General features: G+C 53.4%; 59 protein-coding genes and 1 pseudogene (1 of these 60 only partly in view). 50 read left to right on the top strand and 10 right to left on the bottom strand.

What is annotated here, in order from left to right; all coding sequences use genetic code 11:
* The 19 genes from pilL2 to AC0T7J_RS18990 all read left to right on the top strand — a co-directional run.
* Positions 1-1,023, top strand: partial view of a PFGI-1 class ICE element type IV pilus protein PilL2 gene (gene pilL2, locus AC0T7J_RS19080; protein ID WP_473795884.1) — the 3' portion only. 303 nt of this gene lie to the left of the window's left edge; only the last 1,023 of its 1,326 coding nucleotides appear in the window; its start codon lies off the left edge, out of view; its stop codon occupies positions 1,021-1,023.
* Between the two features lies 1 nt (position 1,024).
* Positions 1,025-1,468, top strand: a complete 444-nt coding sequence (gene pilM, locus AC0T7J_RS19075; RefSeq protein WP_473795881.1) for a type IV pilus biogenesis protein PilM — start codon at positions 1,025-1,027, stop codon at positions 1,466-1,468.
* A 10-nt stretch (positions 1,469-1,478) separates the two neighbouring features.
* Positions 1,479-3,152 carry a PilN family type IVB pilus formation outer membrane protein gene (gene pilN, locus AC0T7J_RS19070; RefSeq protein WP_473795878.1) on the top strand — a complete coding sequence of 558 codons (1,674 nt, stop codon included), beginning with the start codon at positions 1,479-1,481 and terminating at the stop codon, positions 3,150-3,152.
* Positions 3,153-3,154: 2 nt separating this feature from the next.
* A complete protein-coding gene (pilO2, locus tag AC0T7J_RS19065) occupies positions 3,155-4,444 on the top strand; it encodes a type 4b pilus protein PilO2 (RefSeq protein ID WP_473795874.1) in 1,290 nt (429 codons plus the stop codon).
* Complete coding sequence (gene pilP / locus AC0T7J_RS19060; protein ID WP_031592657.1) at positions 4,431-4,940, top strand: type IV pilus biogenesis protein PilP; 510 nt, start codon at positions 4,431-4,433, stop codon at positions 4,938-4,940. The genes pilO2 and pilP overlap by 14 nt, the downstream gene beginning before the upstream one ends.
* Before the next feature lie 7 nt (positions 4,941-4,947).
* Positions 4,948-6,510 (top strand): GspE/PulE family protein, encoded by a 1,563-nt coding sequence (locus AC0T7J_RS19055; RefSeq protein WP_473795870.1) that lies wholly within the window; start codon positions 4,948-4,950, stop codon positions 6,508-6,510.
* A complete protein-coding gene (locus AC0T7J_RS19050) occupies positions 6,500-7,615 on the top strand; it encodes a type II secretion system F family protein (protein WP_473795867.1) in 1,116 nt (371 codons plus the stop codon). The genes AC0T7J_RS19055 and AC0T7J_RS19050 overlap by 11 nt, the downstream gene beginning before the upstream one ends.
* A gap of 9 nt (positions 7,616-7,624) precedes the next feature.
* Positions 7,625-8,212 (top strand): type 4 pilus major pilin, encoded by a 588-nt coding sequence (locus AC0T7J_RS19045; protein ID WP_069025686.1) that lies wholly within the window; start codon positions 7,625-7,627, stop codon positions 8,210-8,212.
* A gap of 4 nt (positions 8,213-8,216) precedes the next feature.
* Positions 8,217-8,702 carry a lytic transglycosylase domain-containing protein gene (locus AC0T7J_RS19040; protein ID WP_031592661.1) on the top strand — a complete coding sequence of 162 codons (486 nt, stop codon included), beginning with the start codon at positions 8,217-8,219 and terminating at the stop codon, positions 8,700-8,702.
* The gene (locus AC0T7J_RS19035) at positions 8,699-9,382 is read left to right on the top strand and encodes an A24 family peptidase (protein ID WP_069025687.1); all 684 of its coding nucleotides are present in this window, start codon (positions 8,699-8,701) and stop codon (positions 9,380-9,382) included. The genes AC0T7J_RS19040 and AC0T7J_RS19035 overlap by 4 nt, the downstream gene beginning before the upstream one ends.
* 5 nt (positions 9,383-9,387) lie before the next feature.
* Positions 9,388-10,794, top strand: a complete 1,407-nt coding sequence (gene pilV, locus AC0T7J_RS19030) for a shufflon system plasmid conjugative transfer pilus tip adhesin PilV (RefSeq protein ID WP_473795862.1) — start codon at positions 9,388-9,390, stop codon at positions 10,792-10,794.
* A gap of 214 nt (positions 10,795-11,008) precedes the next feature.
* Positions 11,009-11,854: a plasmid transfer protein gene (locus AC0T7J_RS19025; protein WP_473795859.1), complete on the top strand. Its 846-nt coding sequence runs from the start codon at positions 11,009-11,011 to the stop codon at positions 11,852-11,854.
* 11 nt (positions 11,855-11,865) lie between these two features.
* The gene (locus AC0T7J_RS19020; protein ID WP_473795856.1) at positions 11,866-12,579 is read left to right on the top strand and encodes a TIGR03759 family integrating conjugative element protein; all 714 of its coding nucleotides are present in this window, start codon (positions 11,866-11,868) and stop codon (positions 12,577-12,579) included.
* Positions 12,558-13,175, top strand: a complete 618-nt coding sequence (locus tag AC0T7J_RS19015; RefSeq protein ID WP_069025690.1) for a lysozyme family protein — start codon at positions 12,558-12,560, stop codon at positions 13,173-13,175. The genes AC0T7J_RS19020 and AC0T7J_RS19015 overlap by 22 nt, the downstream gene beginning before the upstream one ends.
* Positions 13,172-13,702, top strand: coding sequence for an integrating conjugative element protein (locus AC0T7J_RS19010; RefSeq protein ID WP_473795852.1), 531 nt, complete (start codon positions 13,172-13,174; stop codon positions 13,700-13,702). The genes AC0T7J_RS19015 and AC0T7J_RS19010 overlap by 4 nt, the downstream gene beginning before the upstream one ends.
* Positions 13,702-14,352 (top strand): restriction endonuclease, encoded by a 651-nt coding sequence (locus tag AC0T7J_RS19005; RefSeq protein ID WP_473796186.1) that lies wholly within the window; start codon positions 13,702-13,704, stop codon positions 14,350-14,352. Before AC0T7J_RS19010 ends, AC0T7J_RS19005 begins: the two co-directional genes overlap by 1 nt.
* A gap of 11 nt (positions 14,353-14,363) precedes the next feature.
* Entirely contained in the window at positions 14,364-14,828 is a 465-nt protein-coding gene (locus AC0T7J_RS19000) for a hypothetical protein (RefSeq protein WP_031592670.1), read from the top strand.
* A 7-nt stretch (positions 14,829-14,835) separates the two neighbouring features.
* A complete protein-coding gene (gene traD, locus AC0T7J_RS18995; RefSeq protein WP_473795849.1) occupies positions 14,836-16,950 on the top strand; it encodes a type IV conjugative transfer system coupling protein TraD in 2,115 nt (704 codons plus the stop codon).
* Positions 16,937-17,698 carry a TIGR03747 family integrating conjugative element membrane protein gene (locus AC0T7J_RS18990; RefSeq protein WP_031592673.1) on the top strand — a complete coding sequence of 254 codons (762 nt, stop codon included), beginning with the start codon at positions 16,937-16,939 and terminating at the stop codon, positions 17,696-17,698. Before traD ends, AC0T7J_RS18990 begins: the two co-directional genes overlap by 14 nt.
* A gap of 83 nt (positions 17,699-17,781) precedes the next feature.
* Here AC0T7J_RS18990 and AC0T7J_RS18985 read toward each other — a convergent pair whose 3' ends face one another.
* Genes AC0T7J_RS18985 through AC0T7J_RS18975 form a run of 3 tightly spaced genes read right to left on the bottom strand, consistent with a single transcriptional unit; the run spans position 17,782 to position 19,110 of the window.
* Positions 17,782-18,294 (bottom strand): GNAT family N-acetyltransferase, encoded by a 513-nt coding sequence (locus AC0T7J_RS18985; protein WP_473795846.1) that lies wholly within the window; start codon positions 18,292-18,294, stop codon positions 17,782-17,784.
* A gap of 37 nt (positions 18,295-18,331) precedes the next feature.
* Positions 18,332-18,649: a DUF1493 family protein gene (locus AC0T7J_RS18980; RefSeq protein ID WP_031593968.1), complete on the bottom strand. Its 318-nt coding sequence runs from the start codon at positions 18,647-18,649 to the stop codon at positions 18,332-18,334.
* Positions 18,649-19,110 (bottom strand): STM2901 family protein, encoded by a 462-nt coding sequence (locus tag AC0T7J_RS18975; protein ID WP_031593967.1) that lies wholly within the window; start codon positions 19,108-19,110, stop codon positions 18,649-18,651. The genes AC0T7J_RS18980 and AC0T7J_RS18975 overlap by 1 nt, the downstream gene beginning before the upstream one ends.
* 173 nt (positions 19,111-19,283) lie before the next feature.
* Between AC0T7J_RS18975 and AC0T7J_RS18970 the strand changes: the two genes are divergently transcribed.
* The 10 genes from AC0T7J_RS18970 (at position 19,284) to AC0T7J_RS18925 (ending at position 27,453) form a co-directional block, all read left to right on the top strand.
* Positions 19,284-19,601, top strand: coding sequence for an integrative conjugative element protein, RAQPRD family (locus AC0T7J_RS18970; RefSeq protein WP_031593966.1), 318 nt, complete (start codon positions 19,284-19,286; stop codon positions 19,599-19,601).
* Positions 19,592-19,837, top strand: a complete 246-nt coding sequence (locus AC0T7J_RS18965) for a TIGR03758 family integrating conjugative element protein (protein ID WP_031593965.1) — start codon at positions 19,592-19,594, stop codon at positions 19,835-19,837. Before AC0T7J_RS18970 ends, AC0T7J_RS18965 begins: the two co-directional genes overlap by 10 nt.
* A 12-nt stretch (positions 19,838-19,849) precedes the next feature.
* The gene (locus AC0T7J_RS18960) at positions 19,850-20,218 is read left to right on the top strand and encodes a TIGR03745 family integrating conjugative element membrane protein (protein WP_031593964.1); all 369 of its coding nucleotides are present in this window, start codon (positions 19,850-19,852) and stop codon (positions 20,216-20,218) included.
* A gap of 9 nt (positions 20,219-20,227) precedes the next feature.
* Entirely contained in the window at positions 20,228-20,602 is a 375-nt protein-coding gene (locus AC0T7J_RS18955; protein WP_031593963.1) for a TIGR03750 family conjugal transfer protein, read from the top strand.
* Positions 20,599-21,258, top strand: a complete 660-nt coding sequence (locus AC0T7J_RS18950; protein WP_031593962.1) for a PFL_4703 family integrating conjugative element protein — start codon at positions 20,599-20,601, stop codon at positions 21,256-21,258. The genes AC0T7J_RS18955 and AC0T7J_RS18950 overlap by 4 nt, the downstream gene beginning before the upstream one ends.
* Complete coding sequence (locus AC0T7J_RS18945; protein ID WP_473795839.1) at positions 21,258-22,136, top strand: TIGR03749 family integrating conjugative element protein; 879 nt, start codon at positions 21,258-21,260, stop codon at positions 22,134-22,136. The genes AC0T7J_RS18950 and AC0T7J_RS18945 overlap by 1 nt, the downstream gene beginning before the upstream one ends.
* Positions 22,133-23,656, top strand: a complete 1,524-nt coding sequence (locus tag AC0T7J_RS18940; protein WP_473795835.1) for a TIGR03752 family integrating conjugative element protein — start codon at positions 22,133-22,135, stop codon at positions 23,654-23,656. Before AC0T7J_RS18945 ends, AC0T7J_RS18940 begins: the two co-directional genes overlap by 4 nt.
* 165 nt (positions 23,657-23,821) lie before the next feature.
* Complete coding sequence (locus tag AC0T7J_RS18935) at positions 23,822-24,238, top strand: TIGR03751 family conjugal transfer lipoprotein (RefSeq protein ID WP_031593959.1); 417 nt, start codon at positions 23,822-23,824, stop codon at positions 24,236-24,238.
* Entirely contained in the window at positions 24,239-27,037 is a 2,799-nt protein-coding gene (locus tag AC0T7J_RS18930; protein ID WP_473795832.1) for a conjugative transfer ATPase, read from the top strand. It abuts the gene before it with no gap.
* 11 nt (positions 27,038-27,048) lie between these two features.
* Positions 27,049-27,453: a hypothetical protein gene (locus AC0T7J_RS18925; protein WP_473795829.1), complete on the top strand. Its 405-nt coding sequence runs from the start codon at positions 27,049-27,051 to the stop codon at positions 27,451-27,453.
* A gap of 306 nt (positions 27,454-27,759) precedes the next feature.
* On the opposite strand, the gene AC0T7J_RS18920 is transcribed toward AC0T7J_RS18925, so the two are convergent.
* The gene (locus AC0T7J_RS18920) at positions 27,760-28,056 is read right to left on the bottom strand and encodes a DUF3892 domain-containing protein (RefSeq protein ID WP_473795826.1); all 297 of its coding nucleotides are present in this window, start codon (positions 28,054-28,056) and stop codon (positions 27,760-27,762) included.
* 659 nt (positions 28,057-28,715) lie between these two features.
* On the opposite strand from AC0T7J_RS18920, the gene AC0T7J_RS18915 reads away from it, so the two are divergent.
* The 6 genes and pseudogenes from AC0T7J_RS18915 to AC0T7J_RS18890 all read left to right on the top strand — a co-directional run bounded on the left by AC0T7J_RS18915 (position 28,716) and on the right by AC0T7J_RS18890 (position 36,080).
* Positions 28,716-31,136 carry an ATP-binding protein gene (locus AC0T7J_RS18915; RefSeq protein ID WP_473795823.1) on the top strand — a complete coding sequence of 807 codons (2,421 nt, stop codon included), beginning with the start codon at positions 28,716-28,718 and terminating at the stop codon, positions 31,134-31,136.
* A 264-nt stretch (positions 31,137-31,400) separates the two neighbouring features.
* Entirely contained in the window at positions 31,401-31,808 is a 408-nt protein-coding gene (locus tag AC0T7J_RS18910) for a TIGR03757 family integrating conjugative element protein (RefSeq protein ID WP_473795820.1), read from the top strand.
* A 2-nt stretch (positions 31,809-31,810) separates the two neighbouring features.
* Positions 31,811-32,776 (top strand): annotated as a pseudogene (locus AC0T7J_RS18905) (TIGR03756 family integrating conjugative element protein).
* Positions 32,777-32,850: 74 nt separating this feature from the next.
* Positions 32,851-34,203, top strand: coding sequence for an integrating conjugative element protein (locus AC0T7J_RS18900; RefSeq protein ID WP_473796183.1), 1,353 nt, complete (start codon positions 32,851-32,853; stop codon positions 34,201-34,203).
* 1 nt (position 34,204) lies between these two features.
* Positions 34,205-34,552 (top strand): hypothetical protein, encoded by a 348-nt coding sequence (locus AC0T7J_RS18895; protein WP_473795817.1) that lies wholly within the window; start codon positions 34,205-34,207, stop codon positions 34,550-34,552.
* Position 34,553: 1 nt separating this feature from the next.
* Positions 34,554-36,080 carry a conjugal transfer protein TraG N-terminal domain-containing protein gene (locus AC0T7J_RS18890; RefSeq protein WP_473795814.1) on the top strand — a complete coding sequence of 509 codons (1,527 nt, stop codon included), beginning with the start codon at positions 34,554-34,556 and terminating at the stop codon, positions 36,078-36,080.
* A gap of 46 nt (positions 36,081-36,126) precedes the next feature.
* Here AC0T7J_RS18890 and AC0T7J_RS18885 read toward each other — a convergent pair whose 3' ends face one another.
* Positions 36,127-36,360 (bottom strand): hypothetical protein, encoded by a 234-nt coding sequence (locus tag AC0T7J_RS18885; RefSeq protein WP_473795811.1) that lies wholly within the window; start codon positions 36,358-36,360, stop codon positions 36,127-36,129.
* A 238-nt stretch (positions 36,361-36,598) separates the two neighbouring features.
* Here AC0T7J_RS18885 and AC0T7J_RS18880 point away from each other — a divergent pair, with 238 nt between their 5' ends.
* Together AC0T7J_RS18880 and AC0T7J_RS18875 are read left to right on the top strand one after the other, a co-directional pair.
* On the top strand, positions 36,599-37,465 hold the full coding sequence (locus tag AC0T7J_RS18880; protein WP_473795808.1) for a hypothetical protein: 867 nt from the start codon (positions 36,599-36,601) through the stop codon (positions 37,463-37,465).
* A 982-nt stretch (positions 37,466-38,447) separates the two neighbouring features.
* Positions 38,448-39,329 (top strand): integrase domain-containing protein, encoded by an 882-nt coding sequence (locus AC0T7J_RS18875; protein ID WP_473796180.1) that lies wholly within the window; start codon positions 38,448-38,450, stop codon positions 39,327-39,329.
* A 17-nt stretch (positions 39,330-39,346) separates the two neighbouring features.
* Here the strand turns inward: AC0T7J_RS18875 and AC0T7J_RS18870 are convergent, their stop codons facing one another.
* Positions 39,347-39,901: a hypothetical protein gene (locus AC0T7J_RS18870; RefSeq protein ID WP_473795806.1), complete on the bottom strand. Its 555-nt coding sequence runs from the start codon at positions 39,899-39,901 to the stop codon at positions 39,347-39,349.
* Between the two features lie 432 nt (positions 39,902-40,333).
* Between AC0T7J_RS18870 and AC0T7J_RS18865 the strand changes: the two genes are divergently transcribed.
* The 8 genes from AC0T7J_RS18865 to AC0T7J_RS18830 all read left to right on the top strand — a co-directional run bounded on the left by AC0T7J_RS18865 (position 40,334) and on the right by AC0T7J_RS18830 (position 45,644).
* The gene (locus AC0T7J_RS18865; RefSeq protein WP_031591960.1) at positions 40,334-40,750 is read left to right on the top strand and encodes a hypothetical protein; all 417 of its coding nucleotides are present in this window, start codon (positions 40,334-40,336) and stop codon (positions 40,748-40,750) included.
* Positions 40,751-40,837: 87 nt separating this feature from the next.
* Positions 40,838-41,212, top strand: a complete 375-nt coding sequence (locus AC0T7J_RS18860) for a hypothetical protein (RefSeq protein ID WP_031591961.1) — start codon at positions 40,838-40,840, stop codon at positions 41,210-41,212.
* 93 nt (positions 41,213-41,305) lie between these two features.
* On the top strand, positions 41,306-41,623 hold the full coding sequence (locus AC0T7J_RS18855; RefSeq protein ID WP_473795803.1) for a hypothetical protein: 318 nt from the start codon (positions 41,306-41,308) through the stop codon (positions 41,621-41,623).
* A gap of 109 nt (positions 41,624-41,732) precedes the next feature.
* On the top strand, positions 41,733-42,041 hold the full coding sequence (locus AC0T7J_RS18850) for a hypothetical protein (protein ID WP_473795800.1): 309 nt from the start codon (positions 41,733-41,735) through the stop codon (positions 42,039-42,041).
* A gap of 72 nt (positions 42,042-42,113) precedes the next feature.
* Positions 42,114-42,725: a hypothetical protein gene (locus AC0T7J_RS18845; protein ID WP_473795798.1), complete on the top strand. Its 612-nt coding sequence runs from the start codon at positions 42,114-42,116 to the stop codon at positions 42,723-42,725.
* 71 nt (positions 42,726-42,796) lie between these two features.
* Positions 42,797-43,777 (top strand): ArdC family protein, encoded by a 981-nt coding sequence (locus tag AC0T7J_RS18840; protein WP_473795795.1) that lies wholly within the window; start codon positions 42,797-42,799, stop codon positions 43,775-43,777.
* A 93-nt stretch (positions 43,778-43,870) separates the two neighbouring features.
* Entirely contained in the window at positions 43,871-44,818 is a 948-nt protein-coding gene (locus AC0T7J_RS18835) for a DUF1281 domain-containing protein (RefSeq protein ID WP_473795792.1), read from the top strand.
* 130 nt (positions 44,819-44,948) lie between these two features.
* On the top strand, positions 44,949-45,644 hold the full coding sequence (locus AC0T7J_RS18830) for a DNA methyltransferase family protein (RefSeq protein WP_473795788.1): 696 nt from the start codon (positions 44,949-44,951) through the stop codon (positions 45,642-45,644).
* A gap of 313 nt (positions 45,645-45,957) precedes the next feature.
* Here AC0T7J_RS18830 and AC0T7J_RS18825 read toward each other — a convergent pair whose 3' ends face one another.
* The gene (locus AC0T7J_RS18825; RefSeq protein WP_473795785.1) at positions 45,958-46,656 is read right to left on the bottom strand and encodes an HAD family hydrolase; all 699 of its coding nucleotides are present in this window, start codon (positions 46,654-46,656) and stop codon (positions 45,958-45,960) included.
* Positions 46,657-46,697: 41 nt separating this feature from the next.
* Complete coding sequence (locus AC0T7J_RS18820) at positions 46,698-47,309, bottom strand: DUF6886 family protein (RefSeq protein WP_424996900.1); 612 nt, start codon at positions 47,307-47,309, stop codon at positions 46,698-46,700.
* Positions 47,310-48,513: 1,204 nt separating this feature from the next.
* Here AC0T7J_RS18820 and AC0T7J_RS18815 point away from each other — a divergent pair.
* From AC0T7J_RS18815 to AC0T7J_RS18795, 5 genes are read left to right on the top strand one after another with little or no spacing between them, the layout of a single operon-like run.
* Positions 48,514-50,019, top strand: a complete 1,506-nt coding sequence (locus AC0T7J_RS18815) for an SAVED domain-containing protein (RefSeq protein ID WP_473795782.1) — start codon at positions 48,514-48,516, stop codon at positions 50,017-50,019.
* Between the two features lie 5 nt (positions 50,020-50,024).
* Positions 50,025-51,170 (top strand): SMODS domain-containing nucleotidyltransferase, encoded by a 1,146-nt coding sequence (locus AC0T7J_RS18810; RefSeq protein WP_473795779.1) that lies wholly within the window; start codon positions 50,025-50,027, stop codon positions 51,168-51,170.
* Entirely contained in the window at positions 51,167-52,969 is a 1,803-nt protein-coding gene (locus AC0T7J_RS18805; protein ID WP_473795776.1) for a HesA/MoeB/ThiF family protein, read from the top strand. Before AC0T7J_RS18810 ends, AC0T7J_RS18805 begins: the two co-directional genes overlap by 4 nt.
* Complete coding sequence (locus tag AC0T7J_RS18800; protein WP_473795773.1) at positions 52,959-53,453, top strand: Mov34/MPN/PAD-1 family protein; 495 nt, start codon at positions 52,959-52,961, stop codon at positions 53,451-53,453. Before AC0T7J_RS18805 ends, AC0T7J_RS18800 begins: the two co-directional genes overlap by 11 nt.
* Before the next feature lie 34 nt (positions 53,454-53,487).
* Positions 53,488-54,174, top strand: coding sequence for a pPIWI-associating nuclease domain-containing protein (locus tag AC0T7J_RS18795; RefSeq protein WP_473795771.1), 687 nt, complete (start codon positions 53,488-53,490; stop codon positions 54,172-54,174).
* 88 nt (positions 54,175-54,262) lie between these two features.
* Here the strand turns inward: AC0T7J_RS18795 and AC0T7J_RS18790 are convergent, their stop codons facing one another.
* Positions 54,263-55,495, bottom strand: a complete 1,233-nt coding sequence (locus AC0T7J_RS18790) for an ATP-grasp domain-containing protein (RefSeq protein ID WP_109652730.1) — start codon at positions 55,493-55,495, stop codon at positions 54,263-54,265.
* 22 nt (positions 55,496-55,517) lie between these two features.
* The coding region (locus AC0T7J_RS18785; protein WP_473795769.1) for an MATE family efflux transporter at positions 55,518-56,655 on the bottom strand (1,138 nt) is incomplete at its 5' end.

Below are 56,655 nucleotides of genomic sequence, written 5' to 3'. Positions count from 1 at the left end.
CTGGAGTCAGGCTATTCACTGTGCTCAGCAACCACCGCTGCGTTTTCCGAACTGCTGAGTCGTCCGCTGCCCGCCGTTCAGCGCACCATAGGCCCGCTGAAGCTCAGCGAGGCACTTCAGGTTGTCGCCGGTCCCGCCTGGCGACTGGAGGTGGATGAGGTAAACCGTGACGTCTGCTTTGAGCTGCGCGATCAGTACCGGAGCTTTTCAGCGCCGGTTGCCAGCCTGACGGCGACGCGCCCTGCTGTCAGCACACCGGTAACTAAGCCATATACAGCTCCGGTTGTGCAGAATAAAGCCGCATCTGTTCAGGCTCCTGCATCCGGGCTTGCCAGAAACCCCTTCACCGGCGACGTGGTCACGCCGCCAGAACTCAAACCTCAGAGTCTCATCGTACCCTCGCCGGTACTGCAGCAGGGTCAGGTGCCAGTGACTTCCTTAAGGATAACTTCCGCACCTGTGAAGCCAGCCCCTCAGTTGATCTCAGGCTTTACATCATCCCTGCCTGTATCAGCTTCATCTGGCTCCTCATCTGCTTCGCACCCGGTATCAGGCTCATCGCACACCGGCAGCAGGTCTGCAGCTTCCGGAGCAGCGTCGCTGACTACAGTGAACACCGCCCCTAAAGCCACTGCAGCAGTCCATCAGCAACCCTCCACGGCAGTCACACCGGCGCCCGCTGCGGACAGCCGTATCGTGCCGGCTTACTCAACGGGTACGCCAGTGACGCCACCCGCAACGGGCCAGACCTGGCGGGCAGAGCCGGGCACCACGCTTAAAGAGGCGCTCACCGCCTGGACGGCGAAAGCGCCCTGCGCCAGTGGCGGTAACTGGGTTCTGATATGGCCCGTTGCGCTGAATTACCGCATTGATGCCCCCCTGGTGTTCCACGGCAATTTTGAGTCGGTTCTGGTGCAGGTTTTCGATTTATATCACCACGCTGAAAAACCGCTGTATGCCGAAGCAAACCGTATTCAGTGCCTGGTCTCGGTCAGCGATACGCCTGCACGGGGAGAACGCTGAAATGGGGTTCGCCTTGCCCATCATAGCGCTGGCGCTGTTTTTTCTGTTCAGGGCTGACGATGCGCAGCGCCGCTCAGTTGACGTTGTCCCTCAGTCAGCCACGTTTGCCGCGTCGAACCGTCTGGCCACCGATATGCTGAGAACGGCTGATGCGGTTAACGACTGGCGTCATGGCCGTTCTGTGGGTGACGGACCGGTGCCTCCATTACAGACCGGGATGATGCCGCCGCCCGACAGGCGAATTAACAGTGTGATACAGAGCGGCAGGCTGTGGGTGTGGGTCGCGGATACGCCTGGCGTGTATGCCGCGCTGCGCAGTCAGTCTGCCACGTCCGCTCTTGCCCTGACCGTATCGGGTGGCCGTCTGCGTATGTATGACGGCACAGACATGAATCTTTCCCTTCCGTCCGGCGTGACGGAAGGGAGCATTGTTTACCTTAACTGAGGAGCAGCGGATGTCGCGCACCCCATTAAAACTGACGCTGCTTGCCGCTGCGGTACTGCTGTCTTCGTGTTCAGTTAAAGACGTCTCGACTATCGAAAAAGAGAATAACGCGCAGGCTGATACAGCACAGCGCGTGCTGAAGAGCCGCCAGGATATGTCTCAGCCTGCTGTCGTGTGGTCGGATAAGCCCTGGGTCAACCTCAGGCCGATACAGCCTGTGATATCGGCACCGGACGGCGTAAAACTGCCACCCTGTCAGGTAGTTCTGAATACCCCCGAAGGGCTGACGCTCGCGCAGATAGCGAGCCGCATCAACACCATATGTGATTTTCGTGTTTACATTTCACCGGAGGTCGCTGCCACACTCATGCGATCGGCTGGCGGTGGCGTGGTGACTTCACAGATGAGTGGCCGCCTTCCGGCTCCGGACGATAACGGTCGCGTGCCGCTGTCACAGATGGACATGCAACAGGCGCAGTCCGCCGCCGTCTCCGCTGAACCCCTCCTTTTTCAGGGAACGCGCTTTCTGGGCGACGCGCAGGAAGCCCTGAATATCGCGGCGAGCACGCTGGGCCTGTCCGTACGGCGCTCAGCGGGCCGCGTGGATTTTTATATTCAGGACACGCGCACCTTCCAGCTCGCCATCCTCAACACCAAAGTCAACAGTTCTGCGTCGATAACGTCCGGGGCCGGTGCGCAGCTGGGTTCAGAAGGCGGCACCGGCGGCACAAAAGGCGACGTCAGCTCGAATCAGAAAACGGATTACGGGATGAACAGCGACCTGTACAACGATATCCGCAAAACCGTTGAGCAGATCCTGACGCCGAAAAGCGGCCGCTACTGGCTGTCCGATGCCACCGGCACGCTCAGCGTAACGGACACCCCGGAGGTGCTGGACCGGGTCGGACGCTACATCGATTACCAGAATAAAGTCCTGAGCCGGCAGGTTCAGCTTAACGTACAGATCGTTCGTGTGACCCAGACCAGTAATGTCGACAGGGGCCTGGACTGGGGGCTCATCGTTAAAAGCGTCACCGGCTTTGGTGCGACACTCGGCAGCACATTTGCCGGTGCGCCGAACAATGCCGGCAGCGCAGGTATTTCCATCCTGGATACGGCAGGCGGCGGTGCAGCGAAGTTTTCCGGCTCACAGCTGATGCTGAAGGCCCTGGCTCAGCAGGGCAGCGTCACCATGGCGCTGAATCAGACCGATCCGACCGCCAACCTGACGCCTGTTGCCTACCAGCTGTCAAAAAGTACCGGACTGCTGAGCAGTTCTAACTCGACGGCCGTTGCCAACGTGGGCGTCACGTCGAGCCAGACGGTCACCAGTATCACGACCGGCCTGTTTATGACCATGCTCCCGTTCGTGCAGGAAAACGGGGATATACAGCTGCAGTTTGCCTTTAGCTACACCACCCCGCCGGACGTGAAGAGCTTCATCAGTAAGGACGGCAACACCCGCAACGACGTCGCCGACACCGCAACCGAAGGGCTGGCGCGTAAGGTCAACCTGCGCGCCGGTCAGACGCTGGTGCTCACCGGCTCTGAACAGCAGAACGCCTCCTCAGACAGGCAGGGAACATTCACGCCCGACAATTTTCTCCTGGGTGGCGGCCAGAGCGGAGCGAAAAGCCGCTCCACGCTCGTCATCATGGTCACGCCGATTTTACTGGGGCAATAACGATGAAAATCACAAAAAAAGTGTCATCTCCGCTTAACCCCGGCGTAACGGTCAGCGACAGAAAAAGCCGGCGCGACTGGGTGGCCGGTATGCAGTGGGAGAAGCCGCATGCACGGTTTCAGTGGCTTCGTCATGGTGCCAGAGCCGCAGATACGCATTACCTCATTCACGGACACCGCCCGCAAGCACTGGCGGGCAATGTCTCTCCCGCTCGCGCCAGAAGCCGCTTCTATTCGCTGGCCGTGGCGTTCCGGCTCTGTGAAGGCGGTAACGCCTGGGGCATATACCGGCTGAGCCGCGAGCAGGACCGCTGGGTGTTTTTTGCCGTCAGTAACGGCCACCTGTCCGTCATGGGCGATGTTACCGGCACGCGGGCTGAGGTGCTGGCCGCCGCCGAAACCTTTCTGCTTTTCAATGATTCAGATGCGGCCAGACTTCGCTGTGCCGCAGCGGCTGATGACAGTGTCGATGCGCTTTCCTTTACCTCGCGGCTGACCAGGCCACAGCTCAGACGCTGCCGTCTCAGCCGTCGTGTGAGCCCGGCCGCGCTCGCGCTTCCTTCTTTACTGCTCATTTCACTGCTGGGCGCCGGCTGGTATGCCAGAGACACCCTCAGTGAGCGGGCGAAACAGGCAGCAGACGAAGCCGCGTTTCGTGCAAGGCTAGCCATGACGCCGGCAAAACCTGTCGCGCCAGCGTCAGCGCCGCATCCCTGGGCACATCAGTTGCCGGTGCCGGACATGCTCAGTTTCTGCTGGCTGACTCGTGAGCCGCTCTACGCATCGGTTGCCGGCTGGCGCGTGACCGATGCGGAATGTGTGCAGCAGGGTATTCGCCTGCGCTATACGGCTATGCCGGGTGCCACGGTCAGTGACTTTGCGAAACGCGCCCGGGAACTGCTTGGCCACAGTGCCGTATTCAACCTGGAGGAAGGAGGGAAAAACGGTGACGTGTTTATTCCCCTTCACGTTACGCCTGCTCAGTTTCAGGACGAAAAGCTTCCCGGCGCTGATGAGCTGCTCATGCGCTTCATCTCTCACCTGCAGCGCCGGAATATCGGGGTGAAATTTACCGAAGTGAAATCGCCTGTTCTGGCGCCCGGAGAGGAAATGAAAACCGCGCCGCAGGATTGGCGGGAGTTCACCTTTACCGTCAGCTCACGCCTGCAGCCGGAGCGCCTTCTGCAGGGCCTGGACCCCACCGGCATTCGCCTGTCAGGCGTGTCCTTCACCATGAACGCTCAGGCGCAGTTCAGTTACACCATCAAGGGGAGCGTTTATGCGCAGAAATAACCCGGCGGGTCTCTGCCTGCTGTCATGGCTGCTGGTTAACGCTGCCTCATCGACAGCGGCCGGCAGCGATCCGCTGCCGCCCAACGTCACCCTGGGCGAGCTCGAATCCGCGCAGGCGCAGAACCTGCTGCTGGAGCAGAAGGTGCAGACGGCGCGGCTGCAGCAGCAGCTGCGCGAGAGCCAGACAACGGTGCCGTCTGCGCTGGCCCAGTCAGCGGTTGTGCCACCGCTCACATCGTACCCGTCTGCCGGTCAGATGCCTGCTTCACAGGCACAGGCTAAAGACAGCGGCAGCGCGGCTGCGACTCAGCCAGCCAGCATCAGGCTGGTCGAAATCTACGGAAGCCCCGGAAAGCTCCGCGCCCGCCTGCAGTTGCCCAGTGGCGGCATCGCAGAGGTGGTGAAAGGCGACCCGATCCCCGGCACGTCAACGCGCGTGACGGCCGTAACCGAAACCGTGGTGCGTCTCAGTGACGACACGGAACTTTCATTCTGAGGTGAAGATGATCCCGACTAAGGAAATCGCGGACTTTGTGTTTGCTGAGCACCACCCTGTGCAGGGTGTCACGTTGCTTATAGATAAAAACCGCCGTCAGGACCCGGCCATTCAGCGCTGGGCGATGGACTCGGCAAAACAGTATCACGGTGCTAAAACCGAATTTGTTTCGCTCAGTGAGCTCAGCCAGCGCCGTGAAAACGCGACCTCTCAGGGGCCGGGCGTCACGGAAGATGACATGAATACAAAAGACGTCAGCCGTTCACAGGATAAAGTGCTGAGCTATTTCCGTCTGGCAAAGGAACTGAATGCATCTGATATTCACATGGAAATCAGTGCCGATCGCAAAATCACCGTCATCCAGCTGCGCATCCATGGCGAACTGGAGGTGATTGACGAGCTCACCGATGAGGAAGGCACGACGCTGGCCTCCACCGTTTATATCTCCATGTGCGACGTGCGCGAACAGTCTTTTGTCGCGGGTCGCGAGCAGTCAGGGCGCGTCAATGCGAAATTTGCGCGTCAGGCCGGCCTGTTCGGGGCCCGGTATGAGCACCGTCCTACACCGGACGGCCTTATCCTGGTTATGCGCATGATCCCCGATGACAGTAAAAACATCCCCACACTGCCGCAGCTGGGTTTTCTGGCCGGGCAGATCAAAGTTATCATGCAGATACTCCGCCTGCCGTCCGGCATGGTGCTGGTGACCGGCCCGACCGGCTCAGGCAAAAGTGCCACCCTTCGCGTATTCAGCGATATCTGGCTGACGCTCACCGGCGGTAAAAAGCGTCTGCTGACGCTGGAAAACCCGCCAGAGGGACTCATCCCGGGCGCGATACAGACGCCGGTCATGCCTGATGACAACACGCCGGAGGCCATCAGCCGGGCCTGGAACAACGCCAATGCCTCCGCGCTGCGACTCGATCCCGATGCCATCCTTAACGGGGAGATGCGCGACCTCTATTCCATTATGGCCGGCATTTACGGTACCGAAACGGGACACATCTTCATGTCGACCCAGCATACGCTGAGTGCGATTGGTGCCCTGCGGCGCATGGAGCATTTTGGGGTTGAAAGACAGCTGCTGGCCGATGCGTCCCTTATCACCGGGCTGATTGGCCAGCGCCTGGTGCCATTGCTCTGTGAGAGCTGCAAAATCCCCTGGTCCGTGAAAGCGCCAGAACTGGACAGTGATACCCGTAAGCGCCTGGAAAAATACTGCTCTGTAGAGGGCGTGTGCTTGCCCGGGAAACTTTTCTTCAGGAATCCCGAAGGGTGTGAATGCTGTCGCAAAGTTATCCCGCTCACAAAACGGACGGTCAGCAAAGGCATTACCGGGCGAATTGCCGTGGTGGAAGCCGTCCGCACTGACGCGATGATGATGCAGTTATGGCTCACACAGGGGCCGGCCGTGGCCCGCCAGTACTGGGTCAGTAAAGGGGGGATCACCCGCGTGATGCACCTGCTGCATTACCTCGCTGACGGCCGCGTTGACCCGCTGGAAGGTGACCTGATTTGTCCGCTGGATGAAGACGAACTGATGCGCTGCGAGGTTTTACATGTCGCGTAATCTGCGTTTTCACCCTGAGCGTCACATGTCTTTCTTTGAAAAATGCCGCTATCACGCCGTCAGGCTGACCTTCACCGGCGCACACCGGCAGGTTTTTTACGAAAACATGCGTTTTCTGCTGCAAAACCGCAGGCCGCTGGACAGGTCGCTGATGATGATCGGCGATGTACACACCAGTTTCGGCGATAAGTGGCATCCCTTCCGTGAACTCACCGAAGACTGTCTTGAGGGGCTCAGGGATAACTCTCCCGGCCGCACTCTCGGCGATGTGCTGGCGGTGTGGGTGCCCTATGAAGAGGCAGCTCTCATCAGTGCGGGCATACAGACGGGCAATATTCCCGTCGCCCTGACTCAGGCTGACAAGCTGATCGACGCCCGTCAGCAGATCCTCGGCCAGGTCCTGTTTGCCTCGGTTTACCCGCTGGTTCTGGTCGTCCTTGGCGGAGGCTTACTCGGCGTCAATAACCTCTCACTTATCCCGATGCTGAGCAGAATGTCTGACCCGGCAGGCTGGACCGGTGCGCTTGGGTTCATGAAGGGGATTGCTGACTGGACGGAACACTGGGGTGTGGTGTCAGCGGCCGCTGGCGCAGGACTGATTGCGCTCAGCCTGTGGTCGCTCCCCCGCTGGCGCGGGAGGCTGCGGCGTTTCGCCGATAATTTTCTGCCCTGGTCTTTATATAAAGACCTGCAGGGTTCGGTGTTCCTCATGAACACCGGTGCTCTTCTGGGGGCGGGCGTCCCTGACCTTGACGCCATGCAGCTGCTGCACAGCTTTGCGCCGCCCTGGCTGCAGGAGCGACTTGAGGCGGCGATGGACGAGATGAGTGAGGGTAACTCTCCCGGCATGGCACTGCGCAAAAGCGGCTACGACTTCCCCAGCCGCGAAGCCGTTAACTACCTGTCACTGCTTGATGACGGTAAGGGATCAGCTGAGCTTATCAGCAATTATGCCGATCGCTGGCTGAAGCAGACGCTTAAGCGCGTTGCCCGCAGGGCCAGTGTGACCCGGCTTTTATCAATGCTTCTGATTCTGGGTTTCTTCGCACTCATCATCCTGATGGTCATGCAGATCCAGGACTCCAGTTCAATTAACCTTCACTGAGGACACACCATGTCTGTATCAGACAATAACGTAAAAAAACATCCGGACCGGGGCTGGGGATTTATGGAACAGGGCGCAATCGGTCTCGCTTATGTCATTGTCGCTGCACTTGTCGTGGCGGGGATCTGGAAACTGTTCAGTGCTAAAGACTCCGCGCTGGAGGTGACCAGCCTGCAGACAATGATGAGTAACGGCACAGCGCTTAAAACCGGGAATGGTTATGACTTCAGCAGCGGCGCCTCCATGACCGGGTTTCTGATTCAGAAAGGCGGCGCACCGGCCGGCTTTACCGTTCACGGTACGCCGTCATCCGGTACAGCGACCCTGACCAACAGCTATGGCGGCTCGGTGGTTATGGCTCCCGTTGCGACCAACGGTTATAACAACGGATTTACCGTGACTTCCCAGAGCGTACCGCAGGCGGGCTGCATTGATATCGCTACCCGCATGATGTCAGCCGGCTCCGCGAGCTCGATGATCATCAACAGTACTGATTTCAGCAGCGGGCAGGTGAGCTCAGAGGCCATCGGCCAGGCCTGTACGGCAGACAGTGGCCGGACCGGCAATAACACGCTGGTCTTTACCCACAACGGATGATGCGATGTCCCGTCCGGTGCTGAATGTATTGGTGTTACTGGTGCTGTTCTGCGCCCGTGCGCACGCGTTCTGCTTTGACGCGGCGGGCGCAAAATACCACATCGATCCGCTTCTGATTCAGGCTATCGCTACGGGTGAAAGCAGCCTGCGCCCGGGCGTGACGAACATTAACCGCGATCCCGGAACCGGGCGGGCAGTCAGCACCGACTACGGCCTGATGCAGGTGAACTCTTCCCATATCCCGGCGCTCATCGGGAAGGGTTTCATCAGAAGCCCGCAGGATTTACTGACGAAGCCCTGCCTCAATGTGCAGATAGGCACCTGGATTCTGGCCTCGCACTTTCAGGTGTGTGGCATCAGCTGGAACTGCCTGGGCTCTTACAACGCCGGGTTCCGTAAAGACCGGCACGAAACCCGCGAATCCTATGCCAATCGTATCTATGCCATTTACCGTAAACTGCTGCTAAAAGAGCGTGGAATAACACTGTGACACTGCTGACCCTGAGTATGCCCTGGCAGTTTGCTGCGGGCCTTTTTCCATTGTTTCTTCTGTTGCTTTGCCTGATGGCCGCCCGCATACGCACCGGTCTGGGGCTGTCTTTGTCTCCTTCCGTCACCGTTAATCAGGAAGCCACCGAAGCGGCCGTGTGCTGGCTATTTGCCACGGCCGCGACACTGGCCATGCTGTCCCCCCTTTCAACGCGGCTGCCGGCTTTCTTTTTTATCCTGTTCCTTTTCAGGCTGACCCTGACGGATGCGCTCACCGGACTGCTGCCGCGTTCCGTGACAGTCAGCTGCCTGATGGCCGGCCTGATGGCTTCACTCTGGCGGCCGCTTTCACAAGCCCCGGAATCAGCCCTGTCAGCGCTGCTGTCTCATCTGGCGGCGGCGATCACCATGCTGGCCATCACCGGCTGTCTGCGCCATCTCAGCCTGCTGAAAGGCGGCAGAGAGAATCCGGCTATGGGTGATGTGTGGATGAGCGGCGCCGTCTGCGCCTGGCTTGGGTTCAGCGGCTATCATGCCGTCGGTATCGGCGTCCTGCTTTTTACGCTGTGGCAGTTACAGTCACGCCGTGCTCCGGAGGGCGGGCCTTTCGGTCCCTGGCTGGCAGCCGGGGCCGTGATAGTGACGCTTTTTGAGCTTTATCAGCCCCTTATTACCTGGTGAATATCATGCCAACATGCAAATATCCCGATCGTGGCTGGGCGCTGTTCAGCACCGGCGCTGCACTCATCGTTCTGGTTTTTATCACCGCCTGGGGCAGTTCACTGATTCAGGACTGGCAGGCCAGGCAAAACTGGCTCAGGAGCGCCACGCAGGCCTCGCACTTTACCCAGGCCGTGAAAAGTTATGCAGGCCGCTATTACGATACGCTGCAGTCGACCGCGCCGGTCACGATCACGCCGGTCATGCTTAAAAACACGGGTTTTCTGGAGCCGGGATTCACAGAAACCAACGATTACGGCCAGCAGTATCTGGCCACCGTGGTGCGCAATGTGTCGCAGAATAACCAGTTGCAGGCGCTGGTTTACACGCAGAACGGCAGTCCTCTGCCCTTTATGGCCATGGATCAGATTGCCGTCAGCATTAACTCAGGGATGGGGGGCTACATCAGTACAGCAGGCACCGTCACCGGCGCCCGGGGCGGCTGGTCGGCACCCCTTCAAACCTTTAACGCGAATACCACGCCCGGCCATATTGCGGTGCTTCTGACCACGGATGAGCTGGGTGCATCCCGGGCTGAAAGCGATCGGCTTTACCGGTTTGCGGTAAACGGCAAACCCGACCTCAACACCATGCATACCAGCATTGATATGGGCGGTAACAATCTGAACAACACCGGTAATGTAAACGCGGCAAACGGTCATTTCAGCAGTACCGTCACGGCTAACGGCACCGTAACCGGTCAGGATGTGAACGCAAGAGGTAGCATGAATGCGGGCAATGCAGTTTCGGCAAATGGCACCGTGACCGGGCAGGACGTCAACGCGCGGGGCAATATGTTTGCGGGCAACAGCATTACCGCCAACAGCGACATTCGCAGTAACGGTGGCTGGCTCATCACCCGTGATGGTAAAGGCTGGCTGGATGAATCTCACGGTGGTGGCTTTTACATGTCCGACAATGACTGGGTACGGGTGGTTAATAACAAAAACATTTATACCGGTGGTCAGATACGGGGGGGGAGTATCAGGGCCGAGGGTGACATGTCTGCCGGGGGGATTCTTTATCAGGACAGTGTTAATACGGAATACACACCCTGCAATCCTGAAGGTGCGATTAGCCATCAGGCAGGCGGAGCCATACTTTCATGCCAGTCCGGAGTCTGGCGACGGACGTCTGCCACCAAAACTATTGTTTCAGCATCTGCAGATGTGATGCGTTTTTCCGCAGCAACGGCAACCTGTCCGGCTCCAAAAAAAATCGTGGGAGGTGGTGGGAACTGTGAAAGTCTGAGCCATGAGGGAACTGTATGGCTGGTCACATCAATTCCGTCAGGTGATGCGTCATGGTTCGCATACTGTGACTCAACCAAAAATCAGATTATCCGATCAACAAGTTATGCAATTTGTGAATAAGACATCAGCTTTACTGAAGGCGTTTATTGATCAGCACGAGCAACAGTCTGAAAGGAGCAATTGATACAGCTAACTTTTACTTACCGCTGGCTTTACACAAAACATGCAAAGTCAATTAAATCTTCAGAACCGGCTGATGAGTTAATCATCGCCATTGCATCGTGAATTTTGCACCTTATGGCCGTTCTGCTGAGCAGCCATAAGGAATTCACCGATGTCTCTTACCCACGCCTCACCCGATGAACTGGTGCCGGAAGTCACCGGCACCGGTCATGCTCCGGATGAGCCAGCCCATGATGCTGTTCCCTCATTACCCCGAAAACCGCCGATTGATCTGCGAAGAGTAGCCCGTCACGTCAGTCTCGGCGTGCTGGTTGCCGCACTGCTTGGCATCCTGACGGCCTCAGCGGTGCTTCTGGTAAAGGTTTCGAACCTGACCATCCGGGTCAATACCCTCGATGCAGCCTTCCGCAGCGGCCAGATAGGCCAGCTTTCCGCTAACGTCACCGTCATGCAGGAAAAGCTGAAAATGCTGGAAAAACAGATTTCTGCACTGGAACCAGTGCAGGAAAAAATCAGCACGCTCGCTTCCGAACAGCTGAAACTCAGCACCCGCATGAATCAGCTCAGCGATGCCGGTCTCAGCGATCAGCAGTCTGTGCAGCAGCTTCAGCTGCAGGTCGGACAGCTCAGCCAGACGGTTCAGGCGTCGGCCTCGGCACTTGAATCGCTGAAACAGCAGACCATGTCGACACCAAAAGTCCCTGAGCCTGAAAAGGCTACCCCTCAGCCGTCTCAGAAGGCGGCCGCCTCCCCAAAAAAGGCTAAACGGTCAGTCAGGCACGCGGCGATGCCGGCTGCACCGTTCGTGCTGACCGGCATCGAGCGCCGGGGCGGCCAGACCTTCGCCGTCGTCATTCCCCGTGGCGTTGACCTGATTTCGTCGATGCGTCTGCTCTCGCCCGGTGACGGCTTTATGGGCTGGACCCTGCGTGCGCTTGAGGTCAATGCCGCAGTGTTCAGCGTCAGCGGCAGCGCCGTTCGTCTTCAGGTTCAGTGAAAGGAAAACGCATGAAAAAAACACTCACCGCAGGTCTCATACTCCTGCCGCTTTGGGCCCTGGCATCCGCTGCGCAGACGCCAGCAGTTAACAGTCGCTTGGCGCCACTTCAGGAAAACACTTCATCCGAGTTGAGCACACAGCAACAGGCTCAGCAGTGGGGCCTGTCTGACAGCGACTGGAGTCGTTATCAGATGCTGATGAAGGGTGATCGCGGGATCATGTCACCCGGCCTGGACCCGCTGACGGCGCTTGGCGTTGAGACCGATAACAGCGCGGAACGCCGTCGTCTGGCAGAGTTGTGGGTGAAACACGAATACCAGCGAACCGAAAAGGAGCTGGCTTTCCAGCGCGACGTCAACGCCGCCTGGCTGCGACTGTATCCGGAAACGCTCGCGGTCAACATGGGTGCCAACGCGGCCGGTATTGCACACGACACGCAGGGTCGCCTTGCGCTTTTCCTGAAGGAAAACTGTTCGCGCTGCGATGCGCGTCTGGCCGCCGTGCTGGCTGACAACCGCGCCGTCGACCTGTATCTGGTCGGCATCGACAGCGATGACGGACTGCGTGCCTGGGCTGTTAAGCACAACATCCCGGTAGAAAAAGTCCGCAGCCGTCAGATTACGCTTAATCACGACAACGGCCTGTGGTTCAGGTACGGCATGGGCCAGATGCCCGTCATTCTGCAGCAGGGGGCAAACGGATGGCAGGTCGCAGCGTACTGAAGCAGGCCGCTGCCGTGGTCTGCCTTGTCAGCTGCGCCTGCGGTGCGGCTGACAAAGGTCAGGTAATTCCGGATGCCTACCGGCAGATAGCGGCAGCAGAGAGAGTGCCGGCAGAGTCGCTGTATTCACTGGCGATGGCCGAAAGCACCCGCAAAACCGCCTGGGGTGCCAAACCCTGGCCATGGACCATAAACGTCGCCGGCCGGGGCTATCACTATGAAACGCGTGATGCGGCTTTCACTGCGCTGCTGGGATTTATGCAGCGCTGGCCCCTGAAGAACATCGACGTGGGTGTAGCGCAGGTCAACCTGGGCTGGAACGGTCATTTTTTCCCGACATATCGCGACGCTTTTGATCCTTACCTCAACCTCCGCGCCGCCGCCCGCATTCTCCGTGCCTGTTACGACGCACGTCCCGGCAGCTGGTTAAACGCGGCCGGCTGTTATCACCATCCCGCCGGCGGTAAAGCGGCACAGACCTACATCGCCATTGTCCGTCGCAAGCTTGGCCAGATTGCTCCTGATAAACCCGGCGCACAGTCTGCAACGCCGGTCGATCTTGCCAGTAACACTTTCACATGGATCGAACCCAAATGATGAAACATTACTGCCTTATCCGTAACGTCCTCTTCAGCACCTGCCTGCTCTGCGTCGTTACGGGAGCCAGCGCCGCGCTGGTTGTGGTTGGTGACCTGGGCGGTGTGCCCACAGCGCCGTACTTTGATGCTATTAACGCTGATAAAGATGCTGCAGCCGGCGCACCCTCCGTGCCGGCTGCACCCCCTGAATCGCTGTCCATTTCTGACATGCTCCCCGTAAGCACGCCAGAGATGAGCCCGGGTCCTGTGCCACCTCAGGCCTTGCAGCTCGCGGGTATTCCGCCGGTGTTTGTAGTGGGTGACGATCCGCTTTCAAAACAGTGGCTTTCTCAGCATGCAGCAGAGCTCAGTCAGATGCGTGCCACAGGCATGGTCGTGAACGTGAAAGACGCGGCGGCGCTGACGGCCCTCCGGGCGCTTTCGCCGTCCATAGAGATGGTGCCGGTAAGCGGCGGTGACCTTGCCCGCCGCCTTCACATCGCCCATTACCCCGTGCTGATCACTGCAAAGGGCCTGACTCAATGATGCCATTTACTGTGATTGCCGAGTTTATTTCTAATCACCCCTATCAAGTTTTTGTTGCTCTTGATGTTGCACTTTTGCTGGCCTGGGCGCTGCAGTATCTGGTCATTCGCCTAGGTGAAAGCGAGGCTGAGCTCAGACACCGGCGGTACAGGAGGCGAGCTGCAGCATCCCTGAAACAGCTACCGAAGCTGCACGATGACGCCGCCCGGATCGTCTGGCTGCGGAAAGTCAGTCCATATGTGTTTGAGGAAATGCTGCTGACGGCACTGTCCCGTCAGGGATTTCGCATTCAGCGCAATATCAAATACAGCGGTGATGACGGCATGGACGGTCAGGTCTGGATAGCAGGCCAGCACTGGCTGATTCAGGCAAAACGCTATAACCGTACCATCTGCGCTCAGCACGTTGCGGCATTCGGGGAGCTGACAGCCCGTAAACAGTGTCGTGGATTCTTCATCCATACCGGAAGGACCGGTGAAGTCAGTCGGGTAGCGCTCAGTCGTTATCCCGATATTCAGCTCATCAGCGGCCAGCGCCTGCTTCAGCTGCTTGCCGGTGACCGTCGCTGGCTTAATTTCCATGACAATCTCCAGCAGCTGGCGTCTCAGCCATCACGTACCCGCTCCGGTTCCCCCTCAGCACACCTATAAGGTAGCCCGCTATGCGCATATTCCTGAAAACCATCCCGGCCGCTGTCAGTAACTATCTGCAGTCAGTGGGGATAGATAACGCATTTTCCGCCATCATACTCCCTGTACTCTGGCTGCTGGTCTCAGTGGCCTGTCTCTTCCTTTATCTTTTTAAAATCTTGCTTCTCTGGCCCCTGCTGTTTTTAACAGCCGTGACCGCCGTCATCGTTACTGTTATTCCGGTTCTCATCCTGACAAATCCGCTGTTCACACCTGATGTTGCGACTCACGGGATGATACGGTTATTTCACCAGTTACCTTATATGTGGGTGGCATTCGTCCTGCTGAGCTTAATGGCCGACATGCTGCTGTTTTTACGCCGGGAATATAACCGTGAGTTTGCGAGGGTGTGTGAACGCATATTCAGACGAGACATTATTCAGGCCGGTGAGCTGTCGGGTCGCGGTGGTGATTTAACAGATAAGCAGAGAAGCTGAGACGGACATGAGCAATCGTTATGTTATGGAGTCGCTGCTCCGTCCCGCCGTCGAGCTGTATTCGGCAACCGTGGCCGGCAGTGCCACCTTCATCTGCCTGACGGCACCCTGGTCTGTTGCGCTGGCCCCCTCGGTCAGCTGGGTGACGGCTGCGGGTTTTGGCGTGCTGGCCCTGAAGCGCACCTCGCAGGGTTTGAAAATACTGCGCTACCGGCGCAATATACGCCGCCTTTCGCGTTATGCGCTGACCAGTGACCAGATACCCGTCAGCCGCCGGCACCTTTTCCTCGGTAAGGGGTTTCAGTGGTCGCCCCGCCATACGCAGCGGCTGATGGAGGCCCGGCGGCCAGAATGCGACGTTTACGTTCAGCCCTCTGTTATGTACCGCATGGCCCGCGAGCTGGAAAAGAAGATGGAATACAGCCTGCCGTGGCTGTGCCGTATGACCTCGGCCGATTCAGCCCTGAATCCGTTCCGGCCCCTGCCACCGGTGGGCGGCAGTTCTGTTTATCATGGGGTTGAGCCCGATGAAGTTAACGTCATGTCCGATCTGGGCGAGCGCGTTGGCCATATGCTGGTCATGGGTACAACCCGCGTCGGTAAAACCCGCCTGGCGGAACTGCTGATTACGCAGGATATCCGACGCCGCAACGCCGCCGGCGAGCATGAGGTGGTTATCGTTTTCGACCCCAAAGGCGATGCCGACCTGCTGCGGCGCATGTATGCCGAGTCGCACCGCGCAGGTCGTCAGGATAACTTCTGGGTCTTTCACCTGGGCTGGCCTGACATCAGCGCACGCTATAACGCCGTGGGCCGTTTCAGCCGTATTTCCGAGGTAGCATCGCGCGTAGCGGGTCAGCTCTCCGGCGAAGGGAATTCTGCCGCCTTTCGTGAATTTGCCTGGCGGTTCGTCAACATCATTACCCGGGCGCTGGTTGCCCTTGGCCAGCGTCCTGACTACAACCTGATACTGCGTTACGTCACCAATATCAGCGAACTCTATGAGACCTATGTTGATAACCTGCTGAGCGAAAAGGCACCGGCGCTGATAGGCAGCCTTGAGGCGCTGATAAAGTCAGGCATCAGTGAAAAAGACCTGCCGCGCCACCTGCAGGGGCGTCCGAACGGCGTGAAGATCTGGGCGTCAGAGCAGGTGCTTGGCAGTCCTCAGGGTAAAAAACTCTGGGACCCGGTGCTCGATGGCCTGCGCAGTGCGATTCAGTATGACCGGACGTATTTCGATAAAATTGTGGCCTCGCTGCTGCCGCTGCTGGAAAAGCTCACCACGGGCAAAACGGCCGCGCTGCTGGCGCCTGATTACACCGACCTTAACGATCCGCGACCCATACTCGACTGGCACAACATCATCAAGTCACGCGGCGTGGTCTACGTCGGCCTCGATGCGCTGTCTGACCCGGTGGTGGCCGCCGCCGTGGGAAACAGCATGTTTGCCGACCTGGTTTCTGAAGGGGGACATATCTACAAGTTCGGGCTGGGCAATGAGGGCGATGAAAAAGCCGGGAAGGCCGTCATCAACCTGCACTGCGACGAGTTTAACGAGCTGATGGGGGATGAGTTTATTCCGCTCATCAACAAAGGCGGCGGTGCCGGATTCCAGGTCACGGCCTATACGCAGACGCTGTCCGACATTGAGGCCCGCATCGGGAATGCGGCCAAAGCGAGCCAGGTTATCGGTAACTTTAACTCCCTGGTGATGCTCCGGGTGCGTGAGAAAAACACGGCCATGCTGATGACAGATCAGTTGCCTGAGGTTGGGGTGTATCAGAAAACCCTGACGTCAGGTGTGACCGACGTCTCCCGCCCGGGCGAAGGCACGGACTTCAACAGTAACGTTAACGATCAGGTGACGCTGGTTAAGGTGCCGATGATAAGCCCCTCCGATATCATCAACCTGCCAAAGGGCCAGGCCTTTGCGCTGCTGGAAGGCGGACGGCTGTGGAAAATCCGCATGCCGCTGCCGGTCAGTCACGACAATGACAGCTTTATGCCGGCGAGCCTGAAACAGCTGGCTGACACGATGGAGAAAAATTACCAAAGCCATGATTCCTGGTGGACGGGCGGCGACGCGGGAAGTCCGGGAGGCCCGTATGTCCCAGAATGATGGCGGGAATACCCAAAACAGTACGCCGTCAAAGCCCCGCCAGTCGGGCCCGTTTACGCTGCTGCTGTGGGACCTGCCGGTGAGTCTGATTGGTATCCTGATTGGCTCACTGTTCGTCAGCCTGGGCGTGGAGTACGCCTGCATCACCTTCCTGTGGCCGGACGAGGGCGCCACACACAGCTATCAGGTCATGATTGCGGAAAGCCACTGGCTTTCAGCGGGATACACCCGAAGCCTGCTGATGGCCACGCCGGTGGAAACCATTACCCGCTGGATTCAGGCCGCCTGGCACTGGCTGTTTGTGGACAGTGGATTCAGCTACTGGCTGGCCTCATTCAGGGAAACGAGTCGGAAAGGAAGCGGCTTATTTCCTGCGCTGAACGGTTTTGGTGCAACCCTCATCAGCTGGTTGGGAGAGTACCTGCAGGCCACGCTCTGGGTGACGCTGATTTTCTTTATCCGGGTGATGATCCTGTTTCTCAGTATTCCATTGTTCGGGCTGGTCATTATCACCGGCACCGTTGAGGGGCTGGTCAGGCGCGACCTGCGTCGCTATGGCGCCGGATATGAGTCTAGTTTTGTTTACCACCACGCCAAACGCTTTATCAAGCCGGCGCTTTATGGGCCATGCATGCTGTATCTGGCCTGGCCAACGGCTGTGTGGCCAAACATTTTTCTGCTTCCCTCAGCGCTGCTGGCTGGCGGCGTAATGGCTGTTGTTACCGCTTCGTTTAAGAAGTATCTTTGAGACGATGTCTGTGTGTTTATGGGGAAATATGACCGTAGGGCCTGCGCTGCTGCAGGCCTGTTTTTTATGGCTTATACGGGGATTCACAGGTTCATGCCCAGAACATGCACCGTAACATCCTGGCTGGCGGTGTTATAAAAATTATCCCTGATAAACGTCATACCCTGTCTTTCATAAAATCTACGCGCACGGGTATTTTCTTTAAGCACCTCAAGCCACAGAAAGTCACTGCCTCTTTCTTTCGCCATTTCGGCAACTTCATTGAATATAAGTTGACCGTAGCGTTTCCCTGTCGTGCCTTCCGTGAGGTAGAGCTTTTTCAGAAGCGTACCGTGAAGTGTTGTTTCAGGAATAGTGCAATGCCATATAACTTTTACAAACCCAACCGGAGCCGAAGTCTCTGCGACATACCAGCCTGCGGAAGGGTCGGCAAGGCTCCTTTTAATGACCTGTAACGAATACTCCTGCAGAAGGAAATCGTCCAGTTCCTCCCTGTGTGTCCAGTACTTTTCAAAATGATGGGTGTATGTTCTGACACCCAGCTCATTCAGGAGCGAAGCATCAGACTGCCTTGCTTCCCGCAAAATTAAAGTCATCCGCTTTGTCCTGCCTATAGAGTTTACTGAGTCAAAATTACTGGTAAAGCCAGTGACCAGCCCTGGCCGAAGCGATAAGCATGTTAACCGTCAGCGGCTTATGGGGATCTGGAATATCTCCCGTTCCTGGCAGTTCCGGATGAACATAATCCCTGATATCAAAGCCCAGCCTTTCAACTTTCCAGCGTTCAAAATACTCATGCATCAACGCGTCTGCCGTTTCTATAGTGAGTTTCAGGTCATCCCGAAGACTGGTTTCAGGGGTGACGGGGTGACGTTTACCCCAGACGATAAACTGGCGGCGGGCATAGTTTTCTCTGACAAAGGTAATAATTTCTTCGCTCAGGCTGTCCATTAAAAGTACGTCCACTGAATGCGGTGTTCGGGGCGGGCTACGCGGTTGTAGGTGCTGCGGATATCGTTAAAAATGTTATAGACCGTGGTAAACGTCATTATCCAGCCCAGCCAGGGGACATTGCGGCCAACGAATGCACCCAGATGATTGGTCCAGCTTACATGCAGCTGACTGATGGTTTTGCCATTGAGTGTCGGAAGCAACATACCCCTTGGAAAACGGTAATTCAGCAGATATCGGGAGGTCAGTGAGGCGACTGATGTGCCTTTAGTCGCACCCAGCGGCTTTGCACGGGTCGGTATCAGGGGTTGTCCGGCCAGAACCATCGCAGCATCAGCCGCCGCAAGACCGAGGTGTTCACTCACTACCTGAACGCCTACGAGCCAGAACAGCTGGACGTGGGTAACGTTGGTGTATCCGCCGTAGAAATACGTGCCATTAAGCTCTTCGGTCGTGTCCATGTGCCCTTCGCTTCGGTTGTGATTGCACTGTTCAGTTAATCATCGCTCAGCCGGCACGCATTTCGCCAGAAACAATCTGCTTTTATTTTCAGAAATCCATAAAGATTTTACTGCTGTCAGGCGTGCGCGGTTGCGTCACTCTCACCGCAATCTGTTACCCGGGAGAGCCGTACATGCGCCGTTTACCCCCTTTCATTGCACTCCTTGCCTGCGTCGTGCCCGCCGTGGCGTGTCATGCCTCAGAAAAGGACGAGCTCGCGCTGGTGATGCGCCAGCTGGATCAGGTTCAGGCGGGCCTTGACCGCGCCCGCGTGGTGGCGAACCAGAACCAGGACGCCCGCTTTTACTTTGACTATCAGCAGGCCACCCGCGACATCGCTACCATGAAGCAGGGTATTTCCACCTACCTTGAACCGTCCCGCGCTCAGCCATATGCCAGTTCAGCCTCTGTCAACGGCCAGTACCGGGCGCAGGAGCCGGCATGGCGATGAACGGCGCACAGACCTCCGGCTGGGCGGCGGGCACCGGCAACAGCCTCACGCCCGGACAGCTGAATATCCTCATCCTGAGCACGCTCGCCGTCGTGATGCTGCTGTTTTCTGCCTGGACACTGGTACAGGCCTACCGGGGGCTCGCGTCCAAAACTGTAAGATTCCAGCAAATCAATGAGCTTTTTATCCGGCTGGCGATCCTCTGGCTGCTGACCCTGTTTTTCTTCTTTAACTGAAAGGATACCGCTATGAAATGCTTTTTTCTGATGAGGCTCTGCCGTGCCGCACGGTTACGCGTAACGCTGCTGATGTTGCCTGTGGCATTGGCGGCAAATCAGGCATGGGCTGGCCTGCCCAGTGTTGAGCAACCGACAACGGGTGGCGGTGGCGGATTGTGGAATACCTGGATGGCCTACATCAAGATGGCAGGCCTGGGGATTGGTCTTCTGGTCACCGTCGCAGCCTTCCTGGCGGTGGCGCACGCCGTTATCACTGCGTTTCATGATGTTCGTAAGGGTAAAGGCACCTGGACAGAACTCATCCTTTACAGCGTCGTCGGCATCATCCTTATCCTTGTGGTTATTTTTCTCGCGACCAAAGCTGCAGACATTCTCTGAGGATCGATTATGGCCGTTATCGACTTTCTCCCTGACCGGCTCAATTATCCGCCCGTGGTATACCGGGGGTTTACCGCCGGCGAGTTTCTGCTGGCGGCGGGCGCGGGCAGCCTGGCGGGTATTCCGCTGGCCGTGCCGCTGTGCCTGGTGCCACATGTCGGCTGGCTGGCGTTTCCGGTCTGCACGCTGCTGATGCCGATCGTCGCCGTCTTTATTGGCGGGGGATGGGTTGCCGCCTACAAGCGCGGCAAGCCCGAAAATTATATCTGGCAGCGGCTGGAGCAAATCCGCTGCCGTCTGGGCCTGTCGCGATCGATGATTCTGGCCAGCCGCGCCTGGGAGCTTCAGCGGACGTCCGGACTGTCATTAAGGAGGCGCACATGAGCCGGTTTCGTAACGGGATCACCGCGCGGGATAATCACATTTTTTCCCTGCGTGTTGCCTGCGGGCTGCTGTTCGCCGGCCTGCTGGTCACGTCTGTTGGCTGGATGCGGGCGCCCTCGGATATGACTATCCACATTCCCCCCGACCTGCGGTCGGGCAGCACGCAGAAGTGGTGGGTCATCCCGCCCTATACGGTGTACGCCTTTGCGTTCTACATTTTCCAGCAGCTCAACGCCTGGCCGACTAACGGTGAGGTGGACTATGCGGCGAAGATTGCCCAGCTCAGCCCCTACCTGACGCCGGCCTGCCAGGACTTCCTGAACAGAGATTACGAGTTTCGTAAAAACAGCGGCGAGCTTAAGGACCGCGTGCGGGTGGTGTATGAAATTCCGCGCCGTGGCTACAGCGACAGCAGCGTCGACATTCTGAGTGACGACCACTGGGTAGTCCGGCTCGACCTGGTGGCAGACGAGTATTATCACACCGAGAAGGTCAAACGCGCCCTGGTACGCTACCCCCTCAAAGTCGTGCGCTGGGAAGGTGATCCGGCGCGCAACCCGTTTGGCCTGGCACTGGACTGCTATGATTCCACGCCGCAGCAGCTTGAAGCCATTCCGCAGGCGGAGCCGGAGAAAAAGTCAGGAGTTTTCCAGTGATGAAACGCCCTCTGATACTGCTGTGCCTGCTTCTTGTTTCAGGCCTGACGCAGGCGGTTGAACTTATGAAATGGGAGCGTATCCCGCTCCAGATGCCGCTCACTGTCGGCCAGGAGCGCATCGTGTTTGTGAATAAAAACGTGCGCGTGGGGTTCCCGCCGTCCCTCAACGGCAAAGTGCGCATCCAGAGCACCGGCGGCGCGGTCTATTTTGACGCCAGCGATGCCTTTCCGGTGACGCGCATCGAGCTGCAGGACAAGGAAAACGGCGAGGTCATCCTCCTTGACGTCAGCGCCGCGCCCGGCAAGGTGACTCGCGAACCGGTAAAACTGGTATATGACGGTGAGGTGGCTACGGCAACGGCCAGTGACAGACAGACCGTGAGCGGCGATGCCGGCGGCAGCAAAAGCACATCTTCAGCGGCTGACGCTCCTCCGGCACGCAAACCGCCAAAACTCAGTGCCCCGCTGCCGGTGGTGCTGACCCGCTATGCCGCCCAGAGCCTGTACGGCCCTGTTCGCACCGTCGAGCCGGTGCCGGGCATCAGCCCTGTGTCGATGAAGCTGCCTTCCTCCATCACAACGCTGATGCCCGGTGAGCCCGTTTCGGTCACGCCGATGGCGGCCTGGAGTCTGCTGGGAGACAGTGTGGTGGCGCTGCAGGTGCGTAACCGTTCAACCGACAAGGTGGTCCTCGACCCGCGTGAACTGCAGGGCCAGTTCGAGACTGCAACCTTTCAGCACCGCTGGCTGGGCCGTGCCGGCACGCCGGAAGACACAACGGTCGTATACCTGGTCATTCAGGGACGTCCTGAAGGCGCGTTTATTGCTGAACCCGTCGCGGTCATGCCCAAAACGGCACGGAGGGCGAAGAAATGAGCCAGCCCGGTGCAAACCTGTTAGTGAAAATTGCGGTGCCGGTGGTGTTGACCGCCGCCATCGTCGTTGGCGTCAAATCCTGCTCGGATTCAAAGGAAAAAACGACGTCCACGCAAAAAAACACCAATGCAGCGCTGAAAGACCTGTCGCCTGATGAACTCAAGGCGCTGGGTGTGGAAGGCGACACGCCGCAGGACACCCTGCGCACGATAGTGGGCAACTTTCGCCACGTTCAGGACCGGCTGGATGTGCTCGCCGGCGATAACAAAAAGCTGAATGAGGAAAACGCGGAGCTGAAAAAGACTAACAGTAACGTGGATGCGCAAATCAACGAGGCCATGGCCAACGCCCGGGCAGACGAGGCTGACAAGCGGGCAAAGCTCAGCGCACAGGTTTCCGACCTCAGTTCGCAGGTCGGACAGATGCTTGAGCAGTTAAAAAGCAAAAATGCCGCAACGCCTGACAAAAGCAACGCACCCGGCAGCGATATACCGATTGGACTGGGCTATGACAGTGGCAACAGCGCCAGCGTAACGGTGTCATCACCCTCCGGGGACGGTCTGCAGTGGGTCGAGCCGAAAGACGGTATCCCGGTGGATGCCAGCGGCAAACACGTCAACGACAGCAATAAAAACAGCGCAACCGGCTTCTCGTTTGCCACGTCGTTCGGTGAAGCGGGTGACGCCGGGAAACAGACCGGCGCGGCGGTGTCCACTGCCGTCAGTCAGGTCGTTCCGGATACGGTGAAACCTGTCGACCCGGTATTTACGCTGCCGGAAAACTCCACGCTGGTCGGCAGTCGCGCCATGACGGCGCTGCTCGGCCGCATTCCTGTTGACGGCAAAGTCACCGACCCGTATCCGTTCAAGGTGATGCTCGGCAAAGACAACCTGACGGCCAACGGCATCGAGCTGCCGGACGTTCAGGGTGCCATCGTGTCCGGTACGGCGACCGGTGACTGGACGCTGTCCTGCGTGCGCGGGTCGATTACCAGCATCACATTTGTGTTCGCGGACGGAACTGTGCGCACACTGCCGTCGCCGGACAGTCAGAACAGCGGCGGTAATAACCAGAATTCGCAGAACAGCAGCGGTAACGGCAGTAACAGCATCGGCTGGCTGTCCGATGACAACGGTATTCCCTGTATCTCCGGCACCCGTAAAAGCAACGCCTCTACCTATCTGCCGACTATCAGCCTGCTGGCCGGCGCTGCTGCTGCCGGCGATGCACTTTCCCAGAACCAGATGACGGGCCAGACCAACGCCATGGGCGGCGTGACGCAGACGCTTACCGGTGACGCGGGACAGGCCGTGCTGGGTAAATCGCTGTCCGGGAGCATGAAAGAAACCGTGGACTGGGTAAAGCAGCGTTATGGCCAGACGTTTGACGCGATATACGTGCCGCCGGGCCAGACCGTAGCGCTGCATATCACCCGCCAGCTGGCGATCGACTACGAAGAAAAAGGGCGCAGGGTTAAATACGACTTCAGCCTGGCAGGCTCAGGCACGGGGATGGACTGATGAACAGCCAGATTAAAGACAGCAATGAACCTGAGTACCACGTTGGGTATACACCGCTCAGTGGCTGCATGTATGCCGGTTTTATCCGTTGTGAAACGGGTAGGTGCGAGGCTGAACCGCAGGACGTAGTAGTCATTTCTGAACGGGGCACTATGGAGGCTGATAATGCTTAAGAATAACGCCTTAATGTTAATCATCCTGAGCGGTACAGTCGCGCTGATGCTGAGCGGCTGCAGTACCTCCAAAGATGAAATGCTGCCCCCGGGGGACAGCAGCATGCTGGAACTCTGGAATAACGGTGCGTCCACCACGCACGCTACGGCGGAGAGCCGCACCACGCTGCGCCGGCCGGTGTCTGATAGCGAGCGCACGATCGGCCAGCAGACCCGGGACAGCTACAGCCGCACCCAGGAAAACGAAATCCAGCAGACCTTTCCGCGCCTGCCCAACCCTGACATGGTGATGTATGTGTTTCCACACCTGGCCGACGGCAACACGCCTGTGCCGGGCTACAGCACCGTGTTCCCGTTCTACAGCCAGGTGCAGTATGCGCTGCCCGGTGAACGCACGGAGGCGCTGTAGATGGCTTTTCGCCTTTTTCGTCGCAGTCGTGAGACGCAGACTGAACATCAGCATGGTGACGGGCCGTTTTCGGTTGATGGCCATGAGCCTCTTTCCCGCGATGGTCGCCTGACGCATGCCGATGAGTCGGGCCTGTATGCCACCGGCCCCTCCATTATTGACCACGTTCCCTGGGGGGAATACCTGCCGGAACATCAGTGTATCCTGCTCGATGACGGTATTTCGGTCGGCGCGGTTTATGAGCTGACGCCCGTCGGCACAGAAGGCCGTCCGGAATCCCGGCTTGAAGAAATCCGTGACGTGGTGGAAAACGCCCTGCAGGACAGTATCCCGGAGCTGGACTCTCACCAGTGGGTGGTGCAGTTCTTCTGTCAGGACGACTCCGACCTGTCGGCTTACATGGACTCCATCCGTGCTTATGTCAGGCCCCGGGCGCAGGGAACGACCTTCACTGAGGCCTGGCTGAACGAGCAGGAGCGTCACCTGAAAAACGTGGCGGCTGAAAAAGGCCTGTTTGTGGATGAATCCGTGACCGGTGCGCCCTGGCGCGGGCAGATCCGTCGCACGCGCATGGTGGTTTACCGCTGGGTGGAAAAGCCTTACCGCGATCCGATGGCGCCAGAAGTATTACTGAATCAGGTCTGCGGCCGTCTGACCTCGGCGATGAGCGGCGCCGGCATCCGTTCCATACGCCAGAACGGCGAGCAGATCCATAACTGGCTGCTGCGCTGGTTTAACCCGGCCCCACAGTGGACGGACAAGGCCACGCTTTACCGCTGCGCCCGCCACAGCGATGATACGCCCGGCGACCTTCCGCTGCTCAATGACTTCAGCGAAAGCCTGTGGTTTACCCGTCCCCGCAGTGATGCGGACAGGGGCATATGGTGGTTTGACAACGTTGCGCACAAGGCAGTGCCGGTTGCCCGGCTCCGCTCCCGCCCCCAGACCGGCCATCTCACCGGCGAGGTAAAGCGCGGCGACAACATCAACGCCATTATGGATCTGCTGCCGGAAGGCACCGTGCTGGCCATGACCCTCGTCGTGCAGCCGCAGGACAGGCTGGAGGCAAACTTTGCCAGCCTGAGCCGCAACTCAATGGGGGAAAACGTCGAATCGCTGCGCGCCCGCGAGGACGCTGCCACGGCCCGCACGTATCTGGGTAACAAGCACAAGCTTTACCGGGCGGCCATTACCCTGCTGATAAAAGGTAAGGATGAGGATGCGCTGAGCAAACGTTACCTTGATCTCAGCAGTAAGCTGCTGAACTGCGGGCTGGAGCCGGTCAATCCGGAACACGATATCGGCCCGCTAAGCACCTACATGCGGGCGCTGCCGATGTGTTTTAACCCGCAGCATGACCGGCACAACTGGTACACGCGCCTGATGTTTGTCCAGCACTTCGCCTGCCTGTCACCGGTTTACGGGCGCGACACCGGCACCGGCCATCACGGACTGACCTTTTTTAACCGGGGCGGCGGACCGCTGTCTGTTGATCCGCTTAATAAAGATGATCGCACCCAGAACGCACACCTGATGCTGTTTGGCCCGACCGGTGCCGGTAAGTCTGCCACGGCGGTGGACAAGCTGTCGCAGATGGTGGCCATCTACCGTTCACGTATATTCCTGATTGAGGCGGGTAACAGCTTCGGCCTGTACGGGGATTACTGCGCGTCGCTGGGCCTCAGCGTTCATCGCGTCAGCATCAAGCCCGGCAAAGTCGTGTCGCTGGCACCCTTTGGTGATTCGCATCTGCTGATGAAGGCAAAGGCCGACGAGCTGCTCATCAGTGAGGAAGACCTGCCGGAAACAGACGATGAGGATGACGAAGACGGCGAACGCGACGTTCTGGGCGAGATGGAAATTGCCGCCCGCCTGATGATTACCGGTGGTGAAGCCCCGGAAGAGTCCAGAATGACGCGGGCCGACCGGGGGATGATCCGCGAAGCCATCATGAATGCGGCCCGTAAGGTTTACGCTGAGTCTCGTCAGATGCTGCCCGGGGACCTGATGTTTGCGCTGCAGGACATTGCCCATGACGTCAGCCAGGGCGATGACGGCCGCGAAAAACGCACGCCTGCCCGCCGCTCACGCGCGGAAGAGATGTCGGAGGCCCTGCGCATGTTCACGGAAGGCTTTGAAGGCGAACTGTTCAACCGCCCGGGCACTCCCTGGCCGGAGGCTGACGTCACGATTGTCGACCTGGGACAGCTGGCCCGCGAAGGGTACGAGGCGCAGATGGCCGTGGCGGTTATCTCCCTGCTGAACACCATCAACAACATCGCCGAGCGCGACCAGTATCTCGACCGTGACATCATCGTGCCCATTGATGAGGGACATATCGTCACCACCAACCCGCTGCTGGGTCCGTATGCCACCAAAATTGCCAAAATGTGGCGTAAGCTGGGCACCTGGTTGTGGATATTTACCCAGAATCTCGCCGACTTCCCCGATACGTCGAAAAAGATGCTCAACATGGCCGAGTGGTGGATTTGTCTGGTGATGCCCCCTGAAGAGGTTGAGCAGATTGCCCGGTTCAAAACGCTTAATGATGAGCAGAAGGCGATGCTGCTCTCTGCCACCAAACTGCCGCGCAAATATACCGAAGGCGTCATTCTGTCGCGCAAAGTTCAGGCGCTGTTCAGGGCGGTGCCGCCGAGCCTCTATCTGGCGCTGGGCATGACCGAAAAAGAAGAGAAAGCAGAGCGCCGGGCCATTATGGATGAATTTAACTGCACGGAACTAGAGGCCGTTTACCATGTTGCACGTCGTCTTGACGAGAGCCGTGGTCTTATTCACTGACAGGGGATTTTATGAAAAAACTGACCATGGCGCCGCCACTGGTTGTCCAGGACAAGCCTATAGTTGCCACTGTCATTTTTACCGTCCCGCCGCAGGGACAGGCTTCGGTTGGTGAGACGGATAACCTTGCTATCCTGCAGCTGCGGGAAGAGATATGTCAGCGCCTTGAACACCCGCTGCTGGTTTCAGTCTACCCGCATCGGGTAGGACGCCGGAGCTGCACGGCCGTGCATCTCTCCGGTGCCAATAATAAGGCACTGGACATTCTCATCACCGTCACAGGCAACACGCTATGGCCATCCGGGGTGGATTACAGAACCGGCATTCGCTGGAATATTTGTGTGCCAGATGCGACCGATATGTTGTGGGTGCTGAAGGAGATAGATCGCGCGACAGAAGCTGAAATGAGCCATTAAACCGGCCCTCCTTTATCGCCCGGCACCGGTGTCTGGTGTCGGGCGATAAAGGAGGCTGCGGGTGCGGGCGGCATAGAGCCCGTGAATATTGTTATTGAATTAAATTGCAGATTAGCTGCTCTCATCAAAATGAACAGCCGGGTTTAACAAACACGGAGGATAACCACAGCTAGCTATGTTTTATACCTATAAGTCAGCACAGATCACGAAATATCTGTGCGCATATAGCTTTAAATAAGAGAAATGATTCTGGCAAAAAAAGCCGCCCTAGTTGACGGCTTTAAAGTTAAGTTGGAAGCTCATGTATCAGACAAATTTGGGGAGATTACCCAGGTTGTCGAGAGTAGTCTTGTTTGGGTGAGTCGTAATGTACCCGTCGTCCGTTACTTCAACTTTAGCGCCGGGATACCATTTGCCATCTGCTTTATTCTGGGTGATAGTTTTGAACTCAATTTTTCCTGTATTGATGAGTTCTCCCACAAAGATACGCGAATTAATAGTGGTCGGTCCGATCGAGCTACCATTGTTTTTACAAACTTTCACATATTCAATATGCTGACCAGTACTGTCCATTTTTATTGCTGAGATGTAGAAATCTTCCATTACGGACTCCAGAGGAAAATGCAGATGCACCCTGCATCTGCTTTACTTAATCTCTGTTCTCACAGAACTGATTTCAAGGATGAGCGTGAAAAATATCTAAAGTATTTCCTGATTAAAGATGATTCTGCTTTATATTACTGAGTGCTGGCATAAACTTCTTTCATTGTGAATTTATTTGAGTTAAATAAAACGGAAGTCGGATTTTCAATGCAAAAAATAGTTTCCCGATGACTTGTTCATTATGGTTCTCCTTTTAAGATGCCAGGCATTTGCATAAGGATACCCATCCTTATCCGTATATGAGATTTAGGCTCTCTCATTATGACGCTGTCGGGCTTTTATAGCCGCTTCGACTCCGCACGACGTCATTCAGGCGATATGTCGGCCGCCATGCTCCGGCTGTGCTCACTCCGTCTGGCTATCATTTCCCGCATCGCGTCATCCTCATTACCGCCAGCCACCGACATGCGGCACGGCGACAGAGGCTGTATTGTTCAGGAGATTCCGCCGAGCTGTCTTCCGGTTTCATTGTGCCGTTTTGCCCTTCATATCCGCATTATTCATGCCGGATATTCTTTCAGACCTGCACTATGACTTCCTTATTTAACCCATATCCCGCATATAGAAAATGGTCCTGAACCCCATACAGGAGCATTCTGATGCGACACCCCTTTGAACTCGATCCCGAAATCATTCATCACATCATTTATAGCCAGGCCGGCTCTGTGGCCAAAGCCCTCATCGAACTCATTATGAACAGCGTCGATGCCGGTGCGGGCGCGGTCATCCTGGATATTAACCCGGAAGGCTTCACCTGCCGTGATGACGGGCGCGGTTTTGCATCCTGTGAAGATGTGAAACGGTATTTTGGCCGGTTCGGCACACCGCACCGTGAGGGCGATGCCACCTATGGCCGGTTTCGTCTCGGCCGCGGTCAGATTATGGCGCACGCCCGCACGGTCTGGCGCTCGCAGCGCTGGAAGATGGAGGTCGACACCCGCGTGATGGGCTATGAGTACGAGCTCACAGAGCCCGAAGAATTTCAGGAGGGGTGCACCATCAGCGGTGAGTGGTATGAGCCGCTCTCCACTCAGGAGCGGATGTCCTGTATTCAGGAGATACGTGACCTGGTACGTTACACGCCAGTGCCGGTAAGCCTGAACGGCAATGTTATAACGCGTAAACCGGCCCTGGAGAAATGGGATGCTGAGGATGACGTGGCCTGGTATCGCCTGCGGGAGGATGGTGCGCTGTCAGTTTACAATCAGGGTGTGCTTGTGCGTCATGATCCGGGGCATATCTGGGGCACCGGTGGCCTGATTGTCAGTAAAAAGCCTCTCGCACTGAACGTTTCGCGTACCGAAATCCTGCGCAAGACCTGCCCGGTCTGGAAAGCCGTTGCCGCACGGTTTAGTCAGCTCGCCGCCGATTTTTCTGACAATCAGGGGCATCACCGTAAAACTGAAGCGCGACGGGAGAACACGGCCCGCGCATTACTTTCCGGAGAAGGGGATCTGCAGAAACTCATGAACGATGAAGAGGTCATCACGCTCCTGCCCGGTAAACGTCACGTCACGCTTGAGCATTTCATCCGCAAGTGCCGCTACTATCCGGCGGCGACAGATAAGAACTGCTTCACCCTCGCGCGGTATGCACGCGATGTTCCGCGCGGGGAAATCATCGCCGGTGCCGGTATCGCCCCTGTGGTGCACCCCATCACGCTTTCCCGCTTCGGCTGTTACGAGCCGGATGAGTTCATGGAGTGTCTGAGCCGCGTGCGCATAAACCTGCAGGCGTACCGGGAGCATTTACCCCGGCAGCAGCGCTGGCCCGCTGACTGGCGGGACGACCTGGCGCTGATTGACTTTGAAACCCTCAGCGAAAACTTTATCGACCGCACGCAGATGATCAGTGAGAAAAAGCTTGATAAGGAAACGCGACGGGCATGGACAGCATTGCGCTGGTGCCTTGCTCAATATGCTGCCATCTGCTCGGGGGGGGAAGCAGGCTATCAGTCACGTAGTTATGGCGGTATCCGCTTCCAGATCCTGCTGGGTGAGTCCACATCTGCCGATGCCTGGACGGACGGAGAGACCTATATTGCTTATAACATCGATATCGTGCGCAGGCTGAAGTCTGACGCGCTACAGACTGCCAGCCTGTTGTTCAGCCTGACGGAACATGAGGCTGCGCATGAGGGTGACAGTATGGACTGCGGGCATGACGAGGCCTTTTACCAGCGCTTTCATGACATCAGTACGTCATGTGCTCCTGATCGGCAGCGTTACATGCACGTCTGGCTGATGAAGTACACAACCAGACTGGAGGCTGAAGGTAAACGCGCGAACGGGACGGTCTGGCGGGAACGTTACCTGACCGAACGTGCCAGTACCGGGCGGGAGAAAAAAGGACTGCCGGGCGTTATCAGCGAGGCGGGAATGACAGAAGCCTTCAGCGCACAACCCGAACCGGAGGATACTTCCTGGCTGAACTTCCTCAATCAGCAGCTGAACGGGGCGGATATGGCAGCACCTGCAAAAACTGACTGGAACATCGTGGTGGCTGCGGGTATTGAGCAGACGCGTGAAAATTATGCTGCACGCATCCTGGAGCAGCAGGCAATGGAAGAGTGGTACGCAACTGACGAAGTCACGACCGACAGCCCTGAGGATGAGCAGCAGGAGTCCGATGCTCAGCTTTGGCTGAACGCCTGTAAAACGCATTACTTATCTATTTTACCCGGGGCAACAGAAGATAATCTGAATGACAGGGCTGTTGAGTTCCTTGCCTGTGCGACTGATTCTGATGAAGAGGCGCTGGTCGCATGGGGCATGCAGGCATGGGAAAACACTGACCTGTGGTTTACCAGGCATGTCCCCTTGCACGCTGATGCTGAAGACCGTTACGAGCAGGGCTTTGATCGGCCACCGGAGAACCCTGTTCCGGATGAATGGCTTCCATTCATGCGGGAAGGCGAAACGCAATGGAGCATTGTGCGCAATGCTGCCGCTGCCGGTTTTGTCCGTGAGCTGGAATATCTTAAATGCCGGCAGGCTGATGAAGGTGACGGGCGGGATTAAGAGATAAAAAAATGGGCCCCGGGGGGGCCCGGACTCAATTGATAATGCTGCGTCCGGATGCGCTCCACACTGCAGAGTGATAGCTGTTTTTTTACCGGCTCAGATTCTTTTTCCTTTATACCCTGATTCCGCAATGCTTTTCACATCGTCACCACGCTGGCTAATGACAGGCAGAATTATCATTTCTTAATTAAGAGTTAACTGCTGACCCTTCCACGCGAACAACGCACCCTGACGTCACTATCCACTCAGGGAGTGTTATTTATGAAAATCCCCCTCTGTAGCCTCACCGTTATGTTCCTCACCGCTAGTGCCCATGCCGGCACCGTGATTTACACCGACTATGCTCACCCCGTCACCGGCGAACTGAGCCCCGACGTCACCGTCACCGAACTGGATGCGCCCGACCGCCTCCAGTCTGAACTTTTCGGGCCGCTTTCCATAAATCCGGCTCAGGCTGAGCAGCATGCCCAGGCGGTCATTGCCTCACCGGCGTTCCGTCAGAGTCAGCAGGCGTTAGCGGGCAGCTATGCCGGCGTTGCGCACGCCTGGTCACTCGGGCTGGAAAAGTACCCCGCCGTCGTGTTCGACGATAAATGGGTGGTGTATGGCACCACCGACGTCGCAGCGGCCCGGGCAAAACTTGATGCCTGGCGGGAGAAGCAGCCGTGAACATGCACCTTTCCCGTCCACGCCGGCTGATGCTGGCCACGCTGTTTACCTGCACCGGCACGCTTGCCAGCGTGAACACCGCGAGCCTGGTCTCCGGCGCCATGAGCCCCGACTGTATCAGCTGGCGCATCAGCGGCATCTGCTACTGGCTGCTCTGTACACCGTTTGGCTGCACGGTAAAAACCTCGGTCAAGGTCACTCACTACATTCCTGAAGCGGTCGTGTCGGCCTACCTCAGTCCGGGCGACAACCCCTAGACCGAAATGTCAGTGGTGAGCGCCACGGCCGGCGGCGCTGAAAACCTGGTGTCGGGCGGTCTCGCCGGCGTAACTGCAGGCGGTGGACGTCAGGAAATGAAGGCCCCGGGCATGCGCAAACAGAACCTGCATTTCTATTACGGCGATGCGTATGGCCACCCGGCGACGTCGCTCATCGGCGGCATGGTGCCGGGGTACTCCTGCCGCTCAGCAGCCACGCCGTTCGTGCCGTATATGGTCAGCGCCCTGGATGCGCTGGCATGGCGAACGGGCGTACCGGAATCTTTCTATCCTGAAGCGCTCATCCCCGGGAAGCGTGAAATCGGCAGTACGCTGAGTGGCGAGATGTGGGGCAACGTTTATCCCCGCAGCGGTTTCGTGACGCAGACCGACAGCTATAAGTCGGCGGCCGTCGTGGTTCAGCGCGTCGCCGACATCATCACCCGCGAGGGGCAACTGCACGTCTACAACCCGTTAAAAGGCCAGCGGTCGCCGGGTTACTGGCCGCCGGACGCCGTCACCGAAAACACCGGCACAAAAAATCACAAGTGGCAGCGGCTTTCGCCGCAGCTGTCGCAGAGCTGCGCGGTCTTTCCGGATACCGGTGGTCAGACGGCGGAAAGCGGGGATTACGCCTGGGCGCTCTGGCAGCCCTACAGCTGTTGTAAGCGACGTGGCCAGACCTTCCTGTACAGCACCGACTTTTCATAAGGACCCAGATCATGATGACTTTACTTAAGCAGAACCTGCGCGTGGCCACAGGGGTGTTATTCCTTTCCCTGGCAATGCCGGCACTGGCCCTCGATACCACGCTTTCCTCACAGGGTGCCGGCGTCAGCGGCGCCATCAACGACGGCCTGTTCTATTCCATCGGCGGCGGCTCGGTGATTTCGCCCCCCTCAACCCGCAGTGACATGTCGCGCCTCGGCCTGGACGGCGGCTGGAGCAGCGATTTGATGTGCGGCAACTTTGACCTGAAAACCACGGTCGGAAACCAGCTCAACGGCGTTACCAGCGGTTTTAAGGACCTGATGGGCAACGTCATTCAGGGTGCGACAGGCGCGGTGATGAGTATGCCGGCGATGGCCATTCAGCGTGCCAACCCGGGGCTTTATGAAATGCTGACCAACGGCGTGCTGCAGGCGGGCCTGAACTTCGACAAGGCACAGATGAACTGTCAGAACATGTCTAAAAAGCTGGCCGACTACACTTTGGGCAGCAAATGGCAGCAGGCTGCGGTGTCTGAAGAGTATAAAGACATCGTCTCATCAAGCGGCGGCGATGCGGTATCGAGCGACCAGAAACTGCAGAAGGCCACCGGGGAAGAAGGCGTTACCTGGGTCGGTGGCCAGAAACGTGGCGGCAAGGGACAACAGGCGATTCAGCCTACGCACGACCTGGCAAAAGCTGGCTACAACATGATGAACAGCCTGCCGGTGACCAGCAATGGCAGCGTCGGCTCGGCCGGCTGTAACGGTACGGTCTGCCAGCGCTACAAGTCCTCTGATGAAGCGGCTGCGGCCGTGGTGAAAGTGCTCGGCGATCGTTCAATCCGCACCTGCCGTGAAACCAGCGAATGTTCCAGCGGCGGTGCCGACAATCAGCCGGGCAGCACCGTTGCCGGTACCGGCTTCTCACCTGTGCTGGAAGACGCCACCAAAACCAACCTGGAACAGCTCGGCAAACTGGTTGACGGCCAGCTTCAGCCCACGACCGATAATCTGGCCACGCTCAAAACCGGCAGTCTCGTCGTCACACGCGGGGTGATTCAGGCGTTGCGTGATGATCCGGACAGGGCCGCACTGGTGCAGAGACTGGCGGGTGAACTGGCCATGTCTGACACGGTTGAGGCGGCACTCACCATGCGCCGCATGCTGACGACCGGTGAGTCTGAGCCAAACGCGGCCGAACAGCCTGAGGCCATCGCCGAGGGGGACCGCCGCGTAGATGCCTTAGACCGGGAGCTGAACGCGCTGCGCAATGAGATGGAGCTGCGCAGGTCCATCAGCAGCAACAGCCTGCTCACCACGCTTGACCGTCAGGGCGAACGCAACCAGAACAATCAGCTGCAGCAAAAAGCCGGCAACCAGGACCAGGGTTTCAGCCAGATGAGCCAGCCTCAGCCGGGAGGCAACTGATATGAAACGCAGATTCCTGAGCGGCCTGCCCGCCCGTATTTTGCTGATATTCCTCAGCACGGTTCTGGCCATGGCCGCGATTTTTGGCCTGGCCTCGGTGTTCATGGCGTACGACCCTGACGGCCACCTCATCAGGCAGTGGCTGTATGACAGCCGGTGGGGAATGTTTGCCTGGCGGCTGAGCATATACGTGCTCATCGGATGCGTGTGGATTATGAACCTGCGGCCGCGACTGCTGAAGCGCTGGCCGGAGGTCTCAGCACGCCTGCCGCGCACCGAGCTGCTGGCGGCGCTTTTCATTCTGGCCACGGAGTACGTGGCCTGGTCAAACGCGGTTCAGGGAGGCTGAAATGACGGCGAACAGTTACCTGGAATACTTCCTCATCCTGTTTGGCTGGGTTCTCAATAATTCGATGTGGGGCATCCTCAGCAGCACCGGGCTGTTTGCGCTGCCGCTGGTTTTTAAGGTACTTGGCGTATGGCTGAAGGTGCGCGAGGAAGGTGCCGATGAGGGAAACAAAGGTATGCTTGCGCTGCCGCGCATCGAGCACGCGATTTACGTATCCTTTCTGGTGATGCTGTTCTGCTGCATTCCGCTGTTGCCGGTGGACATCAGCACCATAAAGTTTGATGACGCCCGGGCGAAACAGTGCGGCTTCAGCGTACCCACGCCGCAGAACTCCGGCTATAAAGGGCTCGTTAACGACTTCGACGGTCGTACGGCCGAGGTACCGGTATGGTGGTATCTGCTCCATGCGATGTCAAAAGGCACCACGCAGGCGATGATAGCGTCAATCCCCTGCGGCACGCAGTTGCGTCAGCTTCGCTTTGACGTGCAGAACACCAAACTGCGCGACCCGGTAGTGCTGCAGGAGGTCCAGGACTTCGCAAACCAGTGCTACTCCAGGGCCTACTTTAAGTTAAAGAACAGCAACAGCCAGCTGAGCGACGCTACCATCAACTCGGTCGGATGGATTGGCAGCGACTATTTTCTCAACACATCAGGCTATTACGACTATTACACGGCCATGACGCCACGCAGCCAGTGGCCTTATAACAGCAGCCGGGACAGCGGCTATCCGGATACGGGCCAGGGTGGTTATCCGTCGTGCAAAACCTGGTGGTCAGATGGCAGCAGCGGACTGCGCAAACGCGTGCTGGCCAGCATCAGCGACGGCACGCGCATTGAGTTGCAGCGTCAGTTCCCGGGCAGTCAGTGGGAAGAGCCGGCGCTGCGCTGGCTGGTCAGCCCCAGCAATGCCGAAATATCAGGCGGCGGCGTCACCTACATGTCCGGCAGTGCGGACACAACAAGCGGTATCGGAGGCAGCGTGTCGCGGTTTGCCTCCACGGTAGGGCTGGGAATGAAACAGGTCGAGGCGTTACCGGGCTTTGATGCGCTTAAACAGGCGCTGCCGATGATACAGGCGCTGCTGCAGATGATGATCATTATTGTCATACCCGTGCTGATGATGTTCAGTGCTTATGAACCGAAAACGGTAGTGACAGTTTCGTTTGCGCTGTTTGCACTGCAGTTCATCACGTTCTGGTGGGCGCTGGCGGGCTGGCTGGATGACAGGTTGATTACCATACTTTACTCAAACCTGGCTGAAGGCGGACTGGCTTCGGGTCAGCCTATTGCAGACTTCCTCAGCTCACCGCGTGACGGCTGGATCATGAACCTGGTACTGGGGATGATGTATTTGGTATTCCCCTCTTTTTGGGTGGGGATGTTGAGCTGGGCTGGAGTGAGGATCGGCGGCGTAATGGATGCAGCGATGGCAGCAGCTTCGAAAGTGCCACAACAGGCAGGTAATGAAGGTGCAGGGAAAGTAACTGGTGCAGTAAAAACGGTAGTTAGCAAGGGTAAAGCTTAAATTCTGATATGAGAGTTAGTCCGGTAAGTCATTTATAGGACTAGCTCTAGTCTTTTACACCATTCCGATAATATCCATAACCTTGGGGGCCTTCGTGCCATCCTTCAGAATTCAATGTTTCATAAACTTCGTCGATACCGCCACTTTTTTTATTGGTTGGTAAAACTGAAACCAGAAAGCCTAACGCTGAAAGTGACGTTTGAAAAGAATCCTTTAGATCGTCGTTCAGGTTACGCCCTTGCTCATAACGGTCAAGCTCTTCATTCCAGTCGCTGGCCATGTGATTTGCCTCTGATACTATGGTAAAAGCCCAACTTCAACATTACCTTAAAGACAGCTGAATTGGCAAATTTTTGTACAACTCTCGGCGCTCAAGCCTTCAAGGTTAAGCTGACGAAAATCATCTCCTTTAGAGCTAAGACAACTTTGCAAATTATTACAAAATTTATCTCACGGCAAGCAGGCTGAATAAGTTATATAAAAGCTGATTCGTCATATAAACACAAGCTGTAATGAAAATGAAATCATCTAAAACCTTTGAGCTGGACAAAAGCCTGATTAACTCAAAAGTTCGCATAAAAAACGAAATTCTTGCTGCTTGCATTGGTTATGGAAGCAAAGTCGAGCAGTATAAGTTCATCACTGGTTTTTGCGAAAAAAAAAGAAACGGGTATGCAATTCTACTGGAGTTCATTTCAATTCTATTTGAAGGTTCTAAACTACCCATTCAAAATGACAGGATGTATTCATGGTATAGGAATAATCGCGATGTTAAAGATTTAATAGAGTCGCTTAGCGACTCACACTTAAGAGAAATCATTGATGAGCTATGTGAAATTTACGAAAACACACAAAAGCTTTTAAATTGCGCACAGGTTACTCATGTTAACTTAAGGCGCGAAATCCGTTGCACATCAAGACCGCATCATTTAAGTAAAGGAATCAGAATATCTAAACTCGGCCTTGATGGAATGAGCTATAGTAGCTTGCTGATGCTTTATAAAGCATCAGCAGATATCCTTGGTTACGAAAAAATTCCTCTACAGATGGATGTGGCAAATTCTTTCACCGACGCTAGCGATAAAGGCGGCTACGGCTCCATATTTCTGAGTTTCAATATCCCAATAGAAGATATATTGTATTCTTGCCTCACCCTCCCAAGCGATCAGATGGAAGGCGAGGAATGGATTGCAATTAACCGTTCGTCTAGTGGCATTATTGAATTCCCTGTTTCAAACATTACCTTTAATGACAAAGGAGACGAATTATTCTATGAAGAAGCTTACAGTCATTTAAGCTCCGACTCTGCAAGGAAATTATTCGATTTAGAGTATTCAAAAACATGGGGGCGCTTGCCTAATTTCCACTCCTTCCAACTATTTTAAAAATTCTTGAACGGTAAGTTACTCGTAAAAAGGTTCGTTTTTACAATTCATCCTCAAGTCTGTTCCCATATTTTTCCTCTCAAGTATCTATAACATTTAGCTTGTAAATGGATCTCATAACGATCTAACATTCACATCGTTGTACCGTTGCTTTAGCAACATGCCAATGTCCCGGCAATCTGAGAGGGGCGCCTTCGGGTGATTGCACAGCCAAAACCGTCATGACCTGAGAGACGGAGCCTTCGGGCGGTAAACCCGTCAGCCTTTGAAAATGGGGATCGCGACTAGCGCGATAAAGGATTTATTTTCACCTTCGTCTGATTCGTCAGCACTTCTTTCAGGCCCTTGAGCCTGTTTTATTACGTTTCCTCACGTCTTATGACGTCTGCATCCGTTGCGAACTTTGCGTTGTGGGTATGACCATTTGGAACATTTGGGCATCTTCCACAACCGCATTGAAAGCAGAGGAGCGCGGCGTCACTTGCGTACGAGTGAAACGAGTACCAAGTGACGCGCGCAGCGCATAACGGTCAGCGCTTACGCACTGTACCTTCAACGACAGGTTTACCAACTGACTAACACGTATTAAAGGGTTTCTGACGTCCTGAATACGTTTTTCATCTCAATACTGTTCAACTTTCAACCTAACGTTCATTCGTTTTTTAAAAGTTTGAACGCCACTTAATAAGGAGAAATCGGCACGACATCGATGGCGACACCAGACAACTGGTGTGTGGAGGCAGACTGATTCATTTCAGCCCGGCGAAAGCCGCAAACAGGTCAGAGACCTGGGGAGCCTCGCAATAACTCAACATTTCGCCGCCCCGATGCACAGATGTCTGCAGAGCCGCAGGAAGCGCAAAATGAACCGTGCCGTCGGGGTGAAATTTCATCGTCTGTAATTGTTGTGCAGTCGGTGACAGAGCTTTTCCGTTCACACGGACGGAAAAGCTCTGTCACCTCATTGATTGGAGAATGGTCTGTGGCAAAGCTGAATAAAAACTTAAAAACCCTTGCCCGTCAGGCGGGTGGAAGTTTTAAAACCGTATCTGACCGTACTAAAATTGCTGATCGATTTGCAGACCGAATGATCAGTCTTAACATTCAAATTCGTGACATTAAAAACATAAAGACTAGCCACATAGAAACTTACATTCGAAGTCGCCTGGGCGAAAATATTTCCAAGCGTACACTTCAAAATGAAATGGCGGCGATACGGGCAATACTACGTGTGTCAGGTAAAACCTTCATGGCTGATCCAACTCATCCGAAACTTAACAATGATGCTTTGAATATTTCTGGAACCAGCCGTGACGGAACTAAGGTTGCGATAACTGATGACTATTTCAAACAGGTCTATTCATCTGTTAATGAAAAGGATGAAGGAGTGGCCTGTGCAATGAAACTTTCACGGCTTTTAGGTTTGAGAACGGAAGAAACGGTTCAGTCTGTAAAATCACTTCAGACCTGGAAAAAAGCGCTGCATAATGGAGATGAAAAGGTTCGCGTTGTTTTCGGTACGAAAGGAGGGCGGCCGAGGGATACCACAATAATAAATCGGACTGAAACTATTGAAGCCATTAACAGAGCCATTAATTATTCTGCTGAGAATAACGGAAAGCTTATAGATAAGCCTTCCATTCATTTGGCAATCGAGCGATACAGGAATATCGTAAGGAATGCAGGACTTGTTGGAGAATTTGCCCCTCATAGTCTGAGGTACGCGTATACTCAGGATGTACTTCAGTTTCATAAAGATAAAGGTTTCAGTCAGAAAGAGGCGGAGGCCCTCACCTCGATGGACTTAGGCCACGGTGACGGTCGAGGGCACTATGTAGTTCGTGTATATAATAAGACTAATTAATGCTATCCGAATTAACTTTAAATAAAGTGTTTTAGAGCTAATTGGAATGCTTGTACCGAAAACCAGCCTATAACCCCGGTCAGAGCGGAAAAGTTGCCCTGGCAATTCATGTCTTCAGTATATTCCGCAATGTCGCGCCGCAGCGCTTCGACAATCAAATATTCTTCATCGACTTGCTTATCAATACTTCTGAAGTTGATATCATCAATTTTATCGTCAGTTACGCGAAAAAAAACTATGCATGGCATATCAATCTGTTCTTCAACGCCCAACGCCTCCATGAAACGCTTGTTAAAAGCGCTAGCGTGTGACTCAGCGGCCGCAGCATGCAGGTAAAAAAGAGTTATATCTTTACCCGTCTCCGCATTAAGTATTTCAAATCCCCGAGCCGTTTTCAGTGCGCTTCTGACTGGACCATGCTCCATGTCATAAAAAATAAACGCAAAGGCCTTAGCACGTTTGTCTTTCATGTGCTCCTGGCAGATCGTATCAAAAGTCTTGATGAAGTCGCTGTATCCCATGCCTGTGGCTCGGGCACCTTTATCTTTTGCGTCTAAATATACCGTATACATAAATTTCCTCACCTATAAACTATCGGCCCTATGATGCTATGTATTCTAGGATACTTCGTCTGTTCCCGGTGTCCGTTTAAAATCAAAACATGAAAATCTTTTTTGGGCTTGCTGGGTTATAAATCATACAGTAGGATGTTCATGCTAACTGTTGTCTCCATGACAACTGCCAATGTTCCAGTGATTCGAGAGGAACGCCTTCGGGTAATCACATGCCAATGTCATCATTACCTGAGAGATGACGCTTTCGGGCGGTAACAAATCTGTTAACCTTTGAAAACAGAGACCCCTGCGGTTAAGGTCCTTTTCTACTTCGCATCACACTCCCATACACCTGTTTTACTCATCTGGCATTTTTGGCCTGATTCTTACCCCTGAGGGATACTTTCCCTTCGGGACGGTTCCCTTTTTTTGCAAAAAGGAGTCGTCCCCGTGCATTACACAAAAATGTTCAATTACCGTACGTTACTCCATTGTGACTCTCCGGCTTCGGCAAAAATCATTTTGGATTACGTCAAAACTCAACTTAAAGCCCGTCTGGATTACAGGCTCATGGTCGACGCCGATCCGCAGGCTTATGCTGACGGCCTTCCTGACTACCTGACTTTTCTCAGGTATGTCGGCTATACAGTGGGCTATGTAACTGAGCATGGCTACATCAGACATGCCTTTATCGAAGATGCAGTGAGCGAGCTCACTCTTCTGGGGACGGCAGTTCACAGTCGTCACTGGAATGGAGCTTTTCAGCAGGGCGTTATCAGTTCCCGGGAGGACACAGAGCTGGACAACGCTATAGAGCAATCGCGTGCAGAGTTTTATCAGAGTGCTGATGCTTTTGACATCGACTGACCGCCTTATTAACCGAACGATTTTTCACCCTAACGGGACTTCTGTCCCCGCCAGGGCAGGGTTCCTCAATTCTTTAAGGAATCCGATATGAACGATTTAACTTTTACACAGGATTTTCATATCAGCGCTCGCGAGCAGACAGCTCACAAAGCCGCCCTGGCTAAGGCTGAAGGTGACCTGTTAATTATTGCCGCACATCGTCGCCTTGGATTTAACACCAATACCGATGAAGACGGCTTTCCACACTACGTCTGGGAAATGGCTGACGTTGCCCGGGACCTGGCGGAACTGTCTGTACGTCAACTCGTGCCAGCATCCTGGCAGCCTTTCTTTGAAAGTCTCTGCCATATGGCCAGAAACATTGATGAAGCAGCCTGGACGTTTTTTTTCGGCGGTGCCGTTAAGGACGAAGAGGGGCTGATGCACGAAGAACGTGAATGCCAGCGTTATGGCGAAAACTGAGCGGACTGGCATCTTTCTGGTCTGACTTACCCATGCGGGGATTTATCTCCCCGCGGAGAGAAGTCCTCTTTTAAACCTGAAGAGGGTTGACCTATGGATAACTTAAATTTCGAACCTTTATTACTTGTTAAGCACAACAGCGATGAGTGGCACCGTATGTGGGACAGGCTTGCGCAGCATAAGTCAAACTGCTCATTTCCGGACCCGTCTGCTGCTGATAATGGCGGTGAAGTCTGGGAATACATAGAGACGGTGGAAATGCGTTTCCTGTGGTTCGGAAAACGCTACCTTCACTGTTTCCGACATCGTTATCACCCTGCTACTAACGGCCGCATCATGATAAAAATTCCGGCGGATTCTGCCTTCAGTCCGGATGATTCGGATAACGCTTACTATCACGATTTTGGTTAGTGATTAACCACCGGCCTGCGTCAATTTTGACAAAGGCTTTAACCCGCGCGGGGACAACCTCCCCGCCACAGCGGCGATGGTTTTCTCCGTGCTTAGTCAGGAGAAAACCATGAGCAGTATAATGCTTTCACTTATCACCCGCCTTTCAGGCGCACTAAACCGGCTTGCCGGCGCTCTGCAGCAACAGCAGGCCGAGTGGTTTACCAACCGCAGCGGCCGCTGCAGCTTTAAGGCAGACGTTGTGCCGACAGAGAACGGGTTCATGCCCGTCATATCTCGTCGCACCGGCTTCACTCCGCGCGACTGGTGTGTTGACCAGTTGCCGGGTGCCGGTACTTATGCAACTGCCCGCAAAGCCCTCAGAGCCGGACGGCTGCTGGCGCAGCAGATGGCGGAGCTTCGCTACCGTTTTGACTGATGTTAACTGAATGACACTTCCCGGAGGGGCTTCCCCTCCCGGGGAGGTCACCTCCTTTTTAAAGGAGCTCTTATGATCCGTTTTACGTCGACTGAACTGCGCCCGCTGCTGACACAGAATCAGGGCAAGGTACGTCCGCTGATACTCGAAAAGAATCTGGGAATTTACATCCGAGTGCCGGATGACAATGGCTGTGCGGAATGGCTGAAAGCCTGGGCTGCCGGCTGCAATCCTGCCAGGGATGCTGACTGGTCAGCACTGTGCGATAAGTTAATACCTGAGAAGGAGTTTTCTTTCACCACATTCCTGGACCACAAAATATACGATGCCGTGCTGAACGAGCATCACGATTTGTACCTGAAGCCCGGAATTAATCAGGTGACTAAATCGCTGACCATTTACAAAGAAACTCAGCCACCACTGAAAGAGTATTTACCGGTTGCGGAATACCGAGATCAAGTACAGTGGCTTAGCGAGCAGTCCCGCCTACATCTTCGCGCCTGCGTGTGCAACGCAGAACGTCTCAGCTGGCGTTTGCAGGCACTGAAGTTTCTCGACAGGGTTATCCGCCTCGATTCTAAGCGTGCTAAACCTGAAGATCGTAAGCGGTTTGACAGCGCCGTTTATAACGTCAAATCAGATATTGACTCAATTATGTTCGACGGTTCAGTACGTCGTTACTGATTTTCCCACTCACCGGTGGCGCATTGTCCGCCACCGGGACAGATGCGCCGTTTTTTTTAGAGACGCATCTCATGAAGAAAAAAACAGCCGGCCGTAAGGCCACAACGGAACAACAGACTGACCTTTATCAGCAGGTCACCGACAAAATCATCATCGCACTGGAAAACGGTGTACCGCCCTGGCGTCGGCCATGGCGATCGGCGCAGAAGGTTTACGGCAGCGGCTTGCCGGTTAATGCCGTCACGGGCAGGTACTACAGCGGCGTCAACGTGCCGCTACTGTGGATGGCTGCAGAGGAGGCAGGTTACGGAGCCGATCGCTGGCTGACGTATCAGCAGGCAAAGGTTGCCGGCGGACAGGTCAGAAAAGGCGAACGGAGCGCGATGGCCATCATCTTCAAACCGTTCGAAAAGCAGCTCCGCGACGGCTATGACAGTCCGGTGTTCAGGGACGGCGTGCCGGTGATGGAAAAGCTGGCCATGATGAAGCCGCTGCAGCTGTTCAACGTTGCGCAGTGTGAAGGGCTTCCCGATAAGGTGTATGCACCCACGGTGAAGCAACCGGAAAGTGACGCTGAGGGATTCTCAACTGAGCAGCAGCAACAGGTTCTGGAAATCCTCAACGCAACCGGGGTGAAGTGCTCTTCTCACCGGCAGAACCGGGCGTATTACAGCCCGGGGGCAGATCGAATTGTGTTGCCCGCAACCTCACAGTTTCGTTCACCTGAAGACTACTGGTCCACGCTGCTGCACGAGCTGGTGCACGCGACCGGCCACCGCAGCCGCCTTGATCGTGAGGGAATAACCTCCTCATCAAGAGAGTTCGGTGATCCCGTATACGCCTTTGAGGAACTGATAGCGGAAACCGGCAGCGCGTTTCTTTGTGCGCATCTCGGCATTTTTGGTGAGGTGCAGCACGAGAGCTACCTGAACGGCTGGCTCAGCGTTTTACGTAACGACAAAAAAGCGTTCTTCCGTGCCTGCCGGCTTGCCCGGGAAGCGTCGGAATCTCTGCTGAAGCCGCCGGGTGAAACCCGCAGTGAAGCAGCGTAATTAACCCCGGCGACGTCAGTTGCCATCATCCCCCTGAGGGCATCTTCCTCAGGGAGATGCCCTCTTTTTTAAACGTAAAAGAGGAGTAGAACGATGTTTTCATGGTGCAAAAATCGTCTGGAAGTTACCGGTAAGTCTGCCTGTATCGATGTCATGCAGTCGTGGATTGCCGGCACCGAAGCGCCGCTTTACCGCCACGCCATACGGCATGGCATCAAGATGTTTCTCGCCGGTTGTGTCGGCATACTCAAACCTGTTAAGGCAACGGAATACCGTGCTTATCCGGAGCTGGTTTCATCTGGCACCGGAGGCAGCACATCACCGAACCAGGCGTTTCAGCATTTCCTGGAGCTGCTTGAGAAGGATGCATGGCTTGACGGCACAACGCTCTCGCGAATGGACAAAATATGGGTACAGTCAGGCATCGGCGACGTTAAATGGGAGAGTATCCCTTATGCAGCCCGCCAGAAAATCGCCCGGCTGATGGCCGTTCACTACGCCGACTGGTTTGGCGTCGCCTCTGCGGGCGGTCAGTTTGACCCGCAGGAGCGCTGGGAGTGGCTCAGTATAATGCCGGACACAACCTGTCCGTGCGACATGCTGATGGTGATGCCGTCACGTCTGACCACCGAGATTAACGGGGAAAGTGGCCTCTTCTGCGGTCTTAACACCACGTCAGAACTCTATATCCAGCTTTACGGGACGGAGTTTCCGGCGGGGCACCGGTCGGAGTGGAGTCGTGACGATATCGGTTCGCTGAAGCTGACGTTCTCTTCTCCCTGGTATCCGCCGTCGGCGGAAGTCCTGGGGCAGATGTCGCAGAAGTTTGACTGTGAAATCCGTCAGTACTGGCTCTCTCCGGATGCCGGCACGTCGGGTTATCACTGTTTTGACAGCGGTGACCACGTCGACAGCGGCCCTTATCCGGGGGAGGACGTGCAGTACCCGGTGAGTGAAGGGGCAAGGCTGTATCAGTTCAGTGCTGAAGCAGCTGCGCCGGCCGCCAGTGCCGTTGCACACTACGCCTGCGTTCGTGGTTAACTACCGACAGATCCTAATCACGGGTCTGTCAGACAATGGCCACAGCATCTGCTGTGGCCGCTTTTATCACCCGAAGGGGGAACATCGTTTCCCTGACGGGGCGTGTTCCCTTTTTTTCAGGAAAACACGCATGAGCGTCCGCATCGACAATGAGAAAGAATTTATCTCACTCTTTAACTCCATCGCCCGTGGCACCCGGCGTCTCCAGGTGTTTACAGACTTCATCAGCTGCAGCGTGATCGCCATTCAGAATGGCCTGCATTTCTGTGAGAAGCGCGAACAGAAATACATGGCCATCGTGGGCAAATACAAAAAAGAGGACGTTTCATCGATGGCCAGACTGCTGGCATACGTGGTGAACGGACTGGAAGAAAAAACCTGTGACTTTCTCGGGCGCATTTACATGCTGCTTGAACTGGGTGACAAAGACAAAGAACAGTACTTCACCCCGTGGAGCGTGGCGCTGATGATGGCGCAACTGCAGTTCGGCAGGCCTGAAGATCTGTTCAGGAACAAGCCGTTTATCACGTTTGCTGAGCCAGCGTACGGTGCAGGTGCCATGACACTCGCATTTGCCTGCGTTCTCAGGCAGGCCGGTTATTCGCCACATCGACATATGTGGGTTTCAGTCACGGATATCGATCCGTTGGCGGCTGGCATGACCTACATCCAGCTTTCACTTTGTGGTATACCCGGGGAAGTGATTATCGGGAACGTATTGTGCGACGAACGGCGACGTGTTCTGTTGACGCCGGTGCATTACTGGGAGGGATGGTCAGCGCGTCTGCGTGCTCATTCATACAGCAGAGCTGACGCAGCAGCGTAAAATGACCTGACTTATTTATAGGGGTAATGGTCATAAAGACTCTTTTAATCAACATCAAAGGCCGGGTTACTGGCCTTTTTTTATTGCCGGTGAACAGTTGATTCAGAATCCATAACAACACCGAGCAGCTGCAGTTCCTCCGGATAGATTACCGGATAGCGACGCATAGTGTTATCAGCATCATTTAATGCGCCTGTGTGACGGGTACCAAGCCATTATCAGGTTCACCTCACAAAAGAAATTAATGGTCCGCTTTGTGCCAGGAGCGGACGTTTAATGACTTGTAGTGCTATTCAATATGGAGCAGGCCAACTCATAGTTGCGTAAGCAGGGTAGTAAGTTCATTAAGAGAACACACTGAATGTTCTGGGCTGACCCAGTTTCCAGGCCATTCATGAAATCCTTTGAGCCAGATGGCTTTCATTCCAGCTTCTTTCGCTCCGAGGTAGTCATTAACGGGATGATCGCCGACGTACCAACATTGCTCTGGATGAAAATCCAGCACGTTTGCTCCGGCATGGAATATTTTTGGAGAAGGCTTACTGTCACCAAACCTTTCTGAACAAATCATCACTCGTATTTCTTTTGTAAGAGAAAGAGCTTCTAAGGTTTGATTGCGTGACCATTCAGCGCCATTTGATATCACGCCAATAGCAATATCACGCCTCATAAGTTCTTCTATCAGTTCATTAGCTCCTGGCATAAGAACAGCTGCTGAGTGGAAGTAATTGATCCAATGCTCCAAGATTGTCTCAGCAAGTTGAGGTTTTATCCACTTTAGCTCTAATGCTAAAGTTTGACTCACTGCTTCGCGGATTGAGGAAAATGGCGAGTTTTTAGGAAGATAGCCGTCATTATCTTCACGAATGATAATAGCGTTAATATTATCTACATTTTTTTCTTTAAGGTGGTCACGAAAGGCGAAATGAAATATTTCTGAGTATCGAGCAATACTCAAAGCTCTGTGAGTGAGCGTGTTATCTAAGTCAAAAAAGACGGCTTTAGGGAACATATTAAACCTCCTGTTAACGGGGATATCTATATGCAAACTACTCAGAACTTTCGTCCTGGCTTAGTATGATTCCAGCCAGGCTTCCCCCACCCCTGAGCGTTACGAAGGCGAACACCACTTGCATGAACAGATGACATCCAGATATTTTTAAGCGGCACAAGTCTCTCCATAACCCTGAGTCCAATATTTCTTGATTGAAGCTCACCGGGCAAGTTACTAAGCCTGGTAACACCAAGAGGCGTAACACTGGTTCTTGAAACCCACATACCTAATTCGCCCACTTCTTCAAACGAACTGACAGGTAATTCATAACGATAAACAGAACCAGAATTAAAGCGTTCCTCCCAGGATTGTTCAATGAATGCGATAGCATTTTTTGTACAGTCACCGCTCCATCTCAGCCAGTCTTCTTGTGTTGTTTCTGAAAAAGGCCATATCACAATACGCGGACATTCACGAGGGAAGAGATAGAGCAGAGCATGCTGCTCATCAGTAGCCCAAACCAATGCACCATTCAGCCACTCCTGGCCTGACGGCCGGTCAACGTGAACGCGTATTGGGCGTGGGTTAAAAACATCGATATTAGGCTCATCACTAAAATGGAAAAGTCGCACACCAATAGCCTGTTTAAAAGGGATATTCTTAGCAGCCAAATACTGTATTTTTATGACAATTCAGTGATGCGCAGGCATGTTCTCCACAAATTCGCTTGCTCTAATTTTAACCATACCTAATTGGTTTCTTAGTTTCTCTGACCCGCAGGTCAGCTTTTTCCCGCTACTGCTCGCTTTAGCAATAGGCTAAAATTGCGACATAAGGAATACCTACGCTTATTTTTCGAATACAATCAATCATTAGGTGGAATGAAAAAATCTTAGATATATAGTGAAGAACTCATCACATTTTTTATTTTCACCCCTCTTTCACACCAGTCTGATGCAATCATGAAAAACTCGGCAGCCGAGTATTGAAGGTTAATTCAACTTCAATTTTATCTCCTAAAGAAATATAACTTTCGGCTTCTTGATGGTTTGCTGCTGTAACTTTTATCATGGATAACTTCCTTACCGGTTTAATGGAAAATGCGACTTATTCAATCTTTTTGCTCGTTCGTAAGCTTCTGATGAATCGCAGGCATAATCTCAACACTTATGCGCCATTTTGGTGCTGACGCCCACAAATGATCTTACTTAATAGCTGCAAGATCAATGTCCGCTTATCGCTCTTAGCAGACCAGCCAACTCTTCAGGCCTATGACTTGAAAAGCACGAAAATAACTAACACTTCACACCACTCAGATCATTGTATCTGAATGCCGCTAACAGTTAGTTGTATGTAAGTGCATGATTTAAATAAGTATTAAATCGCTAATTTTTTCTGTGTGTCAAGTCTCGGTTGGTTACTTCAGTTAGCAAGTTATAGAGCGAATACGATAAGAAGCATCTTCAATGAGGTGAATGATCAGGCACCGTCCGTTGTGTGCCAAGAGCGGACATTCACACATTTTATATTCCTATATGTTGTTACTAATGCCGCGGCCAAGTAAACACTGGGCACTGGGTCACAAAATCTTGATAGCGGCTGTAACCTTCTTCCTTTAAGGACTTCTACGGTAATCTTAAGGATCTTTATCAGTATAAGAAAAGCTGAACCATTGTATCGGCTATGCCTTCAATGCTTGGCCGAGAAATTCGGCGCTTCTTAAACTATGGAAAAAAATAAACATTTTAATTCAGCTGCTTAAGTCCAATAATCATAACTGGGAATTTTGCATATTCTCATCTTCCTGCTGACTGCTTGATCAGTATCGTCCAAAATGATAGTTTCAAATTATTACTATTTTTTGGGAAGAATCTCATGGCGCAAGCAGTGGTGGCGAGCTGGCAAGGGCATGACTATCAGGCTCGCTTGTTCTGGTATTATGCTTCTTTTCTAAAAGACAAAACCCGCTCAGATGTTATCGAAGTTTCATATGAAGCAGATGCGCCAAAGGCATTTGATGATGTGGTCGCCAAATATGACCCTCCAAAGCCGGGATATGGCTCAGAACGAATTGCTGCTGAATATTTTCAGATTAAATTTCATGTGGTATCAGGTGGAAGGTTTGGATTCAGAGATCTCATTGACCCTGAATTTATCAATGCCAAATCTACATCCTTGCTTCAGCGTCTTAGAGATGCCAAACAAGTTGCCCCTCCAAATTCTGCCTTTATCCTTGTTACAACCGACACTATTCGAGATGGCGATGAGCTGGGCAAGATCCACAAGAATACCGACGGTTCTCTTGATCTCAATAAACTTGGTGTAGGTAAAACCGGCAACAGTGAGATGGGAAAAGTTCGCAAACTATGGCGTGAACATTTGAGGCTTACTTGCGATGAGCAGCTTTATGAAGTCCTGAATGGATTCAGAATTGAAGCACCTTCTTTCTCACTTCAACGTCTACGTGAAGTCGCCAATCTGCAATTCAAATTTGTCGGAATGGTACCCTGTGAAAAAAATTCCGATTTTCGCTACGACGGACTAATAAGAACGCTGAAAGGACAGGGCAAATATCACTTCAATCGTGCCCAGTTCGAAGAGATGTGCGCAGCAGAACAATTATTACTGTTATCACCGCCAGATGAATATAGAGCTGTGGCGCTCCGATCGTTTAGAGATGGCCCATTCGAATCGCTGGATGCCTCTCCAGAATATACCCTCTCACTACTTCGATATTTCGAAGGCCGATTTCCTGGGCTAGGTGAGGATTGGGGCTCATCAATACAGCCTGTAGTTACCGAGTTTCTCATGAAAGTTAGGCAAGCCGAAAGCGGAAACAGGATCCGACTTTTCCTTGATGCCCATACATCGATTGCGATGCTTGCTGGCAAATGCTTCGGCACTAAATCGAATATTGAAGTCGAGTTGGTACAAAAAGGGAAGGCAGGACCGTCTGTGTGGAATGTCAATGATGGAGGTGAAATTAGGCCTACGCTCTTGCATGTAGAAACGCTTGGTGAAGGTCGTGACATCGCTATAGTTATCAGCGTCACAAGAAATGCCCTGCATGATGCCCGTGAATATATTGGTACTAACCTGCCTGAAACTGGTCGTATTTTACATTTTACTCCAGAGGCAGGATGTGGATTTCAGGCGGTCACCAGCGGTACACATGCGTCAGCCATAGCTGAAGTTATTGCTCACGAATTTGGTGAGACCCGGGTCAAGTTTGGTGCAAAAGTGCATATTTTTAGCGCAGCGCCCAATGCCGTTAATTTCTTTGTTGGTCAGCAAACTGACTACATGGGAGCCTGTATATTTTACGAATTTGACTTCCAACGCCAGCGAGATGGCTCATACCTTCCTTCATTTAAGGTTTAATCACGATGGAACTTAATACACAGTTTAATGAATTTTTAGCAAACATTAGGCCAACTGCTACGCAGAAGGAAGACTGGAAAGGTGGTGCAAAAACGTTGCGTGATCGCCTGAAGAATTACGAGCCTCTCCAAGATATCGTTGTGTCAACATTTTTGCAGGGCAGTATTCGGCGTTCAACCGCTATACGTCCGTTAGGTGATAAACGCCCGGATGTCGATATCGTTGTGGTGACCAATCTTGACCATACAAAGATAGCCCCCAACGAGGCAATGGATTTATTTGTCCCCTTCTTGGAGAAATATTATCCGGGCAAGTGGGTAACTCAGGGACGATCTTTTGGTATTACCCTCGCTTATGTCGAACTGGATCTGGTTGTTACTGCGATTCCGGCATCTGGTGAAGAAAAAATCCGGCTTGAGCAACTCTACCGCTCAGAATCAGTTCTGACGGTAAACTCGCTAGAAGAGCAAACTGATTGGCGCCTGAACAAAAGCTGGTCACCGGTTACAAGCAGCTGGTCCCAAAATAATTCGTCTCCGGTTCAAGACGCTCCTGCATCAGAATGGAAAGCGCATCCGCTAGTGCTCCCTGATAGAGAAAAGAATGAATGGGGCCGGACTCACCCCCTCGCTCAGATAAGATGGACCGCTGAGAAAAACCGTCTATGCAACGGTCATTACATAAATATTGTTAGAGCGGTAAAATGGTGGCGACAACAAAATAGTGAAAACTTGCCCAAATATCCTAAAGGATATCCGCTGGAACATCTGATAGGCAATGCTCTGGATGATGAAACCACCTCGATGGCAAGAGGCTTGGTTCAGTTAATGGATACTTTTCTAGTACGCTGGAAAGATTTTTATAATTTTAAAAGTAAGCCGTGGCTTTCTGACCACGGTGTAGAAGAACATGACGTATTGGCGCGATTATCCGCTGGCGACTTCTGTGACTTTTATGAAGGTCTGGAAGTTGCCGCTAACATTGCTCGCAGCGCATTGGCTTCGGAGGATGCAAAGGAGAGTGCTGAGCTCTGGCGCAAGCTGTTCGGCTCGAAGTTTCCATTACCCGGTCCGCAGGGTGGAGATCGTAACGGGGGGTTTACTCCACCAAATAAGGTAGCAGACCCTCAGAAAACCGGACGTTTCGCTTGAGTAAAGTTATTCAACAAGTGCCTGTTGAACTCAATGATGTTTTCATCCTGATGAATGAGGATCCAAGGGTTCAGACAGGCAGTGCCTGGATACTTTCCGAGAATCAGAAATGGTCGCTTAAACTCAACATAAAGCTGTCCGTTCCACCGTCCCTTTTCATTCCAGACACTAGTGTCTGGCATCTGGTGCTCTGGCATGAAGGAGGCCAAATACGAATTGAATTTTATCCTGACAAATCTGAAGGTGTATCTGCGACTTTTCCGCATCAAAACTACAATTCCGCAGGCAAATCTTCATGCGAATGGACCACCGGCAATCCATGTCTTGAGAATACACCTGCTGTATTTGGCCGTAATCAATGGGGATTTGAGCCCGATGGATTGCTTGCCAGAGTCCGTTGGCGGCTTAGCAGACTACTATTATGGGTTGATGCCGCCTCGCAGGATAGGCTAGCCACGCCCGGGGATGCGCTTGAGTTGCCTGCCTTCCCAAGACAGTCGCCATTTACTGTTATCGGTTTTAATGAGTGTATTGATGACCTAGTGTTCTGGAAATCGCAGACCGGCGAATGGGGTTTTGCTAGCAGTAGTGGATTGCCCGGAGCGAGAGGAACGCTTTATTTGCGGGAGTTTTTCGATAAAAAGGAAAAGCTTATCCGGACAATTAAATGGTCTCCTTTCATGTGTAAAAGTACCAGGTTAATAAACTCTATCTGGACTATTTTACCATCACTGCCCGTTTTGGCTCCTTGGCAGGCGCCGCGGACTTGGGAAGAGTTGAATAATTGGTATGAACACAGTGGTCTATCGCTGCCTGACTTCTTTACTGAGATTGGCCGTTCGGTCAGAAGCCGTTACAAGCGACGGCATCCCAACTTACTATTGCTCGGATTCCCGCTTGCAGAAAGGATTGGAAACGCTCCAACGCGGATCCACTGGCTGGCATTGCAATTGAAGGGCCTTAGTAAAAAAATAACGACACGCCCTGGATTCCGCGCTTTGGAACGTAATCATCGTATTTGGGATTGTGAACAGGCGACATCTCTGGATCCCATCTCATGGGTACGAACGCAAAACTGGTCTGCTGACCAGCTCAGAACACGTGGGGAAGCGGCTAACGAAATACGTAGTAGAAAGGTATTAATAATTGGTGCTGGCTCGCTAGGCAGCATTATTGCTGAAAACCTTGTGCGCATAGGTGTTGTCAGGCTGGGGATCCTAGACTCAGACTTATTACAGATGGGTAACCTTAGCCGTCACGCTCTGACCATGACATCTGTAGGACATAACAAAGCGGCCGCCTTAGTCGAGCATTTGAATCGAATTTTACCTGACACAAATTCACGTTCATATAGCTGTGCTTTTCCTCCAGATAGTGAGGTTACTAAATCCTCCCTGCGGCAGTATGACGTCATAATTGATTGTACCGGAGATGATAGCGTTCTTAACGCATTGTCGGTATTTGAGTGGCACAGCGAAAAGATATTCATCAGCTTGGCCATGACTTGGCGAGCAGAAGGCCTATTTGCATATGCAGCAAGTGAAACGACATTCCCTGCAATTGATGCTTTAAGCCGCTTCAAGGAGTCTGCTTCGCCTGAAATCGAACTTGGGGAGGCAAGAATAGAAGGGATCGGTTGCTGGCATCCAGTTTTTCCAGCCCGTGCAGATGATGTTCAACTATGGGCAGCTGTGGCCACAAAGTTCATTTGCAGGGTAGTCAGTGCGCCCGGGAGAATCTATGAATATTTTAAGCAGATGCCTGATGGCACTGTCGAGCGGAAAACGCATGATTATTAAAGATGTTACCTTTTCAAACGCAGCTGCACCCTACACCGTCACGCTTTGTTCGTCATCTCTTCAGCAAATCGTCGCAGAATGCATCAACGCAGGTGTGAATGAAACTGGGGGTATTCTGATAGGTCACTACAGTGAGGACGGTTCGACGGCCATAGTCTTTGAGGCCACAGCCAGACCTCCTGATTCACTCTCTGACCGGACGACTTTCCAGCGAGGTACCAAAGGGCTTAGGTCTTTACTTCAGAATCGCTGGAAAAACGGGAAATATTATGTTGGCGAATGGCATTTTCATCCTGGAGGATTGCCGGAGCCAAGTAATAATGATTTCGAGCCTATGAAGAGCATTGCAGCAAATCTAAATTATCAGTGTCCGGAACCTGTAATGATAATCCTAGGGGGTAATCCTGCAGGAACGTATAACCTAAGTGCCAGTGTTTTTCCTTATAGAGATTCGCCCATAAGGCTGAAAGAGATGAACATATAAAGCCGATTCGTTTTGTTCATCATTTTGATCCGAAATGGCACCAAAGGAGAGTGTTACTAACTGCGAGTGGTTCCTGGAGCTCAATGAAAAAGAACAGGCCTCACGAAGAGACTCATTCGAATTTATAATCCAGGGAGGGTTGAGTGATGAATATGTCCGTAATGAGCTTAAAGTTGATGTTTCAGAGGTGTTTCCAAGATTGCGAGATGCGTACGAGGCATTAAACAAGCTCACACATATTAGTGAGAAGGTATTCCCTATAAATGCTGACAAAGGCATTAGTGTAGTGGGTGAGGTTAAAGAGCAGATTTGTACCTTATTCAACAAGCTTGATGAGTGTCATCTGGAAGTGTTAAGCAAGCTTGAAGAGGCGGTTGGCAATGCTGCGATTTATAGTTCAGTTACTGAAACTATAATGTCAATTGATGAGTTATCTACTCACAGCTCTTTAGAAGAAGTTTACATTGAAGAAGTGAAAATAGTAGAAATAAATGATGTGGATATAAATTTCTTAGTTACTGGCTCTGTAGATATTGGATTGCAATGGGGTTCAAATTCTGATGTTCGCAGTGATATCAGTGCAGTAGGAAATAAATCTTTTCCTTTCTCGTGTGAAGTCAGAAGCCCTGTAGATACGCCTGATAATTTAGGATGTGAAGAAGAAGCATTTAATGTAGACACATCCTCTTGGTGGGAAGGCTACTACGATTTAAGTGACTAAAGCCCCCCGGCGTTACTGCTTGCGTGGGGCCAGGATATAGACAGTTGTTTTCCAATGTGTTGGTTTAGAATGCAGGGGATACCCCCCATCAAACTCTCGCAGACCATTGTATATGGTAGTAAAACCACTCCATTATCTCGGAAATAGAATTGATTATTTCCTCTGAGTTTTTCCCACGTAGCGCCACCTCAGCAATGACCTGTCTCTCATCAGAAAAATAATCTCCATTCTTTGAAAATACTTTATAGTTTGTAACCTGAGGGAAAGGGCAGGATTCGGGTAAATTTTCAACATAAGCTTCAATCATATTATTAGGAATTATTATCCATCCACACAGATTGTCTGGTTCTGTTTCTATTACGGGGGTTTCAATTTCAGCATTCAGGTAAGCCATGAATGCTGTTTCTTTAGGATTGAAATTAAATACAGTTTCAATTGACGTCATAACTGGACCACCTCCCGCTCTGGCAGCAATTTCGCATAATTTCAGAGTTCCATCAGTGCAGTAAAAAACCTCGGCATGAAAAGAAAAATTGACCGGAGAAGGTAGTGCAGAAATACATTCTCTGACATATTCCACAAGTGGAATATATAAATTATCATCTGGTGAAAGAAGACAACTAGATATGTAGTTACCATCTGGAAACCCCATGCAGTTAGATACATACAGTGAAGGCCAGATAAATTTTATCTCATTATTAATGACTACGCCGTCAATATGGTACATCGGACCGGAAACGAACTCTTCTACCATCATATTTACAAGGTCTTCCGATGTTTTTTTTAGTCCCTTATGGAGGGCATGGTAGAGGTCATTATCATTATGGAGTACGCTAATCCCTCTGGCTCTTTTGGATGTGCGGGGTTTTAGTAATACAGGATAGCCATTATCCTTGATAAAATTAATAATATCTATTGCTGTAGTGATGATTTTAAAGTCAGGGACTGAAATTTGTTTTTCTTTCAGTATTTTCTTCATTATACCTTTGTCACGATAGGCCTCAATGGATTCGATACTGGCCCCCGGAAGAGACCAATTATTCCTTATAACCGCTGCCGGCAAAAGGTCAAATTCCCTCACACCAATAACGTGGTCAAATTTTACATAATCATGTAACTGTTCGGCATAATAAAAAATTAAATCATCATTTTCAGGATTAAAACTGTTTATGGCGACGATCTCTTTAAAGGATGACCGGGTCTTCTCATCCATAGAACGAAATGATTGCTCAGACGTGATAAGATAACAATCATGTCCCTTATACCAGTCTGTCACCGGATTTGTGCTTAGTGCCTCATAATCAATAATAAGTAAGTTCATGATTGATCCTTTTTGTCAGAAATCAGTTGACAGTTTCCTGGGGGTTATACTCAGAATCTGCGGGAAGCCAATTTTTCTTTTTCCATATTATGAACAGACAAATGGCCTCAATAGCTCGATAGGTGAGAAATAAAAACCATAAAAATGCGATGTCATAGTGATGGTATACGCAAAAATAAAGAGCACTCGGGATGAAAACGAACCACTGAAGAGGGATGGTCGTTATTGCAATTTTTTTGTTATAGCCAGCGCCAAACATTGAAAACTTTAAAATCTGGGCAAATACTTCAGAAATTACCATAATAACAGTAATTTTGAATAGCCATACATAATCATTGACTATGCTGATATCTTTAATGAATACACTCATCACCTGGTGAGGATTGATCAGGATTAGCATCTGGATTATGAAAATCACCATCCCCATTTTTAATGCAATATTTCCCCATTCTTCTGCATCCTTCAGTTTTCCGGAGCCAATAGATTTACTGACGTATACTGCGGAAGCCATACCTATTCCTATCAATGGAGTAATGCTGAGCAGCATTAAATTATTCAGGACGGTGATGACGGCAAGAGACGGAGAGTTCATTTGTCCTGCTATGACAAACATTACAGCAAACCCACCTGAGAAAAATAACTGCTGAGAACCTGCATAAAATGAAAGCAACGATATCGATTTTATTTTACTGAACGCATCATGTATTTTAAAAAAATGATATTCCTGTGGGAGAAATCTACCGCTTATCAAAAATGAGAATGCACCAATGTAAAAAGCGAGACTTGTTCCTGTCCCGGCGCCGGAGATCCCATAACCTAAGTACACAAGTGTAAAACCAATAATAAAGTTAAAGAAATAAATCAATAAGATAATAATAACGCTGATCCTGTTCTCTCCAATAGCTGCGTAATATCCCCTGAAAGCTCTGACCATTCCAATAGCAGGAGCAGCAAATGAAAGCATATGCAGGTAACTGATACAGTTTTCCAGCAGGTCATGATCATGTATAAAAAGAATAAGCACAGAGGGAAGCAGGTAACTCAGACCGATCACTGCAGCCCCCAATAAAACAGCTACAATCAGAGCGCTATGCAAAGCATTAATTGCCATATCAGAACGGTTGGAACCGACGCTTTTAGCGACCTCTGTCTGTACACTA

This window comes from Pantoea sp. E956-1, from assembly GCF_982223955.1.
This window is presented reverse-complemented; position numbering and strand designations above follow the sequence as displayed.

Coding starts and splice junctions, on each gene's coding strand:
- pilM (WP_473795881.1), top strand. CDS start 1,025: ATGGGGTTCGCCTTGCCCATCATAGCGCTGGCGCTGTTTTTTCTGTTC.
- pilN (WP_473795878.1), top strand. CDS start 1,479: ATGTCGCGCACCCCATTAAAACTGACGCTGCTTGCCGCTGCGGTACTG.
- pilO2 (WP_473795874.1), top strand. CDS start 3,155: ATGAAAATCACAAAAAAAGTGTCATCTCCGCTTAACCCCGGCGTAACG.
- pilP (WP_031592657.1), top strand. CDS start 4,431: ATGCGCAGAAATAACCCGGCGGGTCTCTGCCTGCTGTCATGGCTGCTG.
- AC0T7J_RS19055 (WP_473795870.1), top strand. CDS start 4,948: ATGATCCCGACTAAGGAAATCGCGGACTTTGTGTTTGCTGAGCACCAC.
- AC0T7J_RS19050 (WP_473795867.1), top strand. CDS start 6,500: ATGTCGCGTAATCTGCGTTTTCACCCTGAGCGTCACATGTCTTTCTTT.
- AC0T7J_RS19045 (WP_069025686.1), top strand. CDS start 7,625: ATGTCTGTATCAGACAATAACGTAAAAAAACATCCGGACCGGGGCTGG.
- AC0T7J_RS19040 (WP_031592661.1), top strand. CDS start 8,217: ATGTCCCGTCCGGTGCTGAATGTATTGGTGTTACTGGTGCTGTTCTGC.
- pilV (WP_473795862.1), top strand. CDS start 9,388: ATGCCAACATGCAAATATCCCGATCGTGGCTGGGCGCTGTTCAGCACC.
- AC0T7J_RS19025 (WP_473795859.1), top strand. CDS start 11,009: ATGTCTCTTACCCACGCCTCACCCGATGAACTGGTGCCGGAAGTCACC.
- AC0T7J_RS19020 (WP_473795856.1), top strand. CDS start 11,866: ATGAAAAAAACACTCACCGCAGGTCTCATACTCCTGCCGCTTTGGGCC.
- AC0T7J_RS19015 (WP_069025690.1), top strand. CDS start 12,558: ATGGCAGGTCGCAGCGTACTGAAGCAGGCCGCTGCCGTGGTCTGCCTT.
- AC0T7J_RS19010 (WP_473795852.1), top strand. CDS start 13,172: ATGATGAAACATTACTGCCTTATCCGTAACGTCCTCTTCAGCACCTGC.
- AC0T7J_RS19005 (WP_473796186.1), top strand. CDS start 13,702: ATGCCATTTACTGTGATTGCCGAGTTTATTTCTAATCACCCCTATCAA.
- AC0T7J_RS19000 (WP_031592670.1), top strand. CDS start 14,364: ATGCGCATATTCCTGAAAACCATCCCGGCCGCTGTCAGTAACTATCTG.
- traD (WP_473795849.1), top strand. CDS start 14,836: ATGAGCAATCGTTATGTTATGGAGTCGCTGCTCCGTCCCGCCGTCGAG.
- AC0T7J_RS18990 (WP_031592673.1), top strand. CDS start 16,937: ATGTCCCAGAATGATGGCGGGAATACCCAAAACAGTACGCCGTCAAAG.
- AC0T7J_RS18985 (WP_473795846.1), bottom strand. CDS start 18,294: ATGACTTTAATTTTGCGGGAAGCAAGGCAGTCTGATGCTTCGCTCCTG.
- AC0T7J_RS18980 (WP_031593968.1), bottom strand. CDS start 18,649: ATGGACAGCCTGAGCGAAGAAATTATTACCTTTGTCAGAGAAAACTAT.
- AC0T7J_RS18975 (WP_031593967.1), bottom strand. CDS start 19,110: ATGGACACGACCGAAGAGCTTAATGGCACGTATTTCTACGGCGGATAC.
- AC0T7J_RS18970 (WP_031593966.1), top strand. CDS start 19,284: ATGCGCCGTTTACCCCCTTTCATTGCACTCCTTGCCTGCGTCGTGCCC.
- AC0T7J_RS18965 (WP_031593965.1), top strand. CDS start 19,592: ATGGCGATGAACGGCGCACAGACCTCCGGCTGGGCGGCGGGCACCGGC.
- AC0T7J_RS18960 (WP_031593964.1), top strand. CDS start 19,850: ATGAAATGCTTTTTTCTGATGAGGCTCTGCCGTGCCGCACGGTTACGC.
- AC0T7J_RS18955 (WP_031593963.1), top strand. CDS start 20,228: ATGGCCGTTATCGACTTTCTCCCTGACCGGCTCAATTATCCGCCCGTG.
- AC0T7J_RS18950 (WP_031593962.1), top strand. CDS start 20,599: ATGAGCCGGTTTCGTAACGGGATCACCGCGCGGGATAATCACATTTTT.
- AC0T7J_RS18945 (WP_473795839.1), top strand. CDS start 21,258: ATGAAACGCCCTCTGATACTGCTGTGCCTGCTTCTTGTTTCAGGCCTG.
- AC0T7J_RS18940 (WP_473795835.1), top strand. CDS start 22,133: ATGAGCCAGCCCGGTGCAAACCTGTTAGTGAAAATTGCGGTGCCGGTG.
- AC0T7J_RS18935 (WP_031593959.1), top strand. CDS start 23,822: ATGCTTAAGAATAACGCCTTAATGTTAATCATCCTGAGCGGTACAGTC.
- AC0T7J_RS18930 (WP_473795832.1), top strand. CDS start 24,239: ATGGCTTTTCGCCTTTTTCGTCGCAGTCGTGAGACGCAGACTGAACAT.
- AC0T7J_RS18925 (WP_473795829.1), top strand. CDS start 27,049: ATGAAAAAACTGACCATGGCGCCGCCACTGGTTGTCCAGGACAAGCCT.
- AC0T7J_RS18920 (WP_473795826.1), bottom strand. CDS start 28,056: ATGGAAGATTTCTACATCTCAGCAATAAAAATGGACAGTACTGGTCAG.
- AC0T7J_RS18915 (WP_473795823.1), top strand. CDS start 28,716: ATGCGACACCCCTTTGAACTCGATCCCGAAATCATTCATCACATCATT.
- AC0T7J_RS18910 (WP_473795820.1), top strand. CDS start 31,401: ATGAAAATCCCCCTCTGTAGCCTCACCGTTATGTTCCTCACCGCTAGT.
- AC0T7J_RS18900 (WP_473796183.1), top strand. CDS start 32,851: ATGCCGGCACTGGCCCTCGATACCACGCTTTCCTCACAGGGTGCCGGC.
- AC0T7J_RS18895 (WP_473795817.1), top strand. CDS start 34,205: ATGAAACGCAGATTCCTGAGCGGCCTGCCCGCCCGTATTTTGCTGATA.
- AC0T7J_RS18890 (WP_473795814.1), top strand. CDS start 34,554: ATGACGGCGAACAGTTACCTGGAATACTTCCTCATCCTGTTTGGCTGG.
- AC0T7J_RS18885 (WP_473795811.1), bottom strand. CDS start 36,360: ATGGCCAGCGACTGGAATGAAGAGCTTGACCGTTATGAGCAAGGGCGT.
- AC0T7J_RS18880 (WP_473795808.1), top strand. CDS start 36,599: ATGAAATCATCTAAAACCTTTGAGCTGGACAAAAGCCTGATTAACTCA.
- AC0T7J_RS18870 (WP_473795806.1), bottom strand. CDS start 39,901: ATGTATACGGTATATTTAGACGCAAAAGATAAAGGTGCCCGAGCCACA.
- AC0T7J_RS18860 (WP_031591961.1), top strand. CDS start 40,838: ATGAACGATTTAACTTTTACACAGGATTTTCATATCAGCGCTCGCGAG.
- AC0T7J_RS18855 (WP_473795803.1), top strand. CDS start 41,306: ATGGATAACTTAAATTTCGAACCTTTATTACTTGTTAAGCACAACAGC.
- AC0T7J_RS18850 (WP_473795800.1), top strand. CDS start 41,733: ATGAGCAGTATAATGCTTTCACTTATCACCCGCCTTTCAGGCGCACTA.
- AC0T7J_RS18845 (WP_473795798.1), top strand. CDS start 42,114: ATGATCCGTTTTACGTCGACTGAACTGCGCCCGCTGCTGACACAGAAT.
- AC0T7J_RS18840 (WP_473795795.1), top strand. CDS start 42,797: ATGAAGAAAAAAACAGCCGGCCGTAAGGCCACAACGGAACAACAGACT.
- AC0T7J_RS18835 (WP_473795792.1), top strand. CDS start 43,871: ATGTTTTCATGGTGCAAAAATCGTCTGGAAGTTACCGGTAAGTCTGCC.
- AC0T7J_RS18830 (WP_473795788.1), top strand. CDS start 44,949: ATGAGCGTCCGCATCGACAATGAGAAAGAATTTATCTCACTCTTTAAC.
- AC0T7J_RS18825 (WP_473795785.1), bottom strand. CDS start 46,656: ATGTTCCCTAAAGCCGTCTTTTTTGACTTAGATAACACGCTCACTCAC.
- AC0T7J_RS18815 (WP_473795782.1), top strand. CDS start 48,514: ATGGCGCAAGCAGTGGTGGCGAGCTGGCAAGGGCATGACTATCAGGCT.
- AC0T7J_RS18810 (WP_473795779.1), top strand. CDS start 50,025: ATGGAACTTAATACACAGTTTAATGAATTTTTAGCAAACATTAGGCCA.
- AC0T7J_RS18800 (WP_473795773.1), top strand. CDS start 52,959: ATGATTATTAAAGATGTTACCTTTTCAAACGCAGCTGCACCCTACACC.
- AC0T7J_RS18795 (WP_473795771.1), top strand. CDS start 53,488: ATGGCACCAAAGGAGAGTGTTACTAACTGCGAGTGGTTCCTGGAGCTC.
- AC0T7J_RS18790 (WP_109652730.1), bottom strand. CDS start 55,495: ATGAACTTACTTATTATTGATTATGAGGCACTAAGCACAAATCCGGTG.